41 protein-coding genes and 2 pseudogenes (2 of these 43 only partly in view) are annotated in these 57,671 nt (G+C 58.0%); 19 read left to right on the plus strand and 24 right to left on the minus strand.

Annotation, left to right across the window (positions count from 1 at the left end; genetic code table 11):
* Together AC1DOP_RS07935 and AC1DOP_RS07940 are read left to right on the plus strand one after the other, a co-directional pair.
* Positions 1-133 carry the end of an excinuclease ABC subunit UvrA gene (locus tag AC1DOP_RS07935; protein ID WP_477250683.1) on the plus strand. The gene continues 4,103 nt to the left of window position 1, outside the view, so the window shows 133 of its 4,236 coding nt (coding positions 4,104-4,236); its start codon lies off the left edge, out of view; it ends in the stop codon at positions 131-133.
* A 3-nt stretch (positions 134-136) separates the two neighbouring features.
* On the plus strand, positions 137-871 hold the full coding sequence (locus AC1DOP_RS07940; RefSeq protein ID WP_477250684.1) for a class I SAM-dependent methyltransferase: 735 nt from the start codon (positions 137-139) through the stop codon (positions 869-871).
* Between the two features lie 8 nt (positions 872-879).
* Here AC1DOP_RS07940 and AC1DOP_RS07945 read toward each other — a convergent pair whose 3' ends face one another.
* The 6 genes and pseudogenes from AC1DOP_RS07945 to AC1DOP_RS07970 form a co-directional block, all read right to left on the minus strand.
* Complete coding sequence (locus tag AC1DOP_RS07945) at positions 880-1,176, minus strand: IS4 family transposase (protein WP_477250685.1); 297 nt, start codon at positions 1,174-1,176, stop codon at positions 880-882.
* 99 nt (positions 1,177-1,275) lie between these two features.
* Positions 1,276-2,896, minus strand: a pseudogene (gene tnpC, locus AC1DOP_RS07950) (IS66 family transposase).
* 7 nt (positions 2,897-2,903) lie between these two features.
* The gene (gene tnpB / locus AC1DOP_RS07955) at positions 2,904-3,287 is read right to left on the minus strand and encodes an IS66 family insertion sequence element accessory protein TnpB (protein WP_477250686.1); all 384 of its coding nucleotides are present in this window, start codon (positions 3,285-3,287) and stop codon (positions 2,904-2,906) included.
* Complete coding sequence (tnpA, locus tag AC1DOP_RS07960; protein ID WP_477250687.1) at positions 3,287-3,622, minus strand: IS66 family insertion sequence element accessory protein TnpA; 336 nt, start codon at positions 3,620-3,622, stop codon at positions 3,287-3,289. The genes tnpB and tnpA overlap by 1 nt, the downstream gene beginning before the upstream one ends.
* Positions 3,576-4,172: a P-loop NTPase family protein gene (locus AC1DOP_RS07965; protein ID WP_477250688.1), complete on the minus strand. Its 597-nt coding sequence runs from the start codon at positions 4,170-4,172 to the stop codon at positions 3,576-3,578. Before AC1DOP_RS07965 ends, tnpA begins: the two co-directional genes overlap by 47 nt.
* A 142-nt stretch (positions 4,173-4,314) precedes the next feature.
* Positions 4,315-5,106, minus strand: a complete 792-nt coding sequence (locus tag AC1DOP_RS07970) for a hypothetical protein (RefSeq protein WP_477250689.1) — start codon at positions 5,104-5,106, stop codon at positions 4,315-4,317.
* Between the two features lie 1,039 nt (positions 5,107-6,145).
* Between AC1DOP_RS07970 and dpdE the strand changes: the two genes are divergently transcribed.
* The 8 genes from dpdE to dpdD are packed head-to-tail and all read left to right on the plus strand — an operon-like array spanning position 6,146 to position 23,612.
* Entirely contained in the window at positions 6,146-9,316 is a 3,171-nt protein-coding gene (dpdE, locus tag AC1DOP_RS07975; RefSeq protein WP_477250690.1) for a protein DpdE, read from the plus strand.
* 35 nt (positions 9,317-9,351) lie between these two features.
* Positions 9,352-11,805, plus strand: coding sequence for a protein DpdF (gene dpdF / locus AC1DOP_RS07980; RefSeq protein ID WP_477250691.1), 2,454 nt, complete (start codon positions 9,352-9,354; stop codon positions 11,803-11,805).
* Positions 11,802-12,725 carry a protein DpdG gene (gene dpdG / locus AC1DOP_RS07985; protein WP_477250692.1) on the plus strand — a complete coding sequence of 308 codons (924 nt, stop codon included), beginning with the start codon at positions 11,802-11,804 and terminating at the stop codon, positions 12,723-12,725. Before dpdF ends, dpdG begins: the two co-directional genes overlap by 4 nt.
* Positions 12,722-15,700, plus strand: coding sequence for a protein DpdH (dpdH, locus tag AC1DOP_RS07990; RefSeq protein WP_477250693.1), 2,979 nt, complete (start codon positions 12,722-12,724; stop codon positions 15,698-15,700). Before dpdG ends, dpdH begins: the two co-directional genes overlap by 4 nt.
* On the plus strand, positions 15,687-16,409 hold the full coding sequence (locus AC1DOP_RS07995; protein WP_477250694.1) for a hypothetical protein: 723 nt from the start codon (positions 15,687-15,689) through the stop codon (positions 16,407-16,409). Before dpdH ends, AC1DOP_RS07995 begins: the two co-directional genes overlap by 14 nt.
* Before the next feature lie 5 nt (positions 16,410-16,414).
* Positions 16,415-20,914, plus strand: a complete 4,500-nt coding sequence (gene dpdJ / locus AC1DOP_RS08000; RefSeq protein WP_477250695.1) for a protein DpdJ — start codon at positions 16,415-16,417, stop codon at positions 20,912-20,914.
* Complete coding sequence (dpdK, locus tag AC1DOP_RS08005) at positions 20,911-21,447, plus strand: phospholipase D-like domain-containing protein DpdK (RefSeq protein WP_477250696.1); 537 nt, start codon at positions 20,911-20,913, stop codon at positions 21,445-21,447. The genes dpdJ and dpdK overlap by 4 nt, the downstream gene beginning before the upstream one ends.
* Positions 21,444-23,612, plus strand: coding sequence for a protein DpdD (gene dpdD / locus AC1DOP_RS08010; RefSeq protein WP_477250697.1), 2,169 nt, complete (start codon positions 21,444-21,446; stop codon positions 23,610-23,612). The genes dpdK and dpdD overlap by 4 nt, the downstream gene beginning before the upstream one ends.
* A gap of 244 nt (positions 23,613-23,856) precedes the next feature.
* On the opposite strand, the gene AC1DOP_RS08015 is transcribed toward dpdD, so the two are convergent.
* From AC1DOP_RS08015 to AC1DOP_RS08045, 7 genes are all read right to left on the minus strand, one after another.
* Entirely contained in the window at positions 23,857-24,285 is a 429-nt protein-coding gene (locus AC1DOP_RS08015) for a hypothetical protein (protein ID WP_477250698.1), read from the minus strand.
* A gap of 152 nt (positions 24,286-24,437) precedes the next feature.
* On the minus strand, positions 24,438-24,797 hold the full coding sequence (locus AC1DOP_RS08020) for a 6-carboxytetrahydropterin synthase (protein WP_477250699.1): 360 nt from the start codon (positions 24,795-24,797) through the stop codon (positions 24,438-24,440).
* Positions 24,794-25,501, minus strand: coding sequence for a 7-cyano-7-deazaguanine synthase QueC (gene queC, locus AC1DOP_RS08025; protein ID WP_477250700.1), 708 nt, complete (start codon positions 25,499-25,501; stop codon positions 24,794-24,796). The genes AC1DOP_RS08020 and queC overlap by 4 nt, the downstream gene beginning before the upstream one ends.
* Before the next feature lie 8 nt (positions 25,502-25,509).
* Positions 25,510-26,622: a DGQHR domain-containing protein DpdB gene (gene dbpB, locus AC1DOP_RS08030; protein WP_477250701.1), complete on the minus strand. Its 1,113-nt coding sequence runs from the start codon at positions 26,620-26,622 to the stop codon at positions 25,510-25,512.
* A complete protein-coding gene (gene dpdA, locus AC1DOP_RS08035) occupies positions 26,619-27,908 on the minus strand; it encodes a tRNA-guanine transglycosylase DpdA (RefSeq protein ID WP_477250702.1) in 1,290 nt (429 codons plus the stop codon). Before dpdA ends, dbpB (AC1DOP_RS08030) begins: the two co-directional genes overlap by 4 nt.
* Complete coding sequence (gene dbpB, locus AC1DOP_RS08040) at positions 27,905-29,029, minus strand: DGQHR domain-containing protein DpdB (protein WP_477250703.1); 1,125 nt, start codon at positions 29,027-29,029, stop codon at positions 27,905-27,907. The genes dpdA and dbpB (AC1DOP_RS08040) overlap by 4 nt, the downstream gene beginning before the upstream one ends.
* Positions 29,022-29,984, minus strand: a complete 963-nt coding sequence (locus tag AC1DOP_RS08045; RefSeq protein WP_477250704.1) for a DUF6884 domain-containing protein — start codon at positions 29,982-29,984, stop codon at positions 29,022-29,024. The genes dbpB (AC1DOP_RS08040) and AC1DOP_RS08045 overlap by 8 nt, the downstream gene beginning before the upstream one ends.
* A 490-nt stretch (positions 29,985-30,474) precedes the next feature.
* Between AC1DOP_RS08045 and AC1DOP_RS08050 the strand changes: the two genes are divergently transcribed.
* Entirely contained in the window at positions 30,475-31,767 is a 1,293-nt protein-coding gene (locus AC1DOP_RS08050) for a DUF2569 family protein (protein ID WP_477250705.1), read from the plus strand.
* A gap of 314 nt (positions 31,768-32,081) precedes the next feature.
* Entirely contained in the window at positions 32,082-32,585 is a 504-nt protein-coding gene (locus tag AC1DOP_RS08055) for a VUT family protein (RefSeq protein ID WP_477250706.1), read from the plus strand.
* Between the two features lie 231 nt (positions 32,586-32,816).
* On the opposite strand, the pseudogene AC1DOP_RS08060 reads toward AC1DOP_RS08055, so the two are convergent.
* Positions 32,817-33,952 (minus strand): annotated as a pseudogene (locus AC1DOP_RS08060) (IS3 family transposase).
* Between the two features lie 448 nt (positions 33,953-34,400).
* On the opposite strand from AC1DOP_RS08060, the gene AC1DOP_RS08065 reads away from it, so the two are divergent.
* From AC1DOP_RS08065 to AC1DOP_RS08075, 3 genes are all read left to right on the plus strand, one after another.
* On the plus strand, positions 34,401-35,801 hold the full coding sequence (locus AC1DOP_RS08065) for a tyrosine-type recombinase/integrase (RefSeq protein WP_477250707.1): 1,401 nt from the start codon (positions 34,401-34,403) through the stop codon (positions 35,799-35,801).
* A gap of 177 nt (positions 35,802-35,978) precedes the next feature.
* A complete protein-coding gene (locus AC1DOP_RS08070) occupies positions 35,979-39,365 on the plus strand; it encodes a hypothetical protein (protein ID WP_477250708.1) in 3,387 nt (1,128 codons plus the stop codon).
* A gap of 3 nt (positions 39,366-39,368) precedes the next feature.
* Positions 39,369-40,052, plus strand: a complete 684-nt coding sequence (locus AC1DOP_RS08075) for a hypothetical protein (RefSeq protein WP_477250709.1) — start codon at positions 39,369-39,371, stop codon at positions 40,050-40,052.
* 329 nt (positions 40,053-40,381) lie between these two features.
* On the opposite strand, the gene AC1DOP_RS08080 is transcribed toward AC1DOP_RS08075, so the two are convergent.
* The gene (locus AC1DOP_RS08080; RefSeq protein WP_477250710.1) at positions 40,382-40,819 is read right to left on the minus strand and encodes an HAD domain-containing protein; all 438 of its coding nucleotides are present in this window, start codon (positions 40,817-40,819) and stop codon (positions 40,382-40,384) included.
* A 401-nt stretch (positions 40,820-41,220) separates the two neighbouring features.
* Here AC1DOP_RS08080 and AC1DOP_RS08085 point away from each other — a divergent pair, with 401 nt between their 5' ends.
* Entirely contained in the window at positions 41,221-42,201 is a 981-nt protein-coding gene (locus tag AC1DOP_RS08085) for an MBL fold metallo-hydrolase (RefSeq protein WP_477250711.1), read from the plus strand.
* A gap of 16 nt (positions 42,202-42,217) precedes the next feature.
* On the opposite strand, the gene AC1DOP_RS08090 is transcribed toward AC1DOP_RS08085, so the two are convergent.
* Positions 42,218-43,447 (minus strand): family 1 glycosylhydrolase, encoded by a 1,230-nt coding sequence (locus AC1DOP_RS08090; RefSeq protein ID WP_442123128.1) that lies wholly within the window; start codon positions 43,445-43,447, stop codon positions 42,218-42,220.
* 214 nt (positions 43,448-43,661) lie between these two features.
* Here AC1DOP_RS08090 and AC1DOP_RS08095 point away from each other — a divergent pair, with 214 nt between their 5' ends.
* From AC1DOP_RS08095 to AC1DOP_RS08105, 3 genes are all read left to right on the plus strand, one after another.
* On the plus strand, positions 43,662-45,683 hold the full coding sequence (locus AC1DOP_RS08095) for a cell envelope integrity protein TolA (RefSeq protein ID WP_477250712.1): 2,022 nt from the start codon (positions 43,662-43,664) through the stop codon (positions 45,681-45,683).
* A 124-nt stretch (positions 45,684-45,807) separates the two neighbouring features.
* On the plus strand, positions 45,808-46,932 hold the full coding sequence (locus AC1DOP_RS08100) for a polysaccharide biosynthesis/export family protein (protein WP_442123126.1): 1,125 nt from the start codon (positions 45,808-45,810) through the stop codon (positions 46,930-46,932).
* Between the two features lie 33 nt (positions 46,933-46,965).
* The gene (locus tag AC1DOP_RS08105) at positions 46,966-49,245 is read left to right on the plus strand and encodes a polysaccharide biosynthesis tyrosine autokinase (protein WP_477250713.1); all 2,280 of its coding nucleotides are present in this window, start codon (positions 46,966-46,968) and stop codon (positions 49,243-49,245) included.
* A 100-nt stretch (positions 49,246-49,345) separates the two neighbouring features.
* Here AC1DOP_RS08105 and AC1DOP_RS08110 read toward each other — a convergent pair whose 3' ends face one another.
* The 8 genes from AC1DOP_RS08110 to AC1DOP_RS08145 all read right to left on the minus strand — a co-directional run.
* Positions 49,346-50,548: an acyltransferase family protein gene (locus tag AC1DOP_RS08110; RefSeq protein ID WP_477250714.1), complete on the minus strand. Its 1,203-nt coding sequence runs from the start codon at positions 50,546-50,548 to the stop codon at positions 49,346-49,348.
* A complete protein-coding gene (locus tag AC1DOP_RS08115; RefSeq protein ID WP_477250715.1) occupies positions 50,482-51,177 on the minus strand; it encodes a phosphatase PAP2 family protein in 696 nt (231 codons plus the stop codon). Before AC1DOP_RS08115 ends, AC1DOP_RS08110 begins: the two co-directional genes overlap by 67 nt.
* A 12-nt stretch (positions 51,178-51,189) precedes the next feature.
* Positions 51,190-51,780, minus strand: a complete 591-nt coding sequence (locus AC1DOP_RS08120; RefSeq protein ID WP_477250716.1) for a sugar transferase — start codon at positions 51,778-51,780, stop codon at positions 51,190-51,192.
* Positions 51,777-52,958 carry a DegT/DnrJ/EryC1/StrS family aminotransferase gene (locus tag AC1DOP_RS08125; RefSeq protein WP_477250717.1) on the minus strand — a complete coding sequence of 394 codons (1,182 nt, stop codon included), beginning with the start codon at positions 52,956-52,958 and terminating at the stop codon, positions 51,777-51,779. Before AC1DOP_RS08125 ends, AC1DOP_RS08120 begins: the two co-directional genes overlap by 4 nt.
* 33 nt (positions 52,959-52,991) lie before the next feature.
* A complete protein-coding gene (locus tag AC1DOP_RS08130; protein ID WP_477250718.1) occupies positions 52,992-54,221 on the minus strand; it encodes a glycosyltransferase family 4 protein in 1,230 nt (409 codons plus the stop codon).
* Positions 54,222-54,387: 166 nt separating this feature from the next.
* The gene (locus AC1DOP_RS08135) at positions 54,388-55,641 is read right to left on the minus strand and encodes a choice-of-anchor Q domain-containing protein (RefSeq protein ID WP_477250719.1); all 1,254 of its coding nucleotides are present in this window, start codon (positions 55,639-55,641) and stop codon (positions 54,388-54,390) included.
* Between the two features lie 286 nt (positions 55,642-55,927).
* Positions 55,928-57,037: a DUF1565 domain-containing protein gene (locus AC1DOP_RS08140; protein WP_477250720.1), complete on the minus strand. Its 1,110-nt coding sequence runs from the start codon at positions 57,035-57,037 to the stop codon at positions 55,928-55,930.
* A 22-nt stretch (positions 57,038-57,059) separates the two neighbouring features.
* Positions 57,060-57,671 carry the 3' portion of a hypothetical protein gene (locus tag AC1DOP_RS08145; RefSeq protein ID WP_477250721.1) on the minus strand. Its footprint extends 642 nt past the window's final position, so the window shows 612 of its 1,254 coding nt (coding positions 643-1,254); its start codon lies beyond the right edge, outside the window — the gene reads right to left on this strand; it ends in the stop codon at positions 57,060-57,062.

Genomic DNA, 57,671 nt, shown 5'->3' on the forward strand with positions numbered 1-57,671 from the left:
CATCGCGGCATGTTTGAAACCGTTTCGCTCCGCCGGAACGAAGCTTCTGGAAATCCCGGCAGTGAAACTGCGCCAAGAGGTGCTCACTCTTACTGCCCGGCAGTTCACCGGTCTGTCTACCGTATTCACCTGACACATGCATAACCTGTTTAACGCCTTCGCACACCGGTACGACCTGCACACTCCTCCGGATCATTATTTCCATGATCACGAATTGGTGCTTGAACTTGCAGGTGAGTACGGTGCAGGCGCCTGTCTTCTCGACGTGGGCTGCGGTACCGGCATTTTTGTAAGGAAAGCCCTCGCGGCAGGGTTCGCGGCAAAGGGGCTTGACATTTCCGGGGCGATGATCGATGCAGCACGTACGCGGGTTCCGCACGATGTCGTGCGCGTCCAGCGGATGCAGGATTTTGACGAGGACCGGCAGTATGAGCTTCTGGTCTCGTTGTCGTGGTGCGTGCATTACTGCTCGGGCGAAGACGAACTGCTGGATGTACTGCGCAGGATGTACAGGGCGCTGCGCCCGGGCGGGCGGATTCTGTTGCAGATTGCTCATGCAGCGAACCTGACTACGGCATGGATGGAGGATGTCGAGTGCGGCCCTGACGGTATGCCCGGCGATGTTTCGCTGCAGTTCCGTTTCAGGCGTGACCCGGCTGGGCCGCAACGGCTGTTTGCGGATTACGTGTATACCTGCCTATCACGGCATGAAAAATTTTCAGAGACCCATGTTCTGGAAGTCGCCGACGCATTCGCCATGCGCCGGCTGGTCTGTGAAGTGGGCTTTTCCGACGTTCAGATATGGAATTCGTGCCGGCGCGACGTATTCGCTGCTGGTGGAAGCGTGTTCCTGACTGGACTGAGGTCATAGCCACCTCGTTATACACAGGTCGGCTGAGATCCGAATTTTCGTAGTGCGCGCATCGCTTTGACGGCGACATGAACATCTTTCAATTCCAACCAGATCGTCTTTACCCCGGGCTCGCTGTCACCCTTACGAGCGAGGAAGCCGCCCAGGCAGGCGATCTGGCGCAACACCTCGTTCAGTCGTGACGCCGCGGGTGGCAATTTGTCACGCAGCAGATAGGCCATCCGGATTTCGTTGGGATCGAAGAACAGAAGCGCGTTCAGGTCGGGCAGGTTCAGCCCAATCGCATCAGATGGGCGATGTGCCATCCTCGACGAGATACAAGGCGAGCGCGCTCGATCCTTTCAATCCCGCCAAGCTAGAGCCTCGGCCCGCCAGGCGTTCTTGAGAACATTCAACGTAAGCGATCACGGGGTGGCGTAACCACGTCGGCCGCTCAGGTCATGTAGATCCGAGCGTAGCGAATTCGCGGCAAACATTTCTTTCCAGATTCGCGGCGTGAGTTCATCCACCATGGATGCCGGATGCTGGCCAACTCGCTGCAGCACGTCGACGAAATAGTCGTACGGATTGATGTCGTGCAGCCGGCAGGTGGCCAGCAGGCTTTGCACGATGCCGACGTGCTTGGCACCCAGCTCGGTCCAGCTGAACAGCCAGTTCTTCTTACCCATCGGGATCACCCGCAGGGCGCGCTCGATGTGGTTGGTGTCGATCGATACCTCCGGGTCATCCAGGTAGACCGACAGGCCGACCCGGCGCTCGCGGATATACGCCAGCGCGCCAAGAAACGGGCTGCTCGGCAGGAAACCGTGCTGGTCGAACTGCTCGTCGATCCAGGAGAAGAAGCGCTCGAGGACAGGTTTCGATTGTTCTTGGCGACGTGCGAGTTTGGCTTGCGCCCTCAGGTCATCGTCGCGAATCTGCTGCTCGATTTTGTAGAGGGCAGCGATTGCATGCAGTGCCTGGTCGGCCTGCGCCGGCTCGATATCCCTGGCGTCAAAGATCTTACGGCGTGCGTGTGCCCAGCACTGTGCGTGCGTGATCCCCGTCTTCTTCGCGTAATGGTCATAAGCGCTGTAGCCGTCGCTCTGCAAGACGGCGCCATGCGGCCGCTGCAAACCCAGCGCGGTCTCGACATGCCTCGCCGCCCGGCTGGGGTAGTACAGGAAGAAGATCTCATCCTGTTCGCCAACGACCGGCCAGAAGTAGGCCGCCTTCTTCTTTCCCGGTCCGGCACGGCCCGCCTTGATCGGCGTCTCATCCATCGCGATCACGCGCGAACGCCGGACCGACTCCAGCTGGGCGTTGAAGATTGGCTCGATCAACGATACCGCGGCCGGCATTAGCTTCGTGATCCAGGCGCGGCTGACGTTGATGCCGGAATCCTGCAGCTTGACGTGCTGGCGGTACAAGGGCCGATGATAGGCGAACTTGTCGATGATCATGCCGACGATGAAGCTGACATCGGCGCGGCACCCGTCCAGCACGCTCACTGGCGCCGGAGGACATGACAGGACTTGATCGGCACGCAGCTTGATGACCGGACGGACGTATTTGAGGATGACGTAGCTGCCCGGACGCTGGGCCAGGCGATAGCTGACCTTTTCGCCGACTACCTCGAAGTCGGCCGGGTCCAGTCCCGCCGCCTCGTCATTGGCCGACGGCAATGACCTCGACCGGCACCTTTGATTCGTCAAAGAACAGGGCCGCGTCATCGTTGCCATCGATGAGGAGCTTGTTTTTGTTCTTGGATACGCGCTCGTGCGCCGCGATCCTGGCCTTTTTGACGGGCGCCACGTCATCGGGAACGACATCGAACGCCTCGCCCAGCGTGCCCTGGACACCTTCCGGTTCCGGCATCCGACGCTCGCTCTTTTGCCCAAAGATCTGCCGCTGGAACGACGCTACCTGGCGACGCAGACGGATGATTTCGCGCTCCTTCGCGTCGAGCAAAGCGCTTATCTCCGCCGCGGTCAATCCCACTGCAGGACTGGCGGTTTCGGAAGCGGAACGAGGCTCAGAAGGCATGTCAATATTATAAAGTTTTTGCTAAGGGAGCAGGTGCATTCTGGATGCCGGCGACAGGTTTTTTGTAGCGCTTGCGCACCTGCTTCGGCTCGATCCCTTCGAGCAGCAGTTTCAGGCCCGTCCAGTCCATTTCGCGGCTTGTGACGTCAGCCCAGTTACTGACGAACCGACCTTGCTCGAGACGCTTGCCCCACACGCACAGGCCGCTGCGATCGAAGTACAGGACGCGGATCTGGGTCGCCCGGCGGTTGATGAACGCGAACAGATGGCCAGACAGCGGGTCCTGGTGCATGACATGTTTTGCCAGCGCATACAGGCCATCGAACGACAGGCGCATGTTGACGGGCTGCCCGTACAGGAACACGCGTACTTGGCCTTCAGGGAAGAACATCAGCGTCTCGTGATCGTCAAAACGACCCCGCCGCCGAGATCGATCCGGACGTCGATTCCAGCAGCGCGTGTCGGCACCGATGCCGGCCCATTTACCGTTACCGACGCCCCGACTACATCTCTGATGGCTCCGAGGTCGATGAACGCTGCCTGCTGCATGGCATTGGCCCCGTGTCCATCGGCTGCGGCCAGCTTGGCGCGCCAGATATGAAAGCTGGCCGTCGACACCGATTCATCGCGGCAGAAGGCTGCGATGCTTTTACCGCTCTGTGCATGCCGAAGCAAACGGCTACGCCAAGCGGCTTCCTTCAAACTTTGCGATTCCAGCTTTTCCATGTCCGGCTCCGTGTTGTTGAACTCGGACAGGATTGTGCCGGCCTGCGAAACCGAAAGATACAACGCCGCTCAGGAACCGGTTACCTTCATTCGTACTTGCGACTGGATCGATGCCAACGTCTTCCCTCATCCAGTTTAGAAATGGCACGGTGGCGTCGTGCCGCAGGCGCGTCAGCACTTGAGTAAACAGTTCGCTCAGCCACGGTTTGCCGTTCGGTAGCGTGTTCGAGGTGTTCGAGACCGCCAGGGCAGGGATAAAAGCGGCCTGCAGTGGCGCATACGCAGCGATCGCTTCCCGAAGCAAACTCATGCGTTCCTTCAGATGGGTTTCGAGGTCGTCCGCCCCGACCTTATCGGCGCGGGTGAAGACGATCAAGGCGTCTTCCCATACCGACGCGCCAAGTGCTTCGGTGAGCATTTTGATGCCACGACGTTCGTCACTCGACACGCGCGACGCGTCCAGCTCGGTAACGAACAACAGACAATCCGCTTCGCCGCTGGTGTCTCGAATGTCCGCCAGATAGCGCTCGTCGTTGCCGACTTCCGGCAAGTCATCGCACAAGCGCTCGGATGCCGATGCGAGAGGCGTCCCGGCGCCACAGTCCTTGTTCGCTGCGAGCGATGTGTAAAGTACTGCTGTACCAGCAGGAGTGAAAGGGTAGCGACTTAGCGTGAGTTCCCCTCCAGGATACTCAAGAATTTTCTTCCCATCGACGGCGCAATGTTCTGATACGGGCATTGCCCTTGAGACCGCGCTTGTCGGGGCCACATAGCACAACCGATCCTTCTGGCAAACCGAATACCTTTTCGATCTCAGCCCGAATGGTCGACACTTTCGCGTCAGCGCGAGCGACGTTCAGGCGGCCTTTGCGTTTGACCGGCGCCGAGCTTGCTGTGGCATCATTGACGTCCGTGTCCTCGTCATCCTCGTCTTCGTCCTCATCCTCAAGGTCGTCATCAATGTCGTCGTCCTCAATCTCGTCGTCTTCGCTATCGCCATCCGTCAATGACGCTTCGACAAATGCGTCGTCATCACCCTCATCGTCTTCTGGATTAGATGCAGATTCGTCGCCACTTCCATCTGCCGAATACCACGTGAACGCATCTTCTACTTCCCAAAGACGGCCCCCCTCGATGTGATAGCTTGCCCGCCCCTGGATCGGCGCAATATAGTCGCTATATCGCGATTGGATCTTCGGATAACTTTCGAACGCCGCTGAAAGCGCTTTCAGCACCTTTGCGTTACCTGCCGCAAAGAGAAATTCAGACCAAGCGGCCTCGTGAAAATTGATGCTCATCGTGCCGTAGGAATACACGGTCGCCGTGATCGACGGGTTTTGCGCAGCGAACTTGGCTAGCGTCGTCGACACAATCCCTCCGAACGATGCCCCTTGCTTCTCGACGCTATCAGCGTGAATTTCAACCGTCGGTAAGGGGTCTCGACCACTAATTATGTTTAACTCACGAGCATTTTTAGTCAGCATGATTATCAGTTTCGTTTTGATGATAACCCTATTGTAGGCAGAGCTTATATTTCTTGCAATCAATAGTTGCTCATGTCTGTTGACGCACAATTCGCGTATTAAGTCGAGGTACTTGTGTAACAACATCTGTGAAGTTAGGTGCTGGGATGTCACGGACGTATTTACATTCGCTCTGTGCAAAGAATTAGTCTCCACGATGGCGAGCAAGAAGCAAGTCAGTATACGAATGGCCGATTTGAAAATATCGCCATGTCCAGAAGCGACAAAAACAACGCTGCCGTTCAATTATTTAATTTAACGAAAATTTACTTGCTGGACGGAACTGCGTTTATTACAATTTTGTCAGGTAACGGACGAGGACGCGCGTCCGCTGCCTTTCCGTTGTGGTCACAAAATGAGGCGCAGTGCGCCCGACGGGCTTGTCGTAGCGTTAATGCGAAGTGAAGGGACGAGAGATGTTTTGCGAGGTAACAGGGCGTGAGCGCGACTGCTTCGGCAATGCAATACGCGCAGACGCAGAATACCTTGTTGACGACTTCACTTCCCCTGCCGAAGGTAGACGTGTGATTTGCCAACAGCAAAGGGCCGCGCCCGCCAGCAAACCAGCGCGTCGCCGTTCCCTTGCGCATGTGTGCACACTGTCCAAGCGCTCGGAAGGCATGCATGGAGGCGCCAGCGAATATCTCCGCTTTATCCGCGAGAAAGTTGGGAAGCACCCCCATACCAGCGCCACCGTGTGCCGGGAGTCCTCTCCAGACAAACTGCTCCATTTTCTGAACAGCTTCAAGTCTGAAACGCCTCAGCACGATGAAGCCCATGCCGAATGCTTGCCACGCGATGTCGCCGTGGGCGGTGTCGCGTCTAGGACGCATGCAAGACGGTCCGCTGCACGCCAATCCCTGACGCAAGGCATCGACGGTGCCCAAGACGTACCGAATCACCTCGTCCCGCGCGACACAACAGCCGACATAGTTGGTTTGGGCAAGCCCCAACCGTTGCCGATCACATTTATCGATAGAACATAGGAAGACACGACGTTATGCCAGTAGATCCACGCCTCGTGGGTAGGTTTGTATGGCTTCCAAGGTTTGGGGCAGGCAAGGTGATGGCGGTGGAGACGACCCGCTACAAGGTCGAACTCTTCTATTCGCCTTGGAAGAAACACAAAGTTTCCGAGAATGCTGACAACGTCAAACCGTACGAATTGCCCGTAAAAACCCGCGTTTATGTCGAGTTCGACGACGGTTGGCAAGCGGGCCAAGTCAAAGCCATGTTCCGCTCTAAGATCTATGGCACTGGCAATGAGTACGACATCGAATTTCTTCATCGTCCGCTGATCCGTCTGCATGAACGCTATGTGTTTTGTCGCGTCTTGGTCGCGCACGATGACCCTACCTTGAGCCTGGCGACGCGCGGTGTCGAAAACCAGTATTGGCACGAGCGTCGTCACCGCTTCAACGCGAATTTCCTGGAACAGCGCGCCGCCGCCAGTGGCCTCGGCAGTCTGCTGTCCTCAGCGATCCGCTTCGTGCCGCACCAGATTGACGTTGCACGCCGTGTCCTGCAAGATCCGCTTCAACGCTATCTGCTCGCCGATGAAGTCGGCACGGGCAAAACAATCGAAGCAGGTTTGATCATTCGCCAGTTCCTGTTGTCAGCCCCAGAAAGCCAAATGGTATGGGTGGCGGCCCCGCGCCACCTACTCTCGCAGTGGAAGAAAGAACTGCGCACCAAGTTTTATATCGACACCTATCCAAATCGGGTGCGCTTCTTCACGCCCAGCGAATTTGGCCTATTACCGGACAACCCACCAGGCCTGCTTGTCGTCGATGAAGCACACCATTTCGTCAGTGGCGACATCCATCCAGACCTGCAGTGGGCCGCCGAGAGCGCACCGCGTCTCTTACTACTGTCGGCTACCCCCGCGCTAGGCCGCAGTGACATCTTGCTGCGCTTGTTGCGTCTGATTGACCCAGATTGCTACGCCGACGTCTCGCTCGAAGCGTTCCAGATCCAAATCGATCAACGCGAACGAATCGGCAATTTTCTGCGCGGTTTGCGTCCCGACGCGACGGTCGTCCTTCTGAAACAGCGTTTGCGCAACGTGCCTACCTTGTTCCCCAACGACGCGGAAGCGCAGCGTCTTGGTGACGCCATTGCCGACGCAATCGCCGCTGGCAATGTCGAAGCGACGAGGCAGATCGTGAATCTGCTCCGTGGCCACGTCGCCGACGTGCATCGTATCAATCAACGCCTGGTTCGCACGCGCCGTCGTGACGCCGTGCAGTGGGCATTCCGCCCGCGTGGACCCGTTTGCGAAGATGACGACGTGCCTGATCTCGGGCACGTGCAATGTGCCTATGTCGACGACGACCGGATGCAAGACACGGTCGACCTATTCGAGCAATGGCGCAACGATTGCGTCGCCGCGATCGATCAAGGAAATACGCCGCCGGAGACCGTCAAAGCGTATCTCCCCGCTTTATTTGATGCCTTAAGTAAGAGCGTCGATCTGTTCGGCACCTTGGTCGGCAGCTTGCCGGACGCGGTCATCGCGCCTTCCTGGAAAGCCGCGTTCCAAGAGGTGATCGGCGAAGAAGAAGCGAACGAGGGACGCTATCACCAAGTCGCTGCGCGCATCGAAGAATTTTTCCACCAGGTAGGTCGGGTGGCGCAAACGGCCAAGCCGCGTATTGCGGTTTTCGGCAGCGATGCGAACGATGTCCGTGCCTGCGCCGCCGCGCTAGCCGCGCGCCTAGGGGGGCAACGTGTCGTACTGGCCGCCGAACTGGACGACGCTGACGACATCGCCGCCATCTTCGGCACCAACGCCAGTGCCAACTTCTTGTTCTGCAGTCCGGCCGAAGAGGAGGGTTTAAACCTCCACTTCATGGATGCGATCGTGCACCTCGACTTGCCACTGTCACCAGTGCGGGTCGAGCAGCGGATAGGCCGACTGGACCGCTTCGGACGAAAACTCGGGCATTTGGAGCAGCAAGTCATCCTGCCAACGGCGCCCATCGAGTTCAGCTATTGGCACGCCTGGTACGAGATCCTCGCCAAATCCTTTCACATCTTCAATCAGCCCATCACAGATGTGCTGTTCTCGCTCGATGCTGTGATGGCGGACCTCGTACAAACGCTGCTCGTCGATGGCGTACAAGGTTTGCGCGATGCGCTTGATCGCATCCGGACGACCTTGCGCACGGAGCGGGATCGCTTGGACGATCAGCACGCGCTGGACAAGGTATTGTTGGAACAGCAGGGCGCCACTGATGCTTGTAATGCCTTGGTGCGGGTGGACCAACAAGACAGTGAAATTCGTGCCGCGACGTTGGACTGGATGGTGAAATGCCTGGGCTTCCAGTTGGCCGATGATCCGCTCAAAGTGTTTGAGGTGCAGTGGCGAGAGCCACGCATCCAATTACCGAAGCAGCCATGGGCACAGCATTTCAGCAAGCTGCTCAATACCAAACTGACCTTTGAACGCTACTTGGCGCTCAAGGAAGGGCAAGTGTCCCCGCCGCAAATCGTGCGCTTCGGCTCGCATATGACGCGTTTATTGGACAAACAGTGTCGATGGGAGGACCGCGGTACCGCGTTTGCAACCTGGCGCCACCTGCCCCAAATGGAGGACGACCTCTGGCTAGGGTTTAAGCTCTGCTACATCGTCGAAGCACGCTTACCCACCGGTCTACCCCTTGAAGAGCAGCAGAGCTTGCGCGCCCGTTTAGATACCTATCTCGCGCCGTGGCTACAAACCTTTTTTGTCGACGCCGAGTTGCAAGTCGTCACCGACCCGGGACGACTCAAGATGCTTGACCGCCCGTACGACGAACATACCGACACCAGTCTCGTACGTCGACCGGAACTGTTCGATCATCTGATGGGCCGCACCCAATTCGAAACCTTGTGCCGCCAAGTACGGGAGCACTCGGAAGACTGGCTGCGCAATAACGAGTCCTATCGGCGCGCGGTGGATGAAGCGGTCGAGCGAGGCCGCCTCGATGTACAGCGCCGCATCACGCGACTCAATCAGCGCAAGGCGAATCGTCAAAAGCGAGGTGAAACCATGGACTCGGGCTTGGATCGTGAGATTGCCCTCAATACGATGCTGTTCGATGCCTTACCGAACCCAGTCGTGCGCCTTGATGCGATCGGCCTGGTGGCCTTGAGTCGTCTAGCGCCAGAACAGTTTGGTGGCGTATGACGACCGTGTGTACCGGTGAAGCAGCTTACGCAGCCTTGCGTGATGCGCTCCAACATCCAGCCTCCGCAGCGTCGTTCACCTGCGCCGAAGTGCCATTCGAACGTCTACGCCGCGCCATTTTGGATGATGACTTAAGCCCCTTAGACCGAGGCATCCGCCTGCGTCACGCGCTGCGTTACGCCGACGCCACATTGTCATCGAGCAGTATGCGGCGTGCCGTCCCGCGTCCTGGCAGCGCACGCTGGCCAAGTCCACAGCAGTGTGAAGAGTGCGGCTTAGTACTGCGCGCGGGTGATCTTGTCGAAGCCGAACCATGGCGACCCACTTGGCTTGAGCAAGGCCGCTTCGACGTCGACTTGCAAGCCATGCGGCAGGAAGCGCGTCCTTGGATTAAACGCCTGCCCACTGCCGATTACTGGATGCAGGGCCGTTTTCATTACCAGCATTATCGTGGTCCCGGCCAAGCCCTTGCCGTGCGTGCTGCCTTACACATGCCAACTGGCGAAGCTTTGCTCGCTGTCCTGCCGACAGGTGAGGGGAAAAGCTTGGTGTTCCAAACCTTGGCGGCGGCCAATCCGCACCAAGTCGTGGCAGTCGTGGTGCCAACAGTCGCACTGGCGCAAGACCACGACAACAGTACTCAAGCATATGGCACGCTGCTCGGCAGCCATCCTCACGCTTATGTGGGCGGCCAAGACCAACAAAACGCTGAGATTGTTGATCGCATCGCCACCGGCGAACAAGGCTTGTTGTTCGCCGCGCCCGAAGCATTTGTCGGTCGTTTGCAACCGGCACTGTTAAGTGCGGCAAAAAACGGCAAACTCGCCGCCGTTGTGGTCGACGAAGCACATCTGGTTGACGCATGGGGTACCGATTTTAGAAACGAATTTCAGTTGCTCGCAGCGCTCGTGGCCGAACTGCGCGCGCAAGCGCCAGTGCATCGCCAACCGCGCCTCGTGTTCCTGTCGGCGACGGTGACGCAAATCGCCTACGACACCCTACGAAGCCTCTTTATCCCCTATGCTCCCTTGCCAATCGTGGCTGGCGCCCGTTTACGGCCCGAACCTGACACCTGGATTGCACCAATGATGCCCGACGAGGACACGCGACGCGCGCGTATCATAGAGGCCCTCATGCACGTGCCACGGCCTGCCATCTTGTATGTGACGAAGGTGGAGGATGCGCGCGAGTGGTACAAACTGGCAAAGGACATGGGTTTTCGCCGCGTGCGCGCCTTGCACGGCGAGTCGAGCGCGGCCGACCGTAGTGCCACCATCAAAGCGTGGAGCACAGGTGACCTCGATCTGGTCATTGGCACGTCTGCCTTCGGCCTCGGCATCGACTACCCTCATGTACGCACCATCATCCACGCCTGTATTCCAGAGAGCCTCGACCGCTATTACCAAGAAGTTGGTCGCTCAGGCCGGGACAACCATGCAAGCATGGCGCTGCTTGTGCCGACCATCGCTGACCAAGGCATCGCGCAGTCCGTTGCGCGCCAAAAGATTATTTCGGTCGAGAAGGGTTTAGCCCGTTGGGATGCGATGTTCCAGCGCGCGCGACGAGCGCCGGATGCGCTGACGCGCTTTTACGTGGATACGACGGTGGCACCGACGTACGACATGGACATGATGGGAGACCGTCATGAAGATTGGAATGGCCGGGTCTTGTCCTTAATGGCACGCGCCGGCTTGATTGCGTTTGCTGGCTTGCGCTTCAATCCTGACATAGGCCGCACGGAACTGGCGGTCGATACGCTCGACGATGGTCACCGCGATCCTGCTGTGTGGGCAGTTCGGGTCGAGCCGATCCGCCAGATCCTATTGAACACCTGTTCCGAACGCTCCGCCGGGATGCGCGCACTGCTCACCCAAACGCATTGCCCGAGCAAACGCCTGCAGGATCTATACGCCTTAGATAACGGCACCGAGTTACTGCCCGTTGTGCCCGCCTGCGGAGGGTGTGCGGTATGTCGCGCCAAGGACGGGCAGCATTGGTTCGCCAACTGGCCAAATCCCCCCGTCGCGCCTTGGCCTGTTGGGAAGGTCTCAGCACGCTTGCTGCGCCATCTGGACCGAGGCCGCGGGCTTATCGAGCGCGAGCGCGAAACCTTTAGCACCTTATCGCAGCGCCGCATTATTCGCGAGTTCATCCAAAGCTTGTGGGACGACGGCATCCGCAAATGTCTGGTGATCGGCGGTGCGCCCGAACCTGTGTTGCACGCGCTTGGCGAACGTCCATGGTGCACACTGCAGTCAGACAACGCTAAGCTATTGAGCAGTAACGGCCTGCCACCAGGACCAACCGTCATATGGGTCGTTGCTGGTATCGCCATCCCCGAACACCATTTCTCGCCACGCGACGCAGGCGAGGAGCGGTTCTTCATCATTCCGACTGGACTAGCCAATCCCGATCGTCCAGGACGTTTGATCGGCGATACCTTCCCGATCGCGACCTTCAATTCTCTTTACGAGTCCCTCCAAACATGAGCGTCATCAGCACTCTGGTTGCCCAACCCAACCGTATCGTCGTCGCCAGCGAATTTGTCCATAGTTTTGGCGACAAAGGTGCGCCGATGGAAAACCTGGAGCAGATGCTCTCGCCCTTACCGACACAAACTGGTCAAGGCGACGCAGACGTCGACCCGAGCGAGCGTAGTGGTACGACAATCGCCAAAGGGGTTTTGAATGAAATGCAGAAGCTCAAAATCCTCGAAATGGCCGAGGATGGGCGCCTACGCTTGAACCCTGCATTGGCCGCAAATGGGCGAAAAGCGGACTGGGCAGCACGCTTGTACGACTACCTTTTTCCGCTCATGTGCACGACCGAGAAAGCACGCGCGCATGGCCAAGACGAGTTGCCGGACGCCTTGTGCTGGTTGTTACGGCAAAATCCTACGCAGCCGCTTGGTTTTAGCGGCGGCCAACACTATGACGCCCTGAGTGGTCAAATGATCGATGGCGACCCACTGGTTGATAGCATCCGCAGCGACGCACGCTACCAAAACGCTGTGTATTGGGCCCGCTACCTCGGACTTGCCGAGCGTCTCACCATCAAACCTGTGGCCGAAAAAGTGATTCCGGATCCAGCGCGCGCCATCACAATGCGCTTGCCGCAGATCTTCGCTGACGACCGCGAACTTACCATGCAAACCTTTATACAACGTCTCGGTGTGCAAATTCCTGTGCTCGATGGGGGACAGGTGTGGAACGAGATGGAGAGCCGTCTTAAGGCAGCTACGCATGCCCACGACCACCTTAGCCAGGCAACGAGTTTCGCCCTACTACGCTTAGAGCAGGCTGGGAAAATCAAACTCGCGGAAATTTCTGACGCCGGTGCATGGGAGTTACGCGTCGGTCGCGAAACGAAATCCCCCAGCCATATCACCTATCTGGAGACCAGCAAATGACGACCCTGATGCCCTGCTGGGAAGAAGGCGAACTCCTTCACATCCTCAAACCGGATGCGGAAGAGATCGATGACCGCGTGTTCCATGCGGTGCATTGCCCGACTGAGTTGCAAGTGGGGGACTCCGCATCTGGAGCGCTGGTCACGAAGTCGCCTGAAGACCTCGTCAAAGCATTCCTCGATCCCCATCGAAATTATGTGCAGATGGCGGTCATCGGCGAGTCCGGCACCGGCAAATCGCACCTCATTCAATGGCTACGCCTCAACATCCCACGCGACCCGTCGACTGTCTTGCTGACGATTCCTCGCACCGGGACGAGTTTGCGCGGCATTATTGACCGCATCATCCAGCACCTGCCAGTCGAAGAGCGCGCGCCGTATGAAGAGCGTCTGCGCAATGCTGGTAACCATGCGATGACGCAGGCTGCCAAAGTGACGCGATTTTTGGATGCGCTGGCCCATGCGATCGAACATGGCAATGCCTCGACGGACCCAGACGACATCGACTTGGCATCGGTTTTGCCGAGCATTTTTCATGACCCCAACCTGCGTAAAGAGTTTTTTACGAAACCGGGCGGAACGACGGATCTGATCGTTCAACACATCTTTAGCGACCCGAGCAGCCGCGATCACGACGACCAGAAGCGTGAATTCAGTAAAGGTGACTTGCCGCTCGATGGCCAAAGCTATCTACGTGCCGCGCAAATGTCGCAAGACGCGATCGACTTCATCAAAGGCGACAGCAGCATGGAACAGCGCGCGATTAACATGATGAACGCGCATCGCAATGTCGCCATTTCCCAGACCCTCAACTTCTCGGCAGACCACCTGATCGAGCTGATGAACACCCTGCGGCGCCACCTAGCACGCCAAAACAAGCGCTTGATCCTATTGATCGAAGACTTTGCGCGTGTCCAAGGCATCGATACCGCACTATTACAAGCCTTGATCACGCCGCCATCGCAAGGTGATGAACGCTTGTGCGAACTGCGTTGGGCGATGGCCGTGACGACTGGTCCCTACAAACTGATCGAGGCGACGGTTCGCACCCGCACCACGATCGTGGTCGACATGGATCGGAGCTTGCCAAGTAGCTTGGAGCGCTTAACGACGGGTTATCTGAACGCCCTACGTTTGGGCATGCACAGGCTAGAGCAACTCCCGATGACCGACGCACCGCCCTCGCGTTGTAGCACTTGCCAATACCGGCCATCCTGCCATAGTGCGTTCGGTGCGGTCGATGGGATTGGTTTGTTTCCCTTCACGCAAACGGCCATTCACACGATGGCGCGCCGCACGAACTCGGTCAACAGCGATGGCACCTTCAATGCGCGACGCTACATGCGCTCGGTCCTCGAAGGGGTGCTGAAGCACGAATACGCCGACCTCGCCCAGGGCGAGTCCCCGTCGACTGATCTGGTGAATCGCATTGGTGGATCCCGGGTGTTAACGCCTGCCCAAAAGCAGATCATTCAGCAGCGCGATGGCGTCTATACCGAGCGTCGTATCGCCTTGCTCGAACTGTGGAACGGTAAGTCAGAAGTCGTCAACCTCGCCCCTGGCATCCATACCGCTTTTGGCATCCCACTGCTGAGCGATGTGGGAAGCAGTACCGTCGTAGAAGACGACATGCCCACTGAGATGACCTCGCCGGGCAGCAACCAACAACACTTGCCAAGATACGTCGACGAACTGCATAAATGGGCCAACCAAGAAAAAGTGTTGAGCTCCCCGGCCGTCAACGAACTACGCGGCCTCGTCTATGGTGCACTTGAAAGCTATATTGACTGGGACATGTTGGGTATGGAAAAGGCTGCGATGGCAAATCCAACCGCGACCAAGGCCCCTTTCCGCCAGGCGTGCATCAACTTCATACCGCAACAGACACAGCGTCTCATAACGATTCTCACGCTCGACATCGGGCGCGAAGACGCGCTGGCCTTAGAGGCCTTATTGTCGTTCAAGCACCATCAACACTGGGATTTTCCCGGAGCGCTGCAGTTGTTCACCAACTTGATGACGTCGCTAGAGCGCTGGGCCGTGCAAGTCCAACAGCAATTGCGTCATCTATTTAGTGGAAACAAGGAGTGGCAACCGGTGGCCGCGGCCGCGGAATTGCTCGTGCTAGCGCACTATGTGTGTGGCAAGGTCAAACTCGAAACCGATATCGATACCTTGGCAATGCAAATCTGGGGTCGTCCACAACTCGAGTCAGCCAAATACGCGTCGCCGACCTTAAAGCGAATCGCCGATAAATTGGCGGACAAGGTACCCATGTTGTTGGCATTCTTGCGCACACATGCTTCGGGTACCAAAGGGGGACGAGTCGGTAACTTCGTACGCATGGCGCCCGTGTTCGCGGCAGTGCGCTCACTGCGCATGCGTAGCTTGCAACTCAACTACGTACCGCCAGAAAAGTCGGATAGCGGGGACATACAAATCCTAATCGACCTGTACCGTTTGGTGAAAGAGGGACTGCCGGCCGCGGTGGAGGACGAACGCCAAGTACGCAGCGTCTGGTACGACAATCTTGTTCAACACCTTGGCGCAGAAGCCAAAGTCTCGACCCTAATCGCGGCTTTGCGTGACTTGATCGAGGATGTGGTCAAGCAAGGCGTCACTGCGGGTCTCACGCGTAAGCAGTTAGAAGAGAGTCTGACTGACGCCCGGCCCCAACTGTTCGATAATGCGCTCGGACACGGTGCCGCCATCGCGGCCGCGAACATGGGTGAGGCCTTGGTGCGTACGACGAGCATCGGCGAACATGCTGAAGCAATGACGCAACTACTTGCACGGGCCGATACTTTTATACGTACCGTCAACCAGTCTGTCGAAAACCAATATCACCAGTTTAACCAACAGGCCGGCGCTGGCTTAGCAGACAGCGAGGTGCGGATTGCGAGGTCGCTCGATGAGATCGCCCAGGCCCTCGACGTAGTGGCACAACTTCCAAGGAATGACCATGAGCCTGCTTGAACAAGTTGCCCGCACCAAGCAACGCATCTACGACTTACAAGCATTAGAGCGGCGCGCCGCGCGGGCCGCCGAATTCGAACAGCGTGCCACCACGCTAGGCGCCATCGTCACGACGCTGAAGCCGCTTTGCGTGCCGGTGGCTGTGCTCAAACAAGCTGGCATCGACGTGCCGGAACTGGACGAAGCACTGCTTGGCGCCTTGCGCTCGAAAGCCGCCGACATGAGAGCCGCGTACGCTCAAGATCGCAGTACGATGTTGATGCCTTTCCCGGGTCAAGATTTCAAGTATGTCTTTGTAAACCCATGCACGACGTTTCGGCAGAAAGCGGAGACCGCGCTAAGGAATGCCTGGTCACAGTGGGTTCACATCAAGGCGCCAGCGATTGATCAAGAGGTGTTGAAGGTTTTGTACAACGTAAATGCTTTACGCATTACCGTGACGCGTATTCAAGCGGTGCTTGCGCAAATCGACCGCCACGCGAACGCGTTGCCGCAAAGCGTCGATGATGTACAACAGGTCCTCAGGCAATGTGCACAAGCGGAAAAGGCCTGGCATGAACTCGCAGGTGATGGCATCGAACCTGACGTGCTGGCCTTCCTGCGTGCCGCTGGCAGCACAGGGGCAACTTACGAACAATTTACGCCATCGATTCTTGCTTGGCTCGATTCACATAATTTGCGGCACGTACTGCGCATTCGTTTGGGCTGACAGCGATGACGGTAGATTCTCTGACGTTGTTAGACGCTATCGAGCGTCGCGAGATGCTGTCGTTGACCTGGGGCTACGTCGACGGCAGTATGTCGCGCAACGAAGTGCTTCAACTGTTACCTCACGCGGGCGAGGACGTTGACGTCGAGGCCTTACTCGAAGACCTCATCGTGCGTCGCTTGGTGATCGAGACGCCACAACGGCGTATTCGCTCACGCTTTGCCGAGTCGATCCGTCTACTCACCCGCTTGCGTCAATTGTTCGACGGACGCCCATGGCAGGGTGCGCCGCGGCTCGTCTCCGATTTTCGTGTCGACCTACGGCGGCGTCGTTATCCGATGCGCGATCGTCCGGCGCACCAGATCGGACTCGCACACAGGCAGGTCCTTGACGACCAGGGTATGCGCTGGGCGGCGTGGCAGGCCTTAGCCGAACAACCTCCATTGGTGCTAGCAGGCTTTCAAGAACGCGCGACGATGCGCCTTCTCACAAGCAAGGGCGACACGGGCACGATTGTTACCGCAGGAACCGGTAGCGGTAAGACGCTAGCTTTTTATTTGCCCGCACTGATCCGGGTGGCGGAGCATATCGAACGCGGCGAAGCTTGGGTCAAATGTTTGGCGATCTATCCACGTATTGAACTTCTGAAGGACCAACTAGCTGAGGCCTTTAAGCGTGCACGTGGAATGGATGCGGTGCTGCTCCAAAAAGGGAAACGTCCTATTCGTGTCGGTGCGTATTTCGGTTCGACACCCAGACGCGCCACGCCAACGGAAGTAGAGTCAAAGTGGCCGGCGCGTGGCCAAGCATTCGTCTGCCCATGGCTGCGCTGTCCCGAGTGTGATGCTGATCTACTTTGGAAGCGCGAAGATTTACAGCGCAAGACTGAACGCCTCGTATGTAGTGCTGCCGCTTGCCAAACCGTGATCACCGGCGAACAGCTGACCTTGACGCGTGAAAGCCTGGGCGCCGCACCACCGGATATTTTGTTTACGACCACCGAGATGCTGAATCAGCGCATGTCGGACTTGCGTTACCGCAGCTTATTCGGGATTGGCCAATCGCCGAGCCGCCGCCCCTTATTTGCCTTGCTCGACGAAGTGCACACCTATGTTGGCACCAGTGGCGCCCAGTCGGCGCTGGTGTTGCGGCGTTGGCGGCATTTGCTCGGCGCACCAGTCGTGTGGTGCGGCTTATCGGCGACGTTGCAGGAGGCACCACGCTTCTTTGCCGATCTGGTCGGATTGAGTACTGACCAGGTTGCCGAGGTTACGCCAGCACTGCATGAGATGACTGAGGAGGGCGCCGAATACCAAGTCGTGGTGCGTGGCGACGCCATGCTTGAAGCCTCGCTCTTGTCCACCACGATTCAAGCGTCGATGCTCCTCGCCCGCATGCTGGACCCGAGCCGTGATACGCCGTCGCTTGGGGCCTTTGGACGCCGACTGTTCGTCTTCACTGACAACCTTGACGTTATCAATCGCCTCTACAACAATCTGCAAGACGCAGAAGCTTATGACATCTTTGGTCGGGAGGATCCCAATAAGCCACCGCTAGCGGCGCAGCGCGCCGGTGGTAGCGACGACGATACACAACGTGATTTGGACGGCCAGCGCTGGCGTGCTTGCGAACGAATTGGTCGCAATTTGTCCGACCGCCTCCTTGTCGGTCGCACCAGCTCTCAAGACCCCGGCGTCTTAGCTGCAGCCGATGTGATTGTCGCTACTCCCTCGCTCGAGGTCGGCTACAACGACGACCAAGTAGGCGCGGTTATTCAGCACAAAGCGCCTCGCAATATGGCTTCCTTCTTGCAGCGGAAAGGGCGCGCCGGTCGCCAGCGCAAGATGCGACCGATGACGGTCACGGTGCTGTCGGATTACGGCCGCGACAAGATCGCGTTCCAAACCTATGAGCACTTGTTCGATCCTGTGCTGCCGCCCCAGCACTTACCGGTCAAAAACGAATACGTGTTGCGGATGCAGGCTGTGTTTGCGTTGCTCGACTGGCTGAGCCAGCAAGTTCGCAATGCCCCGGCATCAGGATGGATGTGGGATTTATTGAGCCGCCCCGACAGTACGACCAATGCGCTGGTCAAGCAACAGGTGGAAGCGACTCTAACAGCCTTAGCGCGCGGTGACGCTGCGGTACTGGCATCCTTGAAAGCGCACTTGCGCCAAGCGCTGCAGATTCCGCCCGAAACCGTTGAAGCGATTCTGTGGGAGCCACCGCGTGCACTGATGCTCGAAGCGGTACCCACGCTCGTCCGACGCTATTTCCGCCAGTGGCAGCTGGTCAATCCGCAAGGCAGTGTGCGCACCGACATGCAGGTCGGCTGGCACCCTTTGCCAGACTTTATCCCGCGTAATCTATTCAGTGATCTCAGTCTGCCCGAGGTACAAGTTCACATCCCGCCCGCGACCATCCGTCATGAAGCGCGGCAGGAAGCCATGCCCATCGTACAAGCGCTGCAACAGTTGGCGCCAGGCCGTGTTACCCGCCGCTTCGCCTTTGAACGCGGCGGCTTGTATCACTGGGCCGCAATCGAGATCGAACACGATCAGTATCAATTGCCGGTCGATACCTACGCACGACAAAACGAATACCTTGGCGAGTTTGAGGGCCTTGACCACGATGGCAATCGGCAGCGCTACCCGGTGTTCCGACCCTGGGCCGTCGAACTGACCATGCCGAACACCAAGGTCGTGCTACCGACCTCGAACGCAATGCCTCGTTGGATGAGCGCCTGGACCCCGCATGGGGTGCCCTTGCGGGTTGATGTCCCAAGCAAGAGCGCTTGGTATGACTGCGTCACCGCCGTCTGCTTTCACCTGCATCGCTTCCGCGGCAGTGTCGCCGTCCAGCGCTTTACGCACCAAGTTGATGCGACGATCCGTCAGCATACTGGGGATCGTTTGGTCGACGTCCTTTTTACCGACGCGCAGAATCGCCCAGCGGCCGTTGGTTTTGAAGTCGAGGTCGATGGCTTCTATGTCGATGTGCGCCTTCCGTCTGCCCAAGCTTTGGCAAGCACTGCCTTACCAGCGGCGCTGCAGCATAGTAGTCGCACTGCCTACCTGCGTTACCGCCTCTTGAGCGCGCCGGAGCTGCCAAAGGAAGTCAATCTGCTGCAGCGCGAATGGCTATTCCAAATCTTCTTGTGCGCGCTTGTTGACCAAGCTGTACAGCAGCAGCTCACGCTTTCACAAGCGGGGGCGCAGTTGTTTGCCCAAGCAAATCCGTTACGGGCGTTTATCCAAGTCATGCGCTCCCTGTTCGCCTTGCATGAACAAGATGTGGGACAGGTCATTGAGGATGACGACGACGAGCAAGAGGATGCGCCGAGTCAGCGCATGAGCCGCTTAGAAGAGCGCCTGACGGAAAGCCTCGGGCGCCCGGAGGTCTTCGCAACGCTAAGCCGCTTGGCGCAGGAATTCGATCAGCCGGATCCTGAAGCCTATGGTAATTGGCTACGTGCGTCCATCCACGAGACCTTGGGCGAAGCGCTGCTGCAAGCGTGCATCAACACGGCGCCGCGGCACGCTGCTCTTGACACCTTATTGGTGGACATCGACACCGATCGCCCCGATGACACCGTTCGGATCTGGGTGACTGAATCCACGCTTGGTGGTGCTGGCGTCATCCAAGCCTTCGCACAAGCGTTTACGGGTGAACCTCGGGCGCTATTCCGCGCGATCGAGGCGGCGATCGCGCCGAGCGACATGGAGCTGGCCAGCTATGGTTTGCGGCAATTCGTCGATCTAGCAACCACCGATGAAAACATTCAGACGCTCGCTGCGCAACTGCGCAGCAGCCAAGGTCACTTGGAAAGCAAACAGTTGCGGGACCGCTTGTACCGCTTGTTGTCGGCGCGCGGCGTCGAAGTCAGTCACGGCTTCAGCGTTTCTTTGAACGCCAGATTATTGCGGCCTGGCAGCACGAGCGCCGTCGATCATTTGTTGGTCAAACTGACCCGCCATTGGGAAGCGCTGGAACAGCGCTTTGGCGTAGCAATCGGTCTTCGCGAATTTTGCTGTCTCAGCTTACAAGACCGAGATCTGCGTACTGACATCGTCAGCGCACTAGGGAATCTTACGAGGGCCGCCCCGCAAGACGCCGACCTCATCGCTGTGTTGAGTGGGCTGTTGTGGCCAAAGGGGATCGAGATCCGGCAACGGACACTGCAATCCTACAACCCCTTCCGACCGCGTCGCTTATCAGATCCTGCGCTAATTCGCCATCTCTTGTTGAATCCGAACTTGCCAGTGGTCGAGTTGACGGAGGAGGGCGACGATTGGTACACCCAATTCGCGCACGTGATCGCGCAGCGTGGCATCGTGCAACTGGCCGCCCCACGCGCTGCTGATCGGCGCTTACGTGCAGCCATTGTCCGCATCGTGTCGACGGCAGTCGATGTCGGATTCTTGCAATTTTTCCCCTACCTCGAGCGAGTCGAGAAAGATGAGCACGAAATGCGTGTGGTCTTCACAATACGGGAGCAGACATGAGTAGTGCAAAGCATGCGGCACGCGATTTGTTCGGGCCGGAGCAAACCGGCGCCATTCGCGACTTGTTGCAGAGTTTATTCGTCACTGAACTAGTGCGACCTAGCCCTCGGCTCTGGCTAGCCTTTGGCTGGATTTCCGACATCGAAATCGTCGACAATCGAGCACGACAATTCGCGGCCCTGCAACCGGACTGGCCAGCCAGTGGCATCCGTTTGTCCCAAGTGATGACTGCCCTGATCGAGGCCGGCGGGACCATTGCGCTGGTACTGCGCGACATCGAGCACAATCGCCAGTTCATGGACGTCATCAAACCGCTCCGCGCGCGCTTTCCTGATCAACTCAAGGTGGCATGGGGATCGGTCGTGCACGACAAAGGCATTCTCGGCGACGACTTCCTCTTGAGCGGATCGATGAATCTGACTTATAACGGCGTGACTATCAACGACGAACACCTGACCCTGCGCACTGACATGGCCTCGGTCCAGGAGTGGCGTTTGGCATTGGAACAGAAGTGGAGTAAAGCGCTCGCATGATTACCGAAGATGTACAAACGGCGCAGCACTTTGTCGACCAATTTCGTGCGCTGATCGATTTTTCCGCGTTTCCCGACGAGATCCGCCAAGAGTTCGATGCCTTGGCGCGCACGGCGACTAGCGAGCGCTTTCCCGGTGCGATGCTGATGCTGCCGCGCGTCGGCAAGCGTAGTCTCTACTATGCCTTAGCCAACGATGCTGCCGAATGGCGTCGCTTACGCCCGCTACTGATCGCCTATGTCGGGCCAACGCTAACCTCCTTCCAAGGTTGGCCAGAACCTTTATTGCCGCACGCGATCGCTGCCGAGGCGCTGCTGTCCACTGCCGGCTTCCACGTGGTAGCACGTCTGGTCCCAGGCGAGGACGACAAAGTCCAACGGTTCACGCGCCGCAGTTTCGAGCGCATGGTGGGGATGGTCGTTGCAGCGCCGACTACCACGACCGCCGTCCCGCAATCGACTGACCGCTTGCTGGCACATTTTGCCGATTGTTTGAACGGGAACGATTACGCCAGCGCGCAGCAGATCCTCGAGCAGTGTGAGCGTGAGCTGCGCGTCGATGCGCTGAATTTACTTTTCCTGCGCGTTCGTTTGCTGTCCTGGTTCGGCAACTGGCACGCGATCGTCGACATGCCCGAGTTCCGTTCCCTATGCCACACCCGCCGCCCGCAAGCCGTCACGGCAGCGCTACAGGAGGCGGTCTATCAGGTCTGGGTGCATCAGCAAGGTGACATCCCTGCGCTCGGAACGGTCTGGACCGACCAATTACGGCCTGACTTCCTGAGTTTGCTGCAACTGCCGATTCTTCCCAGTGCATCGCGAGGCGTACTGACACTGTACGCGCTAGAGGCACTGACAGTGACAACCCGCAATCGTACTTTGGAAGCGGCGGTGTTGGCACAGGCCGCCGTGATTCCCGACCTCATCGATGCCTTGACTGCAAATGGGCGCACGGGAGACGAACCGACGTCCGAACCGGCGGCCCCGGCGGCACCTGCCGCTACGCTACCGGCTGCGCAACAAGCTTTAGTCGAGGCTGAGCGCAGCAACACGCTCGAGACCATCGCACGCGCTTTGCTGTCGATCGAAGCGCTGAGTGCCGATGAGCGCGCAAATCTGTTGGCGTCAGCGCCGTTTCGCTCGCTATGGCAAAGCCTTGAGGCGGAAAACCACAGCGCGCCACCCGCCACCTGGCAAGAGTGGTTTAAGCGTCTGGACGCGCCAGAATTCACTGACGCCTTGCACGTGTTAACGCACGCTGTGAGCGAATGGCCTGCTGCGCTCTTGCAAGACCCAGTCGACATCGCAAGCTTTGAGCGGGCTTTGCAAGAGGTCCCCGAAACGTCGCCCGCTTCAGACCGCCTTGCAGATGCCTTGCCCGCCCTAGTCAACTGGACGCTGCAAGATCCAGCTTTCCCGCGACCGAGCATGCTGCCCGTGTACGACACCCTACTGTTTCACTTGATGGTGGGGGTGCGCCGCTCCAGCGCCGTGTTCGAGTCGGCGGCCGTTCTCATTCGCGCACTGCTGTCCTTGGGTCTGAATCAGAGTCGCTACCGCTCACTGCTCGACGACTGCCTAATGTTAAATGGCGAGGCGATGTCGAAGCGGACGGTGTATTGGATGCTCGACGTGCTGGAAGAGACCCTCCTCAATCCCTGTGCCAACGAAGAAGCACGGCGTGCGTTTTGGTACGCCGCTTGCACGCGCTTGATGCAACTGAAGGCATTTTTCAGCCCAGGACAAAAAATTGTCTTCGACAGACTTGCCACAGACTTGGGTTGGCCGGCGCAGTGGGAGCAGGAAGAGCGCCTTGCCAAAGTGACGGCGGACTCGCAACGCCAACTCTTGCAAAGCGCACTCGACGGCAGTTTTGTGGCGATTTACACCTTGACCGAATCGGCTGCGCGACAAGCCACCACGGTGCTCAAGGAATTGGCACCGACCTTGCGCGTCGAATCGTCACATGACAAGGTCGCCTCAATCACACTCAAGAACCTCGCACATCAGGCTGACATCTTCGTGATGGTTGCCGCATCGGCAAAGCACGCTGCAACCGGATACATCCAACAAGAAAGGCAGGGCAAGCCGACTCTCTACGCAAACGGAAGGGGTTTCTCAAGTATCGTACGGGCCATCGAAAACCACGTCCTGGGCGGCGACTGAACAGCGTCTCACCTGCGTTATTGAGCGTTTGCCAAGGAACGATCGTCTGAAAAGATCTTCGTGAAATCCGTCGGCAACCGGCGTAGAGCGCTTAACTAACCTAACCGTCAGTTATCATGAAAGCAATGACTGGACACAGCAAGCACTAGCGCGCTTCGAAACAGCCAACAGCAAGATTGTTGTGTCGCTGTGCTGTCGAGGCTGATCAGGAATTTACTGCGCCACGACCATGCGCCACTAAGTATCAGGCTGTAGCCACAGCTTGCTCCAAATTTTGGAGCAGCATCAAGATTACCTGATTGTTGCGCGAAATGATGGAACTGGTGAAGAGCAGCAGGCCAGTGATCAGTTCGCTCAACTCGTCGAGCGAAGACGATTGCGAGAGCCGGCTTTCAACCTGCGTCAGCGTCGCGAGCGTATCCGCCTGACTGACCGGAAAATCCGGACGCGCCAAGCGTTCCGCTTCGATCAGCAGCATGCTTGCACGCGCACGCAGCGCATACTCTTCCGTAAGAAGCGCATACGCAGATGTCGCCTTCGAATCAGCGGGCGAGGCGGCCGTATGTTGACGCAAGGCTTGGTGAATGGCTTCCGACATCCGCATGACTTGAAGCGCAATGTCGCGCACGGAATCAGCAGAAGAGAACGCTTGGGTTGCCGTAATGTGCTGCATCGATGCTCCGTTCAGAAAAGTGATGACAGAAGAGTGGTCTCGCTGGATCCGCCAAGAGCGCCCAACGAAACCGGTCGCCATTGTAGCCGAAGGCGCACGGCGCACAGATTCATGCGCGTCTACTTAACGTGCTTGACTTTCGCACGGTCGCGCTACTTCGACAGACAGCAGCGATCCCCGCTTGCTTGGCGCTCGACCGATACCTTGGTCAAAGCGGGCAGAAAGTCGGCTAGTTCGACGAAGATGAAGCGACAGAGATTTTCCAGCGTTGCCGGACCCAATCCTACAATCTCATCCAGAAAGCGGTGATCGAGTTTTTCGCGCACTCGCTCGATCTCCCGTCGCACGAAGCCCAGGTCCGCCACCATCCCGTTAGCGTCCGGCGTCCCCGCCAAGGTGATCTCGGCGTGATAAGTGTGGCCGTGGATCCGGCGACTGCCCTCAGCGTCGACGTCGCGCTCTAAGGTGTGCGCTGCTTCGAAGAAGAATTTTTGGCTGAGTTCGTAGTTCACTGCGCCCCCGCCGTTTTCATAAAACCTTCGTAACCAGTCCGGCGCAACTCGCAAGCGGGGCATGTACCACAGCCATAGCCCCACGCATGCCATGTCTGACGATCACCAACATAGCAAGTGTGGCTCTCTTCGCGCACGATCTCTAAGAACGCTGCACCACCGAGTTCTTGCGCCAAGGCCCAGGTCTGGGCTTTGTCGAGCCACATAAGCGGGGTCTCGATAACGAGCGGGTGCTCCATGCCCAAACTGAGCGCCACCTGCAGCGCCTTCAAGGTGTTGTCGCGACAATCGGGGTAGCCCGAATAGTCGGTCTCACACATCCCACCCACGAGGACTTTGAGCTCACGTCGGTAAGCCACTGCCGCCGCATAGGTAAAGAACAGCAGATTCCGTCCCGGCACAAAGGTATTCGGCAGACCGTTCTTTTGCATCTCGATGGCACGGCCCGACGTCATCGCCGTGTCACTAATGGTCGACAGCAGTCGCATGTCGAGCATGTGGTCTGCGCCTAATTTGGCGCTCCAGGCAGGGAACTGCGCACGCAGCGCCGCCAAAATCTCTTGGCGGCAGGCGAGTTCGACCGCATGACGCTGGCCATAATCAAAGCCGATCGTCTCTACGTGCTCATAGCGCTGTAGCGCCCACGCCAGGCATGTGGCCGAATCCTGGCCACCCGAAAACAGTACCAATGCGGTCGTCATCATCACGCTCCTTAGGCAGCCGCTTTTTCGAGGCTGCGTAACAAGCGCTTAACGGTACGCACCAAGTAATCGGTCAAGAAATTGATATCGGTCGGCGTGTTCTGAATGCCGTTCCAATTGGGCTTCAGCACCTCACTCAATTCCCACTGACCGTGGGTCCAGGCAGTGTACGGTTTCAAGGCTTTGAGCCCCACCACGAACTTATCGTAATCGCTCGCGCAACTCGGTAACGCCGTCGAGCACAACTGCTCCATCACGAAGCCCATGGCCACCAGGCCAGCGCCATGACGCAAGCGTGAGGTCTTCGGATTCATCCCTTCCCACTCTGCCGCAAAGACGTGTTTGATGGCCAGGAAGTAGGCATTGAAGAGTTGGAAGGCCTTCTCTTCAAGTTCGACCAGTCCTTCAGGGATGGCGCCACACTCTTGGATCAAACGTCGCACCGCGCCATCGGACGCCGAATTCATGACGATCTTTTGAATCGCCGTGTCGCTCAACACACCCTTCGGGTTCGTATGTTGGCGAATATCCCCTCGCAGCGCCGAGTCTTCACGGAAGTTCAGGCGATCCACCAGGCGTGCAGCGAATTTGCGCGCCGTGAAGCGCTCCGGCAAGCCTTCGACGTTCGGCAACAGTTCATAAATCAGCGCTTTGGGCAGAGGGCGCGTATTGTTGATCAAAACGAACTGCTGGCGCAGCTCGTTATAGTCCTTACAGACCAAGGCTGATACGAAGACTTGAAAACCTGGTTTGCGGATGCCGGACAGGGCAGTCAAACGCTGTTGGCCATCAACCACGAAGCCTGGGCGGGGTTGATCTTCCGGCACGCTAATGGTGACGTCGACAATGCCATTACCGAGGTCGCTGACCTCGACACTGCCGAGGAAGGCAACGATCACGGCATTCGGCAGCAGCGCATCTTCGCGTCCCAGGTAATCGCGGATTTCCTTGATATGGGGCGCCACCTGATGGCGCTGGAACCCTTTGAGTTCGCCGTTATCTTGGCGGCCGACGCGGTCGATTTCGGAGAAGCCCAGCACATCGGCCGGTTCAGCCGCGAAGCAGAAGACGTCGTGGCCCTCGGCCTGTTTCGCACGGATGGCTTTGAATTGATAAGTTTTCACTGGGACTTCTCCAGGATGCGTTGAACGTGTTGGTGATACACGCCGAGGTTGTGGAAGCCGCGGCGGCGGTTGCGGTTGGCCGAGCGGAAGATGATGACCTCGACGCCGATTTGGGTGCAGATATCACAGCGGCAGTACTTCCAAGGCGCTGCTGCTAAGGTCCGCTCCACCTGCACTCGGGTTTTAATTAAACCTTTCGCGTGCTTGTCGCTGTCGCCCGCCAGCGTCAAAAATTGCTGGTAGTCCATCACCGCATCGACGGTGGCATGTAAAGTCTCTTGGCCTAGATCGAAGCGGCGCAAGGCTGTCAGCGCACGCTCTTCGCGCTTGACCAAGTCTTCAGCGTTGAAGATCCCTTGCTTGATACCCTGCATCAAACGGCTGTTTTCGATCGCTTGTGGAATGCGGATTGCAGCATAGTACTCGAGGCTACCGTCTGACTTAGGCACGTAGTAGTTCGCCTTTTCGTCCATGAAGGCGCGAATTAAGGGCGAGGTCGAATCAAAACTGGTGATGCCGTAGCCCGTGAAGTGCTGGATCGAGTCGGCCTTGGCAAAGCCCAGCAAGTGGATCTTCGTCTCCGGTTTGATGACGTCACGAAGCGCGCGCAAGACTTGGTGGATCACATCGACTTTCAATGGGACTAAACCACCGATCGCGAGGTAGCGGTAACCCATGTCTTCGAGTTGTTTCGCTGCTTGCGCAATGCTGTGTGGCGACCAGCCTTGTACCGCACCCATGGGCTCGAACGGCATGCCATGTTCCTGGCAAATGCGCAGGAACTCGCGCGCATTTTCCAAGGTCAAGTCAAAGCGGAAGCGGACGTCGTCCTCCACCGCTTCACGTGGCGGGTTGTCGGTCTCGCAGGCGAAAATAATGTGGTCAGGTGACACGCCATGCGTAAAACCTGCGTCCGCATAAAACTCGAACACCTCGCGCGGCGAGTACGATGGCTTCTCCTGCTGGACATAGGCGAACGCACCGCAATCGCCCATCACCATCGCATCTTTGTACTTCGGGCCATTTAAACGCAAGAAGGCGCGCACGCCATCGCGCAAGAAGCGGTGCCGCTCGGCGGTTGCGTAGCGGACCTTGGAGGAGGCGACGCCTGGCGCTGGCACCACGGCGCTCATCGCGACCAGCAAGCCATCATACGGTGTCGGCTGCATGATCTCATGCGCATAGCGATCATCCCAGTAACGGCGCCGCGTTGGCGCGTTGCGATCGTTAATAAAATCGTACTCAGGATCGACGTAGTCCTGGGTGTCGGAGTAAAGAAACTTCATTTTCTTGCTTCAGTCATGTAGGCGCGGATTAAGGCTTCTTGCAGGCGCCGCTTACCTTGGGGCGTGCTTTCGATGTCGTTCCAACGCAGTCCGTTAAATTCCCATACCCCAGAAGTCCAGCGACACAAAGGCGCCACTTTTTCCACTTCTTTGCGCACGGCTGCGTACGACTCATTGGCGCCCGACAGGCGCGCATAAATGCAGTCCATCAGCATACCCATGGCCACAATGCCAGCCGAGTGCATCAAGCGGCTTTGACGCGGGTCTTTGCCCCAGGCCTCTGGGAACACGTCGCGCACAACCGACCAAAAGGTGACCAGGATCGTGCACATCGCGTCGACGTCGCCCGGATCCGTATCGGACGGCTTATAGGGCGCGAGCGCCCCCAACGGATTCGACAAGCTGTGACGAATCATCTCGACCACCGCGGTGTCCGTGATCACGGCGGTCGCCTCGTCCTTCTTGTCGGACGGGCGCTTGATCAAGTTATAAAAGGGCGACTTGTTGTTGCGGTTGAGCCAATTACACAACTCACTCGGCACTTTTCGTTTGCGCAGGTCCCGCGGCAGCAGCACGTTGCGGGTTTCTGGCAGCAGCTCGTCGATCAAGCGGCGCGGCAGGGGTTTGGCTTTATTGACCAACACGAACTGCTCGCGCTGCACCTCCAAATTGTCCGAGACGAAGGCCACCACCGGAACCGGGAACGATTGATTGGTCGAGCGCGATAAGGCCAAGGAGCGCTGTTGGCCATCGACGATCCAGGCGACGCGGTTGCCTGCCTCGAACAGCGGGATCGTCAAGGTCCCGGTCTGGCCGACCCCTTCATCCTTGTTTGGCCGAGTCCCGCGCGAGGCCGTAAAGCGCACATCAGGCGACATTGCTAAGATGATCGAATTGGGGAACAATACATCCCCTTGGTCGAGGTAGTCAGCAATGCTTTTCACGTGCTGCTGAATCTCTGGTCGCTGAAAGCCTTTTAAGACCTCATGCGCATCACGCTCGACCCGCGAGATGTCCGCAATTTTCAGGATGTCGCCGCCCCGAATAAAAAAGGCATACACATCGAGGCCGTCGCCTTGGGTCGTGTGCAGCGCCCGGACCACGAGTGCTTGTTTATCCATAGGTGCCAGTGCGATCGTGACGTTCTTCTAGGATGAGCTGACGCAAGTTGCGAAAGCGCGATTGTTCACACGCGACCAAAGCGTCATCCCGCAAGTAGCGCAGTAGCGCCGTCGAAGAACCATGTAAACGTTCCCAGTTCTGCCGCAACAGAGCAATGATTTCCTCATCCGTTTTGCGCTGGCGCTCAGGCAAACTGGGCTTATGCAGCGCGGCCATCGCTGCGCTGACCCGTTGCCGAGCCGCGTCGCGCGACAATGCATGTCCTTGCAGAGCAAGGACAAAGTGGCGTAAGGCGCGCTGCGGAAAGTCGCTGCGGGTGCCGGCATAGGCCGGCAATCCCTCTAAGCGATCGTCATAGGGGAGGGCGGCTGCTTGCAAACGCGCCGGCAAGTTCGACGCCCCGTGCGCAGACGTCAGAATGCGTAAGCGCTCGAGCGACGCATCATCTAACTGTGCCAATTCGCTTTCTAACAAACCCAAATATGCAGATGGTACCGCCAGCAACACCAGCGCCTTCGAGGACGCCATTAAAGCGGTCAGCGAACGATCTCTCCCGAACGCCTGCACCAAGGCTTGCCACCAATCAGTCGGCGCTTTTTTCAAGCGCAACAGGCAACGGTATAAGCCGTTGTTAGGCGTGGCTGATGTCGTAATGTCGTAAGAGGGGATGCAATCTTCGGCGTTCAATAAGCCGTGGCCGGCAGATACAATGTACAGCGGGGCCGCTAGCTGCTGCGCGGTCCGTCTTGCTTCCGTCATCGAACGTCCCCCGTACAGCGCCGCCGCCGGCACCAATGCCATCGCGTCGACGGCTTCTACCTGCTGCTTCCACTGCTGCGCTAAAGCCTCCAGCGAGTTGGTATGCTCGGTCCCCTCGAGTGCCAACACTGTTGGCACTTTCTTTTTTCTGCTCGTGCAACTTGTAATCACGATAACGTCGTGGACCTGAGTCATTGTGAAATTGCCAAGCTAAAAGATGATGTCAGTAAAGGAAAGAAGCCCATCCGTATTTTCTCACTTGCTGCACTTAATTGCTAGATGCGCCACGCAAACGTCTGCAGTTATTTTGCGATTTCAGATGAGTAGCAACGCATAAGTGAGCCGATACTGCTCGTTAAGGGACCTTCATTTCCCGCTTGCCGTCGCCGTTCGAGCTGCTCAAGATCGCACCGAACTGCTGCTAGGAGCGGCTTGGTGCGCCTGACAAATTTACTCTGCATATCGCGAAAGGATCACCGAACTGACAAGCGAAAGGAACGCTAGACCTCCGTCTGTTGGTCCTCGTGCCGCATGTGCAAGACACGAAAGCGACGTCACCGGCTAGCACCCAGCAACTTATTTACGCATCGATGAATAAGATTTCCTGTCGGCATCTTATTAACTCTGATAAAGTTTTGTTATTAGAAATAAAACATGGAGTAAATGCGTGGAGAGCTCACCTTGGATGTTTCTGCCTGCGGTCCTGGTCATCGCGATCATTGTGGCGGTCGGCTACTACTTGCATCAGGGCGTAAAGAGCGAAGCACCTGGACCCCAAGGCCAAAGACCCTACGGCGTCCATGGGTGGTTAGCCTTCTATATCGGCGCGTCATACTACCTTGCGCCTCTGTACTCGCTCGGGAGCCTCAACAACGAACTGTCCCGCGCAGAAGTCGCTAACGCGATACTGACGACGCTGGCCGCATGGGAGAACTACAAGGCCGGTGCCTGGCTGCTTGCGTTCGCCTCGATTGCCGTGCAGTGGCGTGCCGCTTGGCTCCTGAAGAACCGCTGGCAGCCCTATAGCATCCGCTTCGTCAAGATCGTCTCACTCGCCTTACCGCTCATAGTCGTCGTCGGCGACATCACTTTGGGGATGGTCACGCTGGACGTCATCGACTCAGAAACTGCCCTCAAGGGCATCATGACGGGCCTGGTGCGTGGGCTTATCTGGGCGGCATACTTCCAGTTCTCGAAACGGGTCAGGAATACGTATTACCCGGTCAACACAAGGGAATTGGTTTCGCCGAACGACCCTCTACAATCCACTGACCCTGTCGCCTCAAGGACTTCTGCATCTCCAACCCCTTCGGCAACAAGCAGCGTTGTGGCCGGTCAAGCACTTGGCCGACTGCCAGATCAGTCTGAAGCGATCATCGTAACAAGCCCACAGACCAACATTGAAGATCACCTGTCGCCGCCGCATTCGCAGGTAGTGCCGGTACCGACGCGCCCCGCCGCAGTGCTGGTCGAGGACGACGCGCTCTGGGCCGCCGCCTTGGCGGAACTGGAAGAGGGGCGACGCCATGCGGGGACTTGGGCGCGCTCTTTCTCTGCAGCCAATGGCGACGAGGCCAAAGCGAAGGCCGCCTACCTTCGCGAACGCGTGCATCAAATGCATGAGGAAGTCATGAAAGCGAGACAAGCGGCTGAAGCAGAAGAGCAGGCACTTATTACGGAAGTGGAAAATCGTCTCGCCATTGCCACGAAAAGATTCCTTGCAGGCAGTCGTATGACGGAAGATGAGATTGTGACGCTCGTAACTGCATCCGATAAGGACGATACGCTGACGCGGTTGACCGACCGGATCCGAGGAAACACCCTACTGCATTTGTGCGCCCGCCATGGCCTGTACGAAGCGGCGTTAACACTTTTACGCAACGGCGCTAATCCAGACGCCGGCAATGGTAACGGTCAAAAGCCATTCGATATGGTCGCGCCAGACACGCCGCTCGCCTTAGCTTTACGCCCGGCTTAGCCTGGTGAACTACCAGCGATGGCTCATCCAGCCTTAAGCCTGACTGGCCGCTCGAGCGCGACCTAGAGATGGCTCATCAGTACTAGGTACAATAGCGACTTCACCGAAGCGTGCCAACATGCGCGCCTCTGCCAAGCGAAGCCACGGTCGCGCCGACGACTGCGCGTCCGTGGTGTCATTGGTCTCAGGCTAAACGGTCCGATGAGGTCTAATTGGGACGCGTCGCACGACCGCGCCTGGCCAGTTGCAGACGTTCAGACTGGTGCAATGTACAGTGTTTTTAAAAGATGGCGCTCACATCGACAAGGAGCAAGATGCAGTACACCGTAATATATATTTTGACCCTCGTGATCGCTAACATGGTGGTCGCTCACTTTGGCCCTGTATCGACGCCCGTGGTGGCGTTCGTCCTCATTGGTTTCGATCTTACCCTGCGTGATCGTCTTCACGATCAATGGCAGGGCCGTCAGTTGTGGCCGCGCATGTTGGCGCTGATTGCCAGCGCCGGCGTGCTGTCTTACGTCTTGAATCCCATGAGCGGCCCGATCGCCATCGCCTCGGTACTCGCTTTCAGCCTCGCTTCGTTGGCGGACGCGGCCGCTTACCAAATGTTGGCAGGGCGCTCCTGGGCCGTGCGTGCCAATGGTTCCAATGTTGTCGGCGCCGCGGTCGACTCGCTGATCTTTCCCTTGGTCGCGTTCGGTGTCGCGTTGCCGTCGATCGTGTTCGCCCAATGGATCGCCAAAGTCGTCGGCGGCATGCTGTGGGCGTACGTGATTTCCAGAATGGGGAGTCTGGCCAGGTCGCGCGCGGCGTAACTGTGGGTTCAGTCGTGCCAGCACAAGCAGGTGTAGAGAGTCTTGGCGCCGCGCTTATGGATACTGAGCGAGGTATTCCTGCCGCCCGTGCCGTACTGGCGAAGTACCACTAACATACGTGGCGAAGCCCCGGCCGCGTCGGAATAGCGTTCTGTCGCAAGTTCACTGCGCAGGACGCAGGCGGGAGTAAGAATTTAACATGGCCTTCCCCCATCCATACGGACACTTCCGTTAAGCGCATTTTAGATTTTCAAACTGTACCAGGCTGATGTACCCGATAGTGGAATGACGGCGGCGTGGATTGTAGAACCTTTCGATGTAGTCGAACACATCAGCGTAAATCATCCTTGGTCCGGTAATGCTTTTTGCTTAGACGCTCAGTCTTGAGCGTCGAGAAGAAGCTCTCCATTGCAGCGTTGTCCCAGCATTTGCCACGACGGCTCGTGCTGCAAACAATGCCGTGCGATTCAAGCAAGCGCTGGAAGTCCTCGCTCGTATATTGGGAACCTTGGTCCGAATGATGCAACACAGCGCGAGGCCGGCCACGGCGGAAGATGGCCATCAGTAGGGCGTCTATCACCAACTGCGCGATCATCTTCGGTTGCGTCGACCGGCCCACCACACGCCACGAGTACAGGTCCAGGACGACAGCAACAAACAGCCAGCCTTCGCCAGTACAGACGTAAGTAAAGTCGGCTGCCCATTTTTGGTTCGGGCCGGTCGCCTCAAATTGCCGATCCAGCAGGTTCGGCGCGATGGCGTGGACTGGCGAATCGAACTTCCCAGGCGCACGACGTCGCTTGTGGCGGGCGTTGATACCGGACGCTTTCATCAGTCGCGCCACGCGGTTCTCGCTGCAGGAGAAACCAGCATCGATCGGGTCTCGCACTATGCGGCGAACCATATGTGCCATCGCTGGCTTCGTGGCTGTGCTTGATTGCTTTGAGGAGCTTGGCATTCTCGCGCTCATGCGCACTTGCGGGACGTCTAAGCCAGTCGTAAAAACCACTGCTCGATACGCCGAGTAGACGGCACATCATTCGGGTTGGCCAGATGGTTCGATATTTGGCGATGAAGCCGTACTTCACTTGAGGTCGGCTGCGAAGTAGCCGAACGCTCAGTATGTCGCGCTCCGTCTTGAACTTCGCCAGCTCACGCCGCATGCGCCCATATTCCTGGGCCGATACCTTCTCGCGTCCGACCGCGACCTCTGCATCGACATTGGCATCTCTGCACCATCGTCCCAGCAAATTGACACCGATGCCAAGGTCGCGGGCTATTGCCACCTTGCTCGCACCAGGCTGGCCTACCAGCTTGACTGCTTCGCGCTTGAACTCTTCTGAAAAACCCCGTCCTTCACGTGCCATGTAATACATCTGATAGGAACATCATACCTATCGGAAGTGTCCGTTGTGGTGGGGGAACGCCAGTTACCTGTCGAGTTTGAAAGCGGCATTTAATGAAGCATGAATAAAAACCTGAGGTGACTCAATATGTAAATCAGAAAGACCGTTGTGCTAACGGCTCGATCCGTCCATTAACGCGCATGTCAATCATGTCTTAAATTGCACTATTTGCGCGAATTATAGTCAATTATAGTTTTCCATAGTCCGTTTAATGGTGCAAATTCACACGCAATTTTCCAAATTATAGCGAATTATAGTTTTCCATAGTCTTTGTAAATTCTTTTAAAATCAATGGCTTACGAAATTCCTTGCGTGATCAAAAACGATTGTGGAAAATTTCTATGTAATTATTTTGATGCGTCGGTAGAGCAGCATCTGCATAGACGTTATTTCTACGAAAGATAAAATTATGCGCAACGTGACTATTATTCCTTCTGGTAATTTTAAAGGGAAACAATGTTTTAAACTTATTGGGCCGTACGGAGAGATACATGCGTTCGAATTTTTTATTCGACGCTTACATGAGGAGGGGTATGCTCCAAATACAATAGCGATTTATAAATCTAGCATTGCCTATTTTCTAGATTATATGTTCGAGGCGCAAAACACTTTTCAGAAGCGTGGTGTGATGCGGATAGATAAGGCACAACTGAAGAAAATTATTTACCATTGGGCGGAATACCTGACCTTTGGAGAAAATTCCGGTGACCCTATGGTTAAGGAAATCTCCACTTTGATGCCATCGCCTATGGTCACCTCAAAAACTTCTTCGACCTATCATGCAGGGTTGAAAAAATTTCTAGAGCTTTCAGATGAGATTCAGAAAGAACATGAAGACCTTAGCAAACTTGGTGTCATAAATGATTTTGAAAACAGGCTAGAACATTTATTTTCCAACATAGGTCAAGTTAAGTTGAGGCCGGCTTTAGAGCGTGTACGGATGGCTGCTTCATCGATGTTGCCAGGGGTAATCGCGAACGGAGCAAAGACGAAAAAGGTTACTGTTCTGAATGAATCTCATTTGTCCGTTATAGATGATAATAGAGTCACAATTTTTCCATTCGATCGATTCAAAGATTTTTACGATAACTTACTAACGTATCGAGACAGAGCATATTATAACTTTCTTGGTGCAAGTGGTGCGCGCGGGCACGAGGCTCGCCAGATGCTTTGGGCGGATGTTCGTCCTGATGAGCGTGAAGTTTTTCTTGTAAATCCTGGAAGCAGAATTAACCATTCAAGTTATCTAGCATTAAGCATCGAACAACGAAATAAATTGGCGTGGAAAGGTCGCGAGAGTCCTGAAACGTTTTTGGTTGAGCCTTTTGCTTCGCTATTCTGGCAGAATTTAGAATTATATTTAAAACATGAGTACATACCACATGGGCGACACGATTTTGTCTTTCAAGTCCTGGAAGGTGATACACGTGGTGATCCGTATTTTACGGCAGATCACAAGAGTTGGGAGGGAGTGTTTAAACGAGCTTGCAGACTAGCTAAAGTTCCTTCAAACGTTAGAGGTGCTCACTCTCTTCGACATTCTTACGGCACATATGCACTCAATTATTTTCCGTTGCCAAATGGCGAGTTTGGGTTGCCGATTACGATTGTGAGAATAATGATGGGGCACAAAGATCTCAAGGCAACTCAGCTATACGCACAAAAGGACAGGGATATATTGAGAGCTCAACTGATAGCAGCAGAAAGTTTTTCTCGCAGTATTCCCGGAAGTATGCAGTCAGCAAGCGAACTGCAAATCAAAGCATTGCTGAGCAGTGCGAAAAAACTGGGTTGGGATGGAGAAGTTTAATTCCAGATATGAAGGCGCACTTAATTGAACCATTGCTGTTCGAGGAGAATCTGCGCTTTCTATTACATCATATTTTGATGGCTTTCTGAAGCTATTACAGCTTCAGAAAGAATCCCAAATTTTAGCTTAATTAGCTCAGGCCGGAAGCCGGAGCGATCAAGATTTCTATTTTGCTATATGAAAAATTTAACCGATCAAGTAATTATTCATGTACATGGCCCTGAATTGGATCTGGCCATTCGAAAGGCTCTGTCCGCAACTTCAGACGCACTGCTGCAGGCGTATGATCTTGTTGGTGTAGATCTACACTCGGGTGTCACTTCCAAGACAAATATTAACGGAGCGTTTTCAAAATATGTCTGTTTAAACGTGCTGGGCCGCGACAGGGCTCTTAACGACGCTTATATCTATAATGCCTGCCGGATTCTATCGTATAAATTTAAATTAGTTGATAAGGATATTTTGTCCTATTACGAAACATTTTGCGGTGTCAAAGATTTTGACGCTATTCCAATCAAGCCATCGCTCTTCCCAAGGATAAAAACTGGCATAGGAATATTTTTGTTGGCTCTGCATTGTGAGAAGATAATAACTCTTCCTCGAAACTACGCTTGGCCGACGAGTCGGAGTAGTGGAGGCCGCACGAGCGAAGCATGCGAAAAAATTTTTGCGCGGAGCGAACTCATCAGTTTTGTTCGTAGCGCTCACCGTGAATTGGGTGAGTCGCCTGATCCCGCATTCGACTCAGTTGCTCGAACTGAGAAGTCCATCGCCTGGTACCTGACAAACGCTACGCGCCTGATAATTGCACTTGGTTGGCACCGGCCAGAGGATGTAAATCTCAGCGAAATGCTCGAACTTCGCTCTGTCGAACTCGGCAGTTCGATTGATGCATCCGTATCGGTACAGTCAACGCTTTTAGACACGCTTTGCCGCAAGTTTGGTACGCGTTGTCGAGTTTTGCCTGAAGACTGGACAAATGCTTTTGAGTCGCGCCAAGGTGGGAAGCGAGATAAGTTCAAGCAAACGGTTTCCTCTGAAATCGCGGTGAATGACTTGCCAGTGGCGGAGAGCGACGCTGAACTTCTTAAGCGTGTAGCAGGCCTAAAGCCTAGCTCCGCAGAACCTAGTCGTCTCGAGAAACTGAAGAAAATTGCAGGAACAGATTTTGATGTGATAGCGAATGCATCTGTATGGATAAAAACGCAAAAGCTTTTTCTGGAAAAAGTTAAGAGGGAAAACCCTAAAGCGGCAATATACGCTTTAGGGCTTTTGAACTTATATTTGTTTTTTTATCTGCCAGCTTGGTATAAAAGAAATCCTATTGTTTCGCTGAAGTTTCCTGATGCTCCAAATAAATTGAATCGCACCGCCTTCATATCGCGGATCCGAAGCGACTTGCTAGGATTGCCGTCTACCCTGATGGATTTTGTTGAGGCGCGCCAAAAATTGACTAATACGGCTGATTCTACTATATATGGATACATCGGAGCGATTGAAAGTTTTTTCAATTTTATCGAAGTCTATTCGGATGAGCTCGAGGGGGCAAGTGGATTCACTCAAGTGATTTTTAGTTACGACTATCCCAGTGCTTATCGGCCGTCAATTACCAATAAATCGCCAATCCCGAGGAAGCTATTTGGTATATTTGTGGCTTATGTCGAAGAATTAAAGAGATACATCGATCGCATAAACGAAAGAATTTTGGATCGAACAATAACTAATGATGATATGGTAAGCATAGTCGCAATCAATAATAGATGCGTTGATACAAAACATCCCATTTTGGCGCGAGTGATGGGCCCCTCTCCTTATGTGGAGTTGGAAGATAGACGTATCGAAATTAGATACCTTCCGTATTTTCCCGATCGTGAATGGTATATGGTTAGGGATAAGGGAATGTTAAACCTTATCAAGCCGCACGCGATTAACCAAATCTTAGTGGCTCTGTATACTGGGATACGCCATAATCACATTCAGTGGCTCGACGCCGATAGGTTTGATATTTTTTGTGAGGATGACGAAAGCTTTAGTAAGCTATTAGTTAATACGGACAAAATGATGAAAAAGGATTGGACGCCTGACGTCAACGGACGTGTTATCCAAATATTGCGTAGTCAGAAACGATGGCGCGATCTAATTGACGAGCCTGGGTTCGAATTTTTATGCTATTACAACGACAATCCTAGTACATCTTATCAGAAATTTCGCCCCTTGTTTTCTGTTAATGGTAAAAGCGGTTTGCCTCATTCCGATAGTAATTACGGACTTGCCTGGGGTGATATTCTTATTGGATTTCAGACCTGGTTTAATTCAAATGTGCTTGGTGTAGGCGAAAAGCGAGTTGTTCTTTGCAAGCTTTTGGCCAAAGGAGTCAATTTTTTCGATCCACGTATTAAGGAAAAGCTAGCAAGTTATAATTCTACAGAAAAAACTGTTTGTAATTTGCACGTTGCTAGCGAAATTACGCCACATAGCTCTCGAGTTACTGTCGTAACAAATCTTACGCTAACTTTACTGCCACCGGAAATTATCGGCAGGCGTGTGACTGGCCAGCAAGTTGGCACAGTTGCGTATTATTTAAAGATTGCCCAGGAAGATTTGAGTAGCCTTTCCTTGCATCAGGCAATGCAAATACAGCAAGCGGCGTTTAACAATACAGCAACCGATATCTTTTTAGGCCAAGCCTCTACAGTTGATCTTGAAAGCAAGGCAGCGTTGGTAAATTCGAATCTTGCCAAAAGTATGGCTATAAGCCCCAGAGAGACAATAGCACGATATGGCTGCATAAGTATTATGGCTGGGGAGGACACGAAACCTGGAGTAGAGCTAATTTTCGAAAGAGATATAACTCAAATTGCTTATAATTTAACTGAGATTTGTCCTTACAACAACCTATGTCCGGATCAAATCGTCAAACACATTTCTGGATTTCGTCGCTGTTCTTTATGCCCCGCCGCTATTCGCAGTATTGACCACCTTCCTGCAGTCGTAGCCGCTGTTCGGAATACTTTCGACAATATGCGCGAGCTAAATAAAAGAATTATAAAGCTCAAAGCCGTTGGTCCAAGTGTGGACAAGGAATTAGAACAGGCAGAAGTGGATCGCCAGCGTGCCGCCGAGGAGCTTGCTGGCTGGAAGATTTGTGAGAGCAGCCTGGAGTCGGCGCGGAAAAGGGCTGTTGAAAGCGATCATAAGGCTACGTGGGTCGTCGAAAAACCTGAAATACTAATTCAGTCACTGCAACGTATTGAAATTAAGGACACTGAGAAAAACTTCATTTTGGCTCGTTTGATGGAAGCCATATCGTTCCCTGGATTTAAAAATCCGAAAGTCGAAAGGCAGTTTGATATGTTGCGTCGACGGGCATTATTTGCTTGTGGTCAGCTTGATGACGCTTTTGATTTAGAAGACCCTGCTGACCCCATAAGTGAATGTGTTGGGCAGTTGCGAAGCATTGTGAAAGCTAAAAACTTAGCAGTTTCAGATGTCTTAAAACTGCTAAGCGACGACGGCTATCTACGATCAGCGAAGTCGTTATCTCACTCTCTTCTGACGGTGTGATGGATGAATAATCGTGTACGAAAAAATCCTTTTGCAGGGTACCAAAAGCGAAAACAAGATGATCGTGAACAAATTATTAGGAACTACCTCAAAAAATCAAAGAGCGCGCGGCTTAAATTTGATAATGTTACACAACTTGCGGAAATGGCAGCTGCACATATAACTGAGGTTGAAAGGTCCGGAGAGCCTTGTAATTCCTCTACACTTCTTAGAAACTCGCGGTATCGAAAAAATTTAGATGATTACTTTAAGGCGGAAATTCCTGGAGGGTTAGGTCGTATCCATAATGATATTGAATTCAATCCGTTAGAAAAACTCATTAGCTTGGAAACTAAACTCGAACGCAGCAATTTGAGGTTGGAGAACGAGCGACTGAAAAAGCACTTAAGTACGATCGAGTCAGATATTATTTCAGGACAGTCGAAATTGTCTAATGGAAATATTTGCGAAAATGATGAATTATCAGAAAAAATAAAAAAACTAGAGTGTGATTTAGGGAGTACATGTAAAGCACTCGATCTTGTTTTGAAGCATCTTTCTTTCTATGTTCAATTTGATCCTGGTTCTAGAGCGCTAATCGATCCGGAGCCCCCGGCCGGAAAGTCAGGGATTATTGTTGAAGAAAACTATGTCTATGCATATATAAACTGGCTTGCCAGTAATGAAAAGCGTTTCGGGGGGGCTTAAAGGGCGTAGAAAAAATTGCATCTGACATGAAGTCTATCGAGTAACCTCGCGCCTCGGCCAATCCCACCGATGCGTATTCTTCACGCAACTTTCGGTTGTGATACATCGTCTTAATCGCACGATAGAAGTTTTCGAGGTCGCTCAGATATTTTCCAGTGCTGTTATTCGATGTTCCTAAGCGGTTGAGCCCGCTCAATCAGCTTCAAATGATCGGTCAACAGTAGAGGGTGTGGCTGCCCCCATGGGCAGCCGCATTTCTAAGCGCTGACCTGTGCATAGCAGCTCGAGCGCACCTGACAGTTCGTCCGCTAAGCTAGGTTGCGAAAGGCCTAGCCAAGAATTTTTGGAGCTGCTAGCAAATGACGTCTGTTTGCCGGCCAGCGCTCGACATCATCGTCTAACGCCAGCCAATGCCCAACCCCGCGCTCTTCGGCATCGGTGGTACTGGCGTCATGTCGTCGCGGTGGGGGAAATTTCAGCATCCAACCTTGCCAGATAGTCCCTACTATTCGATTTCGCAGCGCTGGTGGCAGCAGTTGCACTGCAAATTCGTAGCCGAGAGCGCTCACCGAATTCGTCGCTAACGATATGCGGACCTGTGGGAACGCAGCTAAAATAGTCACTAATAGCGATGCATGCTCGAACAAAGGACGATCTGTCGGCCGTCCTTTCTCATAAACCCGCGGTCTCTTGGGCTCGGCCATCGTGACGCGTACATCAGGTGGATGCAAAACGCCATCGTAATCGAGATAGAGGATAGGTGCCATTCAAAGTAGTGTACGCCCGCGGAGGTGAGCACGCACTCGTCTCGACAACATGTTGAGCAGGGACATAGATTTTGTCTACACCCTCTAAATAGGAAATGCGCTTCATATTTTATATCTGACTTCCTTACGCCAACGCCCTTATAGCGTGGACGCGCATGCCTTTGCTTGTGCCTAAAACGAAATCCTGGTTATGCCTTGGCTGCAATACGCAGTTGGACGCATATTTGACCACCTTTAGTTACTGGGGTACTTCGTCTCGCTGCCCCCCCGGACCCCCCTTAGTAGTTCGAACCCAGCTGGGCAGGCCAAGATTTCCTCTCCGCTAGCGAACGGTGCCACCGTAGCGTTCGTGTTAACGTCCATGCCGACAACTACCCCGTCGGATGACAGGAGGAGGAAGCATGCCGCCTTGCCGATTGCCCTGGTCCTGGTGCGCCAGCGCTGGACGCGCCGCCCTGCTGGCGGCGCTGGCCATCCCGATCGCCGTCCCTGTGCAGGCCCAGCAGGCGCCCGCGGCCACACCAAGCGGCGAGGTGCTGTCGCTCAAGCTGCCGCCGGGCAGCAATCCGGCCACCGAAGCGAGCGGCAGCGTGCAATTCATCGGCACGGCCACCGTCCTGATCCGCTACGAGGGCTTTACCATCCTCACCGATCCGAATTTCCTGCACAAGGGCGACCACGTGCACCTGGGCTATGGCCTGACAGCCGAGCGCCTGACCAACCCGGCGATCGAACTCGACAAGCTGCCGCCGATCGATTTCGTGCTGCTCTCCCACTTGCATGAAGACCATTTCGACAAGCTGGTCCAGGAGAAGCTGGCCAAGGACACGCCCATCGTCACCACCAAGGAAGCCGCGGCCGCGCTCGAAAAACTCGGTTTCCGGCGCACCATCGGCCTGGGGAAATGGGATCAGCTCGAGGTCGAGAAGGGCGAATCGCGCCTGCGCCTCACGGCCGTGCCCGGACGCCATGGCAAGGCCGGCATGCAGCTCCTGCTGCCCTCCGTGATGGGTTCGGTGCTTGACTTCGGAGCGAATCCCGTCGCGCCGAGCTACCGCATGTACATCAGCGGCGACACCCTGGTGTACGACGACCTGAAGAACATTCCGCAGCGCTTCCCCGGCATCGACCTGACGCTGCTGCACCTGGGCGGCACCCGCATCCTTGGCGTGTTCAAGGTGACGATGGATGGCAAGGATGGCGTCGATCTGATGCAGATCATCCGGCCGCAGCGGGTCATCCCCATTCATTACGACGACTACGATGTGTTCAAGTCGCCGCTGGCGGATTTCGCGCGCGAGCTCAAGGCGGCCGGTCTGGACCAGCAGGTGACCTATCTGGCGCACGGCGAGACCTACACTTTTACTCCTCGCAAGCGCTAGGCGCCCGGATGGCGCCTTACTCCCGCTCTTCGGTGCGCGGCGCCATGGTGGCGTCGTCGTCGAAGGGCCAGCCGGTGTAGGGCGGCACGACCCGCTGGAATTCGTGCGGCATCACGATCGGCACCTGCAGGCACACGCTCTGGGTCGGCAGCACTTCCATCCAGTCGCGCACCAGCTCCTTGTAGGCGATGCCGACCGGGCGGATCTTGCGGTCCAGGTCGAACAGGCCCAGCTCGTTCACATTGCCGTTGTTCTCGCGCAGGGCCGTGTCCCAGTCGATCTGGTCGGTGAGGGAATACCAGGTAAAGCCCACCAGCGGCACGCCGTTGTTGCGTACGCGGAGCACATTGGCCCATTCCTTGCGCAGCCACTGCACGGCTTCGTCGCCGCGCGGACCCTGGGAGAGGTTGGTCTCGGTATGCATCACCGGCAGGCGATAGCGGTTGTAGTACTGGTGGGTGATGACGGCGTAGCCGAAGATCTCGCCGGCCGAGCGCGTCAGGCCGTCGGCCGAGACGTAGTGCTCGTTGGTCTGGTAATAATCGTTGCCCATGATGCAGTGGTGCTTCAGATTATTATTCAGGAAGAAGTGGTACTCATCGCGCGTCATGCCGTTGTCGAGCATGTACTCGTACATCTCGGAATCGACGCGCCGGCCGTAGTTGAGGTCGAGCGAGAGGAAGCGCCGGGCATTGTAGAGCTCGGCCGGACCGATGGCCGCCGGGCTCTCGGCGTGGAAATATTCGGTCGATTCGCTCTGTATGAACAACGCGTCCGGACGCAGTTGCAGGATCGCACGCATGGCCAGGATATTGGCCTTGACCAGGTGCTTCATCGCCGTGATGAAGCTGCGGTCGGTCGTCATCTGCTCGTTCCACCAGCCGTACAGGGCGGAGAACAGGGCGCAGATCGACATCTCGTTGATCGGCGTGTACAGCTGCAGCCAGGGATAGCGCCGCGCGAAGGCGCCGGCATACTCGGCGAAGAGTTCCGGAAAATCCGGATTCTGGAAGTTGCCGATCCAGTCCGGCACGCCGAAGTGGCAGAGGTCGACGATGGAAGCGATATTACGCTGGCGCAGGTCGTTGAAGGCCAGGTCGGCGAATTCCCAGTCGTAGCGCTTGGGGCCGAGCCAGGTCCTGTGCAGCGGCGGACCGTAGCGCAACACTTTCAGGCCAAGTTCCTGGACCAGGTCGAAGTCGGTGCGCCAGTGTTTGTAGTGGCCGCATTTTTCGAGCTCATCCATCCGTACCCGACCATTCTGGATGGTTGGATTGCTGTTTTCGATACCCGTAGCAAAGATAAATCCTGGAGACATTCAACCCCCTTTCATCCGGAACGCGGCATTTCATTGTAGCCGGGATCGGATTTGCCGTTCCGAACCGTGCGCGCGTATTGAACTGCAGAGTGATAAGCTATGTAACACTTAGACAATATTTCCAACCGCCATCAGCATGTCCATGCCCATTGCGATTGCGGCGACTGTTCCGCGCGTCCCCGCCAGCCTGGCGCCGTCGAACCGCCGGCTGGCCGGAGGCTTGCTGGTGTCGCTGCTGCTGCATGCGCTGCTGTTGTCGCTGCAGTTCGGTATTCCCGGGCTGAGGGCGGGCGCGGGCAGGCCCTTGAGCATCGTGCTGGCGCCTGTGCCGGCGGCGGTGCAGCCCCTGCCGCCATTGCCGTCCGTGCCGGTGGCGCCGCCTGTCGAGACGCCGCTGCCACCGCCAGCGGCCAGCCTGCCTTTGCCGCCGCCGGCCGCGGTCCTGCCCGCGCCGACCCAGGCCGTGGCCAAGCCCCAGCCCAGTCAGCCGGCGCCGTCGCCCCCGCCGCACCGCGGCTTCACCTTGCGCGATCCGGCGCCCGCCTTGCCGGCCCCGCCGGCGCCCAAGCCGTCGCCACCTGCGCGACGCACCCTGCGCCGGCGCAGCCGTCCGCGCATCCAGCCGCCGAAGGAGACCCTGCACACCGAGGTGATCGCGCGCGAGATCGGCGAGGATACCGGCTTCGTCCTGCCGCAGCCCGAACTGCCCGCATTGACGGAGGTGCCGAAGGCGCCTGAAGACAGCACGCCGCCGGCGCCCCAGCTTGCGCGGCAGGCCGATGAAGACCAGACCGCGCAGGCACGCGCCGCGGCCGAGCGTGAGCTGGCGCAGCAGCGTGAGGCCGAGGAGGCGGCGCGGGTGGCCGAGCAGCAGCGCGCTGAGCAACAGCGCGCCGAGGAGCTCGCGCGGCAGCAGGTGGCCGAGCGGGAGCGAGCTGAGGAAATGGCGCGGCAGCAGGTGGCCGAACAGCGCCGCGCCGACGACCTGGCACGCCAGCAGGTGGCCGAGCAACGCCGGGCTGAAGAACTGGCGCGTCAGCAGCTGGCCGAACAGCAGCGTGCCCAGCAGTTGGCCGAGCAACGGCAGGCTGAAGAGGTGGCGCGGCAGCAATTGGCCGAGCAACGCCGCGTTGAGGAATTCTCACGTCAACAATTGGCCGAGCGGCAGCGCGCCCAGCAACTGGCCGAACAACGGCGGGCTGAAGAACTGGCGCGTCAGCAGTTGGCCGAACAGCAGCGTGCCCAGCAGCTGGCCGAGCAACGCCGCGCCGAGGACCTCGCACGTCAACAATTGGCCGAGCGGCAGCGCGCCCAGCAACTGGCCGAACAACGGCGGGCTGAAGAACTGGCGCGTCAGCAGTTGGCCGAACAGCAGCGTGCCCAGCAGCTGGCCGAGCAACGCCGCGCCGAGGAACTCGCACGTCAGCAGCTGGCGGAACAGCAACGGGCCCAGCAGCTCGCCGACCAGCGCCAGGCCGAGGAGCGCGCCCAGCAGGCCGCCGCGCGCCAGCGCGCCGAGGAACTGGCGCGCCAGCAGGCGGCGGAAGCCGAAGCCGCGCGCCGGCTGGCCCGTCAGGACGCGCTGCCCGGCCCGGCGGCTGCCAATCCGGGCAATGCGCTTGCACGTGGCGAGCGCGGTACCGGCGACGGTCTCGACCTGGGCGCCGGGCGGGGCGCCGGCACGGGATCGCGCGGGCTGCCGGGCAAGGATTTCGGTTCGCGCGCCCGCGAGCTGCTGCGTGGTATCGACGTCGCGAAAGCCGTTCCGCCGGCCATGCGCGCCGCCGAACAGGCCCGGCAGGCGGTGCGGCGCGCCCTGGCCGATGCCGCACGCCGCGACGTGCCGCTGCGCCTCTACCTGGACAGCGTGCGCCAGAAGATCGAGCGCAACGCCATCGTCAGCCAGATCCAGCTGTCCAGCGGAACCGTGCATACGGATCCGGTGGTCAGCATCGCGATCCGCAGCGACGGCAGCGTCGAGGACGTCACCATCCTCCGCTCCAGCGGGCGTCCGGACATCGACGACGTGGTGCGCCGCATCGTCAGCCTGAACGCGCGCTACTCGGCCTTCCCGGCCAACGTGGCGGCGAACTACGACGTGATCGAATTGCGCCGGATCTGGACCTTCGCCGAAGTGCTGCGCCTGGTCGAGGAGGTGCGCTGAGCCCCGTCGCGGGGACACTGTTGACCTAAGCCTGCCGTTTGACGTGCGCCAAAGCCATTCCGGGTAGGGGGCTTACCCTGATTCTGATCGCCAGAGGCTGGCAGCACATTTCGACAGGCAACACATGAACGCTTCCAATACGCAATTTCTGGCACGAGTCCTCAGCTTCGTGCTGGCGTCGGCTTTTGTTCTCGTCCTTGCGGGCTGTGCACCCACCATCCATTTCCGCTCGCAGGACCAGGCCGGTGCGGACGAGCCCGCACCACCGACGGAAATGATCACCGAGAAGCTGATCGCCGCCGAGCGCCAGCAGCATCGGGAGGAAGCCAATTTCGAACTCGAGAAGCTGCTGGTGCCCAATCCGCCGCCGTATGCCATCGGCAGCGGGGACGTGCTGTCCATCGTGGTATGGGACCATCCCGAGCTGGCAGGCAATGCCATGAGCCCCGGCAACATCCTGCCCGATCCCAGCGGCGCCAATTCCTCGCCGCCGGGCTTCGTCGTCGATCACCAGGGCCGCATCCAGTACCCGCTGATCGGCATGGTCGGCGTCGAGGGGCTGACCGAGGAGCAGGCGCGCGCACTGTTGACCACCAGGCTGGCGAAGTACCTCGCCAATCCGAACGTCACGCTGCGGGTCCAGTCCTTCCGCAGCAAGCGCGTGTACATCGACGGCGAGGTCAAGTCGCCGGGCCTGCAGGCCATCAACGATATCCCGATGACCCTGGTCGAGGCGATCAACCGTTCCGGCGGCCTGCTGCCGAGCGCCGATCAGAGCCGCATCGTGCTGGAGCGCGGCGAGCAGCGCTACCGGATCAACCTGCGCGACCTGGTACAGAAAGGCATCAATCCCGGCAGCGTGATGCTGGCCCCGGGCGACGTCGTGCGCGTGCATTCGCGCGACGAGAGCAAGGTCTTCGTCTCCGGCGAAGTCCTGACCCCGAAGGCGCTGACGATGCACGACGGCCGCCTCACCCTCAACGAAGCGCTCGGCGAGAGCGGCGGCATCAGCCCGCTGAGCGGCGACGCGCGCCAGGTCTACGTGGTACGAAAGACGCCCGAACGCACGCGCGTGTTCCAGCTCGACGCCCGCGTGGCCGGCTCGCTGGCGATGGCCGAATCCTTCGAGCTGCAGCCGAAGGACATCGTCTATGTGGCCGCCACCCCGCTGGCCAACTGGAACCGCAACCTCAGCCTGCTGATCCCCGGCGCGCTGACCTCCGCCGTGAGCGCGACCAACCGCCCCTGATCCGGCAGCCCCGTCAATGCATGGAGCACGACCATGAGTAATGCAAGCGAGCAGCACGCCCTGACCCATGTCGCCCCTCGTCCGCCGATTGTCGGGGTGCCTTTCGACCCGGGCGCGGTCGAGGGGCCGCATGATGAATCCTCCATCGATCTCAAGAGCTATTTGCGCACGCTGTACGAGAACCGCGGGCTGATCGGCGGGATCACCGCCGTCATCACCCTCGGGGCAGTGCTGTATGCACTGGTCGCCAAGCCGGTGTTCGAGACCAATATGATGATCCACGTGGAGGAGGAAAGCCCGAACGCGTCGAAGAATATCCTGAGCGAAGCCTCGTCGCTGTTCGAGACCAAGAAGGCGGCGATCGCCGAGATGGAGCTGCTGCGCTCGCGCATGGTGGTGTCGCGCGCGGTCGACAACCTGCAGCTGTATATCGACGTCCGCCCAAAATACTTCCCGATCGCGGGCTTCTGGTTCGCCAACCAGAAGGGCGGCGGATTGTCGGAACCCGGGCTGTTCGGCTATGGCGGCTATGTCTGGGGTGCCGAGAAGGCCGAGGTGTCGCTGTTCGAAGTGCCGGACGTCTGGCTGGGGCGCGAGTTCACCCTGACGGCGCTGGGCAACCAGCGCTTCCGTTTTTTCGGCGGCGGCCAGCGCATCGTCTTCGACGGCAATGTTGGCTTGCGCTACCGGGTGCCGACGCCCGAGGGCGTGATCGAACTGAAGGTGGACCGCATGGCGGCCAACCCCGGCGCCCGCTTCGAGCTGCGCCGCATGTCGCGCCTGGCGATGATCGAGGCCATCCAGAACACCCTGGTGATCACCGAGGAGGGCAAGCAGTCGGGCATCATCGAGGCCAAGCTGCAGGGCGAAAACGCACGCCGTACCCATAGCGTGCTGAGCGAGATCGGCCGCGAATACATGCGTCAGAATCTGGCGCGCAAGACCGAGGAAGCGGAAAAGTCGCTGGCCTTCCTGAACCAGCAGCTGCCGATCATCAAGCGCCAGCTCGAGCAGGCCGAGGACCGCTACAACCAGTTCCGCAACGTGCACGGCACGGTGGACCTGCAGGAAGAAGCCCGCATGAGCCTGGCGCAAGCCGCGGCCGCACGCGCACGACGGATCGAACTGATCCAGAAGAAGACCGAATTGCTGGCGCGCTTCACTGAAGACCACCCCGTCGTGGCGGCCATCAACCGCCAGCGCAAGGAAGTCGACGCCGAGATCGAGGAAGTCAATGCCCGCATCAAGGCCATGCCCGTGCTGGAGCAGGACGAGGCGCGGCTGACGCGCGACATCAAGGTCAGCACCGATCTCTACACGGCGCTGTCGAACACGGCCCAGCAGCTGCGCCTGATCTCGGTCGGGCGGGTCAGCAACGTGCGCATGGTGGATGCACCGATCGCGCCCGAAAAGCCGATCAAGCCGAACCGTCCGCTCATCGTGGCGCTGGCCGTGGTGACGGGGCTTTTCCTCGGCAGCCTGGTCGCCTTCACGCGCAAGGCCATGCTGGGCGGGATCGACGATCCGCAGAAGATCGAACGCCTGCTGCGCGCGCGTGTGGTCTACGCCACCATCCCGCACAGCAGCAACCAGGACAAGCTGATGCGCAAGGCGAAGGGCGACGGCGGCGCGTTGCCGCTCCTGGCGACCATCATCGCCGAGGATCCGGCCGTCGAGAGCCTGCGCGGCTTCCGGGCGACGCTGCAGTTCTCGATGCCCCACTTCAGGAACAATATCGTCATGTTCGTCGGGCCAACGCGTGGCATCGGGAAAACGTTCGTCACCGCGAATTTCGCCGCTGTGATGGCGGGCAGCGGCAAGCGCGTCCTGCTGATCGATGCCGACTTCCGCAGCGGCCAGCTGCACCGCTATTTCGGCGTCAGCCGCGACCAGGGATTGTCCAAGGCAATCAATGGATCCGCCCCGGTGGAAGAGGTCATCCATCACGATGTGATCGACAACCTGGACTTTATCCCGACCGGGGCCGTGCCGCAGAACTGCTCGGACTTCCTGCAGCACGTCAACCTGGGCAGCCTGATCGACACCGTCAGTGCCAACTACGATCTGGTGCTGATCGACGCGCCGCCGCTGTTGCTGGCCGCGGATGCGCTTGTGATCGGCAACCGCGCCGGCGCCATCTTCCTGCTGGCGCGTGCGAGCGTGACGACCAATGCCGAGGTCACCGAATCGGTCAAGCGCTTGAACCACGCTGGCTTGTCGCCGCAAGGGGTCCTGTTCAACAACATGACCCACGGAATCGGCGGCTACCACATGCAGTTCCTGGCGGGCCCTATCGGGCAGCTGGGCGCCTGAACCCCGCGCAGCCCTCTCTACTTGCCGCCGGCCTGGTTCGAGGCCGCGCTTTCCTGTCCAAAAACTCATCCGGATATGGCGGCGTGATGGCGCTTGGTGTTCAGCCAGCGCGGTACTGGCTGGAGCGCCGGGCGCTCGTCGCCCATTGCTTGACGACCCGCCGGATGCGATAGGTCTGCGATTCGAACAGCCGGTACGACAGGTAGGCCGACACCAGGCAGGTCGCGACGATGCCGATGCAGATCGCGAAGTGCATGGGCAGGTAGGGAGACAGCTGGCGCAGGCCGAAAGACGTCGCCAACCAATGCGCCAACAGGGCGATCAGCGGAACGTGCAGCACATACAGGCTGAAGGAAAAATCGGCGAAGAAGCGTCCGCCATTGGCGAGCGGGCGCACGAGCGCCGAGCTCGGCGCGGCGCGGAACTGCATGCTCGACAGAAGGACCAGGAACATCAGGCTGCAGGCCAGGTCCTGCCACAGGGTATCTGTCGTGAAGGCGTCGAGCGTGCCGGTAAGGCGGAAATACCCGGCCACCGCGAGCAGCAGCACCAGCCAGACGAGGCGCAGGGCGGGGCCGCATTCGATCCGGACGCGCGAAAAGGCAACGCCGAGCAGCCAGATCAGGAAGTAAGCGGTGATGGAGAAAGGCAGCATGGCGACGATCAGCAGCACGGCTGCGGTGGCGGCCAACCGTGCCATGTAGGTGCGTGCGGCAAACAGTAGCGCCAGCAGCGGGAACAGCACGTAATACCAGGTTTCGTTCGCCAGGCTCCACAGGGGGAAATTACCGCCGAAATCGGGAAGGAACACCCGCTGCAAGCCGACCAGGTTGCCGAAAAATACGAGTGCCGAGTACTCGTTGGTGGCGGAGTAATCGACGCTGCCCGTATCGACGGCGTCGATGGCGGCGGCGAACAGCAGCGTCAGGATGAAGGTCGGGATCAGCACCGTCCACAGGCGCGTCATGCGGTCGATCGCATAGTCCGTGAAGGCGCCGGGCTTGTCGAGTTTGTTGAGCAGGCTGCCTCCCACCAGCCAGCCGCTGATGATGAAAAATACCAGCACGGCCTGGTGAGCAAACCCCGTAACGAACGCAAACCCCTGAAACCACAGCGGGGGATCGGAGATCGTGCGGAGGCCCGGGTACATGGCCGCGCGCACATGGGCGGCGGCCACGATGATTGCGGCCGCGCCGCGCAGCAGCGATATCAGGACGGAGTGCCAATAGTCATCCCCTAACCGACTCTTTCGCTGGAATGCCAGCCGCGGGAGCGCGGAACCACGCATTTCTTTAGTAGACATGATGCCTCCTTCTTCGGTCGAATCCCGCATTCTTTGGCGGGCTGCGTGAATGGAAAAGTCGTGGAGCTGCCCGACACGGCGAGCGCGACGCGATGCATGACGTAAGCAAACGGGAAGGAATGCATGGTGTACACGGTCGCTGCGAATACCGCCCCTGCGCACCACAATGCGCGGCCGGGCGGGCGCGGCATCGGGCGGAGCAGCCAGATCCCGCCCAGGCTGACGGCGACGCCAATGGCCCAGCCGGCGATCACCTCGGCCACGCTGTGATAGCCCTGCACGACCAGGAGCACGCCCATCAGCGCACCGGCCGCCAGCCCGGCTGCCACGGCGGCGCGCTGAAGACGCGGCGTGCGCTGCAGCAGCAGGAACAAGAGGGGCGGCAGCACCGCAGTGACGCCGGCGGCATGGCCGCTGACGGCCTTGAAGCTGATTCCCGGCAGCGGGGCTCCCCATGCCAGGAAGGCTACCTTGGTCGTCGCGACCAGCCCGATGCCGAGCGCGAACAGCAGACTCCACAAGAGTGCCGGGCGCCAGGCGCGCGCAAGCAGCAGCCACACCGTCACGGCCGTCGCCGCCGCCAGTGTCAGGGGAACGTCACCGATATGCACGAGCTCGCGCCAGAACATGCTCTGTCCTCGTCAATGCACGATGGCGACCAGTGTCTTGCAGATGATCTGCAGGTCGGTCCCGAAGCTGCGCTCCTGGACATAGCGCATGCCGTAGCGGAGCTTGATGGGAAGGATGGTGTCGACGTAGGCTTTTTCGGGATCGCTGGCCTGGCCCAGTATCCGGCTCTCGTCGCGGTAGAGAATCGAGGCCCAGTCGGTGACTCCCGGCGCTACCGACAGGACGATCCTGCGCGCATCCGGGGGATAACAGGCCACGTAGCGCGGCACTTCGGGCCGTGGCCCCACCAGGCTCATCGTTCCGTAAAGTACATTGATGAGCTGCGGTAACTCGTCGATCTTGTAGTGGCGCAGGAAGTGGCCGACCCTGGTGATGCGGCAGTCGTCGCCGACGGTCAGCTGGCGCGTCTCGTCGGTCCGCGCGCTCATGGTGCGGAACTTGAATATCCTGAAGGGCTTGCCCCATCGGCCGACGCGCTGCTGCCGGAAGAACACCGGTCCCGCCGAGTCGACCTTGATGGCGAGGGCGATCAGCACGAACAGCGGCGCCAGCAAGACCAGGCCGGCCAGGGAGGCAAGGATGTCGAACAGGCGCTTGATCATGACAAGGTCGCGCGCACGGCCGCGATGACGCGGGCCTGGTCGGCATCGCTCATCTTTGTGTACAAGGGCAGCGTCAGCATGGCGTGATAGCTCGCTTCGGCGACGGGAAACTGGGCCGGCGACAGGCGGCAGGTTTCGCTCCAGTAGGGATGGCGGTGCAGGGGAATGAAATGCACGCTGGTGCCGATCCGCTGCCGGGACAGTGCGGCGATCATCTCGTCGCGGTCCAGCGGCGCAGCCCTGGTCAGACGTACCGGATAGAGATGCCAGGCGTGGCTCGAGCCCGGTGGCGCATCCGGTGGCAGCTGGAGCGGCAAGCCGGCCAGTCCTTCGGCGTAGCCGCGCGCGAGCTGCTGGCGGCGCAGCAGGAAGTGGTCGAGCTTGCGCAACTGCTGGACGCCAATGGCGGCGGCGATATCGGTCAGGTTGTACTTGAATCCCGCCGCAACGACTTCGTAGAACCAGGCCGGCGTGGTCGAGGTGTAACGGGCGAAGGCGTCCTGCTTGATGCCGTGGATACGCATCATCCGTACCCGGGCCGCGAGCGCGGCGTCGCGCGTGACCACCATGCCGCCTTCGCCGGTGGTCATGGTCTTGTTGGCATAGAAGCTGAAGACCGTGACGTCGCTGTCCAGGGTGCCGATCAGCCGGCCTTTGTAGAGCGTGGGCAAGGCATGCGCGGCGTCTTCGATCACGCGCAGGCCGTGTGCCGCCGCGAGCGCGAGGATCGTGTCCATATCGCAGGCCAGGCCGGCATAGTGCACGACGATGACGGCCTTGGTGCGGGGCGTGATCGCGGCGTCGATCGCGGCGGCATTCAGGTTCAGGGTGTCCGGTTCGACGTCGACGAGCACCGGCTGTGCGCCCAGGTAGCGCACGACTTCCGCGGTGGCGGTGAAGGTCATGGTCGGCAGGATCACTTCGTCGCCCGGACCGATGCCGAGCGCTTCGAGCGCCAGGTGCAGGCCGGCGGTGGCCGAATTGACCGACACCGTCTCGACGCCGGCGTCCAGGTAGGCGGCGAATTCCTGTTCGAACTGGCGGGTCTTGGGGCCGGTTGTCACCCAGCCGGAACGCAGGCAGGCCACCACTTCGGTGATTTCTTCTTCACCGATGTCCGGTAATGCGAAGGGGAGAAAAGGGGAGACGTCGGTGGGTGCCACGGTCGGTTCGATCATATTGTCCTCAGTGTGAAAAGTCAGACTGAAAGGTCAGGCGCAAGCTTGCAGGAAGCGTTGTCCCAGCACCGGATAGGTGAGGTTCTCGAGGACGAACCTGCGCCCCTGGAGTCCCATGGCCTTGCGCCGTTCCGGATCCATCGCGCGCATGGTGCGGATGCCCTCCACCACGGAAGACGCGTCTTCGGCCGTGACGGAGATGCCGCAACCTGCTTCCGCCACCAGGTCGTTGCCTGCCTCGATCGCGTAGAGGATCGGTCGGGCGGCCATCATGTAGTCGATCAGTTTGTTGGGTGCGACACCGAAACGGAACAAGGGCTGGCGTTGCAGGCCGATGTAGGCCAGGTCGAAGGAGGCGAGCAGCGCGGGTACGTATTGCTTGGCGACCGGGTCGAGGAAGCGGACATTGTCGAGGCCTTCGTCGCGGGCGCGTTGCCGAAGCCTTTCCTTTTCGGGGCCGGTACCCGCCAGTACGAAGGTGACGGGATCGTCGCGCATCAGGGCGGCCGCGCCGAGCAGGGTCTCGAGTGCATTGGCCACGCCGTGGCTTCCGGCAAAGCCGACGATGAATCGGCCGCGCGCGCGCAGCTCCGCCAGCGTGTCCTCGGCCACCGCCGGCAGGGGCTGGGGTTCGCGCAGCCACTCGGCCGGGTCGGTGCCGTTGGGGATGAGATGCAGCTTGTGCGGCGCCATGCCGTGCGCCTCCAGATGCTCGCGCACTCTGGGCAGGATCGAGACCACGGCGTCGGCATGGCGGCAGGCGTAGGTTTCGGCCGCCTGCAACAGCATGATGAAGGGGTGGCGGTTCGAATAGCCACCCAGCTCCATCGGCGACAACGGCCACAGGTCGTGCACTTCGAACAGCAGGCGCGCGCCGGCCAGGCGGGCGATCCTGTGCGCGGGCCAGATGTCGAGCGGATAGGTGCTGGAGGCGATGACGACATCCGGGCGGAACTCGCGTGCCAGCGCGCGTGCTTCACGGTACAGGCGCGTGACGAAGGCCGCCATGTTGAGGGCGCGGCCGGCGCCGTTGCCGGCATAGGCCGGCGTATCGAACCAGGTGTATTCGATGTCATCGATGACTTCGTCGAGCCGCGACCGTCCCTGCAGGTCGGGATCGTGGGTCCGTACATGGGAGCGGGCCGATGCGAGGATCCGGACCCGGTGACCCAGCCGCCGCCATTCGCGCGCCAGGTAATAGGGCCGGTACTCCATGCCATGCCGCAGCGAGCCTGCGTAATGATTGATTAGTAGAATGTTCACGCTGAGCCAGTCGATTCGGTTCGTGCCTGCCGATGCTATGCATGGACGATATCAACTTAGTAAGCCCGCGCTTTGAAGCACCACAAATAAAAAACCCACGCGAAGTAAGGCTCCGCGTGGGTCGAGGCGATGCCCTGGATCCTGTCCAGGGCCAGTGCGCTACAGCTTAGAAACTTTCGTAGGCGCCGATATCGAATGCGCCGCCGCGCGGACGGGCGATGCCGTCGATGTCGGTGGTCGGGGCCGAGCTCGAACGGCCCTTGTTGACTGCCGGCGAGCTGCTCTTCAGGCGATAGTTGCCTGCGGTGCCGCTGGCCTGGTAGCTGACGAATTGCGGATCGGCCGAGATGGTGCCGGTTGCGCTGCCGACCTTCATCGAGACGCCTTTGCCGCCGTTGCCGTACACCAGATTGTTGGCGACGACGTTGCCGCTGCCGATGCAGTTCTGGCCGGAAGCGCAGTACTGCAGGATGCCGTTGGCCGGGTTGTTGTAGACGATGTTGTTGATGACCAGGGTGTTGGTCAGGATCTTGCCGCCCGGAGCGTCACCGGTGCCTTCGACGATGCCGCCACCCATGCTGCCGGCGCCGTTGGCGAAGGAGGTATTGTTCGCCACGATGACTTTGTCGGCCGCGTGCCAGAGGTGGATGCCCCAGGCCGAGCTGCGGTAGACGATGTTGTTGTAGATGTGACCGCGCAGGTTGGCGTGATAGATGCCGTGGACTGCGTTGCACTTGCCCGGAACGCCGATGTCGTGCACGACGTTGCCGATGATGTCGCCGTCCGAAGCGGTGTAGACCGCGTTCATGATGCCGGCACCGCCGGCGCCGGTGCAGCCGCCGGAGATGGTCAGGTCGTGCACGTGGTTGCCTTGCACCAGGGTGTACGAACCCTGGTTCAGGATGCCCAGGCGGCCCGGGCCGCTGATGTCGAAGCCGACGATATCGGTGTAGTTGGCGTTGTTGGTCCACATGCCCTGGGTACCACTGCCGATGATCTTGGCACCCCACTTGGTGTCGGACACATAGCGGATGCGCGCGGTCGAGCTGCCGTGCACCTTGGTCGTGACGTTTTCGCGATAGGTACCTGCGGCGACGTGGACGGTGGTCGAGGGCTTGGCCATGTTGGCCGCGCGCTGGATGGTCTTGAACGGCTTTGCTGCGGTGCCCGGGTTGGAATCGGAACCGGTCGGCGACACGTAAAGGTTATAGATCGACGTGGCTGCGGCAGCCGTGGCGGCGTTGGAAGCGGCCAGCTGGCTGGTGGCATCGGCCGGCGCGACGAGCGCTTGGTTGGTATTCGACGAGACGACTGCGGCAGCGGCGGTTTGGGCGACGCCTGCGCTCAGCAGGACGGTGGCGCTACAGCAGAGCAGGGCGTGGATACGAGCGTTCGAAGCAGAGGTAATGACGTTTTTCATCTAAAAAAATCCTAACAACAACGTGTGAATGAGTAAGCTTTGAGCGGTGGAAAATTCTTTAGTTCAATGGATTCGCGGAAAATCTTCTAGAAGTATCAAACTTGTAAAAGCAGTTTCCGTGTCCCTCAATGACGCCCAAATGAGTAAGCTTTGAGCGGCGGAAACTTCCTAAGTTCAATGGATTTACAGAAAAATTTCCGACAAATATCAAATTCCCAAGAAACGCTGTTGGGAGAGGTAGAGGGAGAGGGAGATGGGCGGGATGGGACGGCGCCCGGGAGGATTGCTAGCGGTTTTCGTAGGCGCCGATATCGGGAGCCGCCCCGCGTGGACGGGTGACATGTTCGATATCGGTGGGTGGTGCGAAGCTCTCGAGCCCTTTCCTGCGAGCTGGCGAGCTGGGTTTCAGTCGATAGTCCCCGCCGCCCCTGGCACGGTAATTGACGAACTGCGGGTCTTCCATGATGGTGCCGATCGCTTTGGTCAACTTCATGACCACAGCCGCGGTGCTGCCGTACACGAGGTTGTTAGCCACCTCGTTGCCGTGGCCGATGCAGTTCTGGCCCGGATAACAGAACTGCGCGATGCCTTTGGCGGGATTGTTGTAGACGATGTTGTTGACGACCTTGGTGTCGGTCAGGATCTTGCCGCCCGGGCTGTCGCCGACGCCGACGACGATGCCGCCACCCATCTCGGCGGAACCATTCTCGAAGACGGTATTGTTTGCGATCGTCACATGGTCGGCGGCATGCCACAAATGGATTCCCCAGGATGAGGCGCGGTACACGACGTTGTTGACGATCCTGCTGCGCAGATTCGTCACGTAGATGCCGTGGATGCCGGCGCACGCACCCGGCACCCCGATATCGTGGACCACGTTTCCGATGATCTCGCTGTCCGAAGCGCGGTAGTTGGCGTTGTGGATGCCGGCGCCGCCGGCGCCGGTGCAGCCGCCCGACACGCCCAGGTCATGCACGTGGTTGCCCTGTATGAGCGTGTGCGATGCGAGGTTGAGGATGCCGAGACGGCCGGTCCCGGACATATCGAAGCCGACGATGTCCGTGTAGTCGGCGTGATTGGTCCACACGCTTTCGGTGCCGCTGCCGACGACCTGCGCGCCCCACTTGGTATCCGACACGAAGCGTATCCGCGCGGCCGGGGTGCCGTGTACCTTGGTTGCGACGTTTTCGTGATAGGTGCCGGCGGCGACGTGTACGGAGGTGCCCGGCCTGGCCAGGCTGGCGGCGCGCTGAATGGTCCGCAAGGGCGCTTCTTCGCTGCCCGGATTCGAGTCAGCGCCCGTTGTCGCTACATACAGCCTGGTGTCGGTGGGCCCGGGCTCCGGCATGATCCGGCCCGCACAGGCAAACCCGCCTGCGGCAATCAGTACGCTCATGCCGATGGACTTGTACAAGGCTTCAACCCGATCGGTGCGGCACCGCCTCTTGCAGTGGGGTTGGCGCGGATGGCCCGGGCTCGGTGACACGTCCTTTTGAATACTTCCCTTTGAGTCTGTATTGCGAATAGGCGCCAAGCATTCCGCCGATGAGCATGTCCGTGAAAAAATGCGATTTGATGAGCAATAAGATAGTGGCGCATGCCATCGAAAAGCCCAGTATCAGGTCGCCGCTATCCTCCCGCGAAAAATATCCCTTGATAAGCATCGAGACGGTAGGAAATGCCAGCAAGGCGACCAGGTAAATGAAGCCGAACATGCCGAGATCGACCCAGGCCGACATGATGTTGTGCGCATAATGGCCGGGAGCGTAACTCGCATAATCCCCGAATATCGGATAAGTGGAAATGGTGCGCATCGCCAGTTCGGCCAGGTGACGTCTCGCAATGGCGGAGGTGGAATGCGACAGGTCGAGCAATTCCATGATCCTGTTATCCGGCATCATCGACAGCAAATGGTCCAGATTCATGGTGATCAGCGACGCAATCAATGCGAGCACGATCGCAAATACGGTTTTATGCCGGGCGAAATAAAACTCGATGAAGGGGATGGTGAACAGCAGGGCGACGAATTC

The sequence above is a fragment of the Massilia sp. 01N410 genome, from assembly GCF_056399665.1.

Coding starts and splice junctions, on each gene's coding strand:
- AC1DOP_RS07940 (WP_477250684.1), top strand. CDS start 137: ATGCATAACCTGTTTAACGCCTTCGCACACCGGTACGACCTGCACACT.
- AC1DOP_RS07945 (WP_477250685.1), bottom strand. CDS start 1,176: ATGGCACATCGCCCATCTGATGCGATTGGGCTGAACCTGCCCGACCTG.
- tnpB (WP_477250686.1), bottom strand. CDS start 3,287: ATGTTCTTCCCTGAAGGCCAAGTACGCGTGTTCCTGTACGGGCAGCCC.
- tnpA (WP_477250687.1), bottom strand. CDS start 3,622: ATGGAAAAGCTGGAATCGCAAAGTTTGAAGGAAGCCGCTTGGCGTAGC.
- AC1DOP_RS07970 (WP_477250689.1), bottom strand. CDS start 5,106: ATGCTGACTAAAAATGCTCGTGAGTTAAACATAATTAGTGGTCGAGAC.
- dpdE (WP_477250690.1), top strand. CDS start 6,146: ATGCCAGTAGATCCACGCCTCGTGGGTAGGTTTGTATGGCTTCCAAGG.
- dpdG (WP_477250692.1), top strand. CDS start 11,802: ATGAGCGTCATCAGCACTCTGGTTGCCCAACCCAACCGTATCGTCGTC.
- dpdH (WP_477250693.1), top strand. CDS start 12,722: ATGACGACCCTGATGCCCTGCTGGGAAGAAGGCGAACTCCTTCACATC.
- AC1DOP_RS07995 (WP_477250694.1), top strand. CDS start 15,687: ATGAGCCTGCTTGAACAAGTTGCCCGCACCAAGCAACGCATCTACGAC.
- dpdJ (WP_477250695.1), top strand. CDS start 16,415: ATGACGGTAGATTCTCTGACGTTGTTAGACGCTATCGAGCGTCGCGAG.
- dpdK (WP_477250696.1), top strand. CDS start 20,911: ATGAGTAGTGCAAAGCATGCGGCACGCGATTTGTTCGGGCCGGAGCAA.
- dpdD (WP_477250697.1), top strand. CDS start 21,444: ATGATTACCGAAGATGTACAAACGGCGCAGCACTTTGTCGACCAATTT.
- AC1DOP_RS08015 (WP_477250698.1), bottom strand. CDS start 24,285: ATGCAGCACATTACGGCAACCCAAGCGTTCTCTTCTGCTGATTCCGTG.
- queC (WP_477250700.1), bottom strand. CDS start 25,501: ATGATGACGACCGCATTGGTACTGTTTTCGGGTGGCCAGGATTCGGCC.
- dpdA (WP_477250702.1), bottom strand. CDS start 27,908: ATGAAGTTTCTTTACTCCGACACCCAGGACTACGTCGATCCTGAGTAC.
- dbpB (WP_477250703.1), bottom strand. CDS start 29,029: ATGGATAAACAAGCACTCGTGGTCCGGGCGCTGCACACGACCCAAGGC.
- AC1DOP_RS08045 (WP_477250704.1), bottom strand. CDS start 29,984: ATGACTCAGGTCCACGACGTTATCGTGATTACAAGTTGCACGAGCAGA.
- AC1DOP_RS08050 (WP_477250705.1), top strand. CDS start 30,475: ATGTTTCTGCCTGCGGTCCTGGTCATCGCGATCATTGTGGCGGTCGGC.
- AC1DOP_RS08055 (WP_477250706.1), top strand. CDS start 32,082: ATGCAGTACACCGTAATATATATTTTGACCCTCGTGATCGCTAACATG.
- AC1DOP_RS08065 (WP_477250707.1), top strand. CDS start 34,401: ATGCGCAACGTGACTATTATTCCTTCTGGTAATTTTAAAGGGAAACAA.
- AC1DOP_RS08070 (WP_477250708.1), top strand. CDS start 35,979: ATGAAAAATTTAACCGATCAAGTAATTATTCATGTACATGGCCCTGAA.
- AC1DOP_RS08075 (WP_477250709.1), top strand. CDS start 39,369: ATGAATAATCGTGTACGAAAAAATCCTTTTGCAGGGTACCAAAAGCGA.
- AC1DOP_RS08080 (WP_477250710.1), bottom strand. CDS start 40,819: ATGGCACCTATCCTCTATCTCGATTACGATGGCGTTTTGCATCCACCT.
- AC1DOP_RS08085 (WP_477250711.1), top strand. CDS start 41,221: ATGCCGCCTTGCCGATTGCCCTGGTCCTGGTGCGCCAGCGCTGGACGC.
- AC1DOP_RS08090 (WP_442123128.1), bottom strand. CDS start 43,447: ATGGATGAGCTCGAAAAATGCGGCCACTACAAACACTGGCGCACCGAC.
- AC1DOP_RS08095 (WP_477250712.1), top strand. CDS start 43,662: ATGCCCATTGCGATTGCGGCGACTGTTCCGCGCGTCCCCGCCAGCCTG.
- AC1DOP_RS08100 (WP_442123126.1), top strand. CDS start 45,808: ATGAACGCTTCCAATACGCAATTTCTGGCACGAGTCCTCAGCTTCGTG.
- AC1DOP_RS08105 (WP_477250713.1), top strand. CDS start 46,966: ATGAGTAATGCAAGCGAGCAGCACGCCCTGACCCATGTCGCCCCTCGT.
- AC1DOP_RS08110 (WP_477250714.1), bottom strand. CDS start 50,548: ATGTCTACTAAAGAAATGCGTGGTTCCGCGCTCCCGCGGCTGGCATTC.
- AC1DOP_RS08115 (WP_477250715.1), bottom strand. CDS start 51,177: ATGTTCTGGCGCGAGCTCGTGCATATCGGTGACGTTCCCCTGACACTG.
- AC1DOP_RS08120 (WP_477250716.1), bottom strand. CDS start 51,780: ATGATCAAGCGCCTGTTCGACATCCTTGCCTCCCTGGCCGGCCTGGTC.
- AC1DOP_RS08125 (WP_477250717.1), bottom strand. CDS start 52,958: ATGATCGAACCGACCGTGGCACCCACCGACGTCTCCCCTTTTCTCCCC.
- AC1DOP_RS08135 (WP_477250719.1), bottom strand. CDS start 55,641: ATGAAAAACGTCATTACCTCTGCTTCGAACGCTCGTATCCACGCCCTG.
- AC1DOP_RS08140 (WP_477250720.1), bottom strand. CDS start 57,037: ATGAGCGTACTGATTGCCGCAGGCGGGTTTGCCTGTGCGGGCCGGATC.